This window comes from Streptococcus sanguinis, assembly GCF_003943655.1.
Lineage (GTDB): Bacteria > Bacillota > Bacilli > Lactobacillales > Streptococcaceae > Streptococcus > Streptococcus sanguinis_F.
In genome coordinates this window covers 115,344-171,686 of sequence record NZ_RJMM01000003.1, presented here as the reverse complement: position 1 = coordinate 171,686, position 56,343 = coordinate 115,344, and the positions used below count along the sequence as shown (strand labels likewise).

Annotated in this window: 60 protein-coding genes and 1 other annotated feature (2 of these 61 running past the window's edge); of the genes, 46 read left to right on the top strand and 14 right to left on the bottom strand. The window is 43.8% G+C overall.

Annotated features, from left to right (window positions below; all coding sequences use genetic code 11):
• The 19 genes from D8886_RS03090 to D8886_RS02990 form a co-directional block, all read left to right on the top strand.
• Positions 1 to 483, top strand: partial view of an amino acid ABC transporter substrate-binding protein gene (locus tag D8886_RS03090; RefSeq protein WP_032909757.1) — the 3' portion only. Its footprint begins 345 nt before the window's first position; 483 of the gene's 828 nt are visible here — the last part of the coding sequence; its start codon lies off the left edge, out of view; its stop codon occupies positions 481 to 483.
• A 116-nt stretch (positions 484 to 599) separates the two neighbouring features.
• Positions 600 to 1,982 (top strand): M20/M25/M40 family metallo-hydrolase, encoded by a 1,383-nt coding sequence (locus tag D8886_RS03085; protein WP_125434201.1) that lies wholly within the window; start codon positions 600 to 602, stop codon positions 1,980 to 1,982.
• A 16-nt stretch (positions 1,983 to 1,998) separates the two neighbouring features.
• A complete protein-coding gene (locus D8886_RS03080) occupies positions 1,999 to 2,592 on the top strand; it encodes an MptD family putative ECF transporter S component (protein ID WP_125434200.1) in 594 nt (197 codons plus the stop codon).
• 31 nt (positions 2,593 to 2,623) lie between these two features.
• A complete protein-coding gene (locus D8886_RS03075) occupies positions 2,624 to 3,469 on the top strand; it encodes an SAM hydrolase/SAM-dependent halogenase family protein (protein ID WP_002911906.1) in 846 nt (281 codons plus the stop codon).
• An 11-nt stretch (positions 3,470 to 3,480) separates the two neighbouring features.
• Entirely contained in the window at positions 3,481 to 4,023 is a 543-nt protein-coding gene (locus D8886_RS03070; protein ID WP_002900998.1) for an ECF-type riboflavin transporter substrate-binding protein, read from the top strand.
• A gap of 135 nt (positions 4,024 to 4,158) precedes the next feature.
• Positions 4,159 to 4,356: a hypothetical protein gene (locus D8886_RS03065; RefSeq protein ID WP_125434199.1), complete on the top strand. Its 198-nt coding sequence runs from the start codon at positions 4,159 to 4,161 to the stop codon at positions 4,354 to 4,356.
• Complete coding sequence (locus D8886_RS03060) at positions 4,340 to 4,537, top strand: helix-turn-helix transcriptional regulator (protein WP_125434198.1); 198 nt, start codon at positions 4,340 to 4,342, stop codon at positions 4,535 to 4,537. Before D8886_RS03065 ends, D8886_RS03060 begins: the two co-directional genes overlap by 17 nt.
• 14 nt (positions 4,538 to 4,551) lie before the next feature.
• Entirely contained in the window at positions 4,552 to 5,043 is a 492-nt protein-coding gene (locus tag D8886_RS03055; protein WP_125434197.1) for a DUF6773 family protein, read from the top strand.
• 138 nt (positions 5,044 to 5,181) lie between these two features.
• A complete protein-coding gene (gene trhO, locus D8886_RS03050) occupies positions 5,182 to 6,168 on the top strand; it encodes an oxygen-dependent tRNA uridine(34) hydroxylase TrhO (RefSeq protein ID WP_002915762.1) in 987 nt (328 codons plus the stop codon).
• Between the two features lie 15 nt (positions 6,169 to 6,183).
• Positions 6,184 to 6,492 (top strand): putative quinol monooxygenase, encoded by a 309-nt coding sequence (locus tag D8886_RS03045; protein WP_002903981.1) that lies wholly within the window; start codon positions 6,184 to 6,186, stop codon positions 6,490 to 6,492.
• Between the two features lie 238 nt (positions 6,493 to 6,730).
• Entirely contained in the window at positions 6,731 to 7,534 is an 804-nt protein-coding gene (locus D8886_RS03035; protein WP_125434196.1) for a helix-turn-helix transcriptional regulator, read from the top strand.
• Between the two features lie 56 nt (positions 7,535 to 7,590).
• The gene (locus D8886_RS03030) at positions 7,591 to 8,004 is read left to right on the top strand and encodes a VOC family protein (RefSeq protein WP_002902560.1); all 414 of its coding nucleotides are present in this window, start codon (positions 7,591 to 7,593) and stop codon (positions 8,002 to 8,004) included.
• A gap of 9 nt (positions 8,005 to 8,013) precedes the next feature.
• Positions 8,014 to 8,373, top strand: coding sequence for a TfoX/Sxy family protein (locus tag D8886_RS03025; protein ID WP_002902561.1), 360 nt, complete (start codon positions 8,014 to 8,016; stop codon positions 8,371 to 8,373).
• A gap of 293 nt (positions 8,374 to 8,666) precedes the next feature.
• Entirely contained in the window at positions 8,667 to 9,584 is a 918-nt protein-coding gene (locus D8886_RS03015; protein WP_002902563.1) for a DUF4299 family protein, read from the top strand.
• 182 nt (positions 9,585 to 9,766) lie between these two features.
• Positions 9,767 to 10,027 carry a SemiSWEET family transporter gene (locus D8886_RS03010; RefSeq protein ID WP_002898091.1) on the top strand — a complete coding sequence of 87 codons (261 nt, stop codon included), beginning with the start codon at positions 9,767 to 9,769 and terminating at the stop codon, positions 10,025 to 10,027.
• A gap of 219 nt (positions 10,028 to 10,246) precedes the next feature.
• The gene (locus D8886_RS03005) at positions 10,247 to 11,008 is read left to right on the top strand and encodes a nucleoside phosphorylase (protein WP_125434195.1); all 762 of its coding nucleotides are present in this window, start codon (positions 10,247 to 10,249) and stop codon (positions 11,006 to 11,008) included.
• 9 nt (positions 11,009 to 11,017) lie between these two features.
• The gene (locus D8886_RS03000; RefSeq protein WP_125434194.1) at positions 11,018 to 12,703 is read left to right on the top strand and encodes an ABC transporter ATP-binding protein; all 1,686 of its coding nucleotides are present in this window, start codon (positions 11,018 to 11,020) and stop codon (positions 12,701 to 12,703) included.
• Positions 12,696 to 13,532, top strand: a complete 837-nt coding sequence (locus D8886_RS02995) for an energy-coupling factor transporter transmembrane component T family protein (protein WP_125434193.1) — start codon at positions 12,696 to 12,698, stop codon at positions 13,530 to 13,532. Before D8886_RS03000 ends, D8886_RS02995 begins: the two co-directional genes overlap by 8 nt.
• A 19-nt stretch (positions 13,533 to 13,551) precedes the next feature.
• Positions 13,552 to 14,403: a CPBP family intramembrane glutamic endopeptidase gene (locus tag D8886_RS02990; RefSeq protein WP_125434192.1), complete on the top strand. Its 852-nt coding sequence runs from the start codon at positions 13,552 to 13,554 to the stop codon at positions 14,401 to 14,403.
• Between the two features lie 85 nt (positions 14,404 to 14,488).
• Here D8886_RS02990 and rsmG read toward each other — a convergent pair whose 3' ends face one another.
• The 5 genes from rsmG to D8886_RS02965 form a co-directional block, all read right to left on the bottom strand.
• Entirely contained in the window at positions 14,489 to 15,202 is a 714-nt protein-coding gene (gene rsmG / locus D8886_RS02985) for a 16S rRNA (guanine(527)-N(7))-methyltransferase RsmG (protein WP_125434191.1), read from the bottom strand.
• A gap of 81 nt (positions 15,203 to 15,283) precedes the next feature.
• Positions 15,284 to 16,027: an ABC transporter ATP-binding protein gene (locus D8886_RS02980; RefSeq protein ID WP_125434190.1), complete on the bottom strand. Its 744-nt coding sequence runs from the start codon at positions 16,025 to 16,027 to the stop codon at positions 15,284 to 15,286.
• A gap of 57 nt (positions 16,028 to 16,084) precedes the next feature.
• Positions 16,085 to 18,421 (bottom strand): ABC transporter permease, encoded by a 2,337-nt coding sequence (locus tag D8886_RS02975; RefSeq protein ID WP_125434189.1) that lies wholly within the window; start codon positions 18,419 to 18,421, stop codon positions 16,085 to 16,087.
• Positions 18,396 to 19,679 carry an MFS transporter gene (locus tag D8886_RS02970; protein WP_125434188.1) on the bottom strand — a complete coding sequence of 428 codons (1,284 nt, stop codon included), beginning with the start codon at positions 19,677 to 19,679 and terminating at the stop codon, positions 18,396 to 18,398. The genes D8886_RS02975 and D8886_RS02970 overlap by 26 nt, the downstream gene beginning before the upstream one ends.
• Before the next feature lie 61 nt (positions 19,680 to 19,740).
• Entirely contained in the window at positions 19,741 to 20,358 is a 618-nt protein-coding gene (locus D8886_RS02965) for a TetR/AcrR family transcriptional regulator (RefSeq protein WP_125434187.1), read from the bottom strand.
• A 153-nt stretch (positions 20,359 to 20,511) separates the two neighbouring features.
• Here D8886_RS02965 and D8886_RS02960 point away from each other — a divergent pair, with 153 nt between their 5' ends.
• From D8886_RS02960 to D8886_RS02940, 5 genes are all read left to right on the top strand, one after another.
• On the top strand, positions 20,512 to 21,081 hold the full coding sequence (locus tag D8886_RS02960; protein WP_002900967.1) for a LemA family protein: 570 nt from the start codon (positions 20,512 to 20,514) through the stop codon (positions 21,079 to 21,081).
• A 1-nt stretch (position 21,082) separates the two neighbouring features.
• Positions 21,083 to 21,979 carry a zinc metalloprotease HtpX gene (gene htpX, locus D8886_RS02955; RefSeq protein WP_125434186.1) on the top strand — a complete coding sequence of 299 codons (897 nt, stop codon included), beginning with the start codon at positions 21,083 to 21,085 and terminating at the stop codon, positions 21,977 to 21,979.
• 76 nt (positions 21,980 to 22,055) lie between these two features.
• Complete coding sequence (locus D8886_RS02950; RefSeq protein WP_125434185.1) at positions 22,056 to 23,435, top strand: ABC transporter permease; 1,380 nt, start codon at positions 22,056 to 22,058, stop codon at positions 23,433 to 23,435.
• 456 nt (positions 23,436 to 23,891) lie between these two features.
• Entirely contained in the window at positions 23,892 to 24,773 is an 882-nt protein-coding gene (locus tag D8886_RS02945; RefSeq protein ID WP_002925598.1) for a helix-turn-helix domain-containing protein, read from the top strand.
• 69 nt (positions 24,774 to 24,842) lie between these two features.
• A complete protein-coding gene (locus D8886_RS02940; protein WP_125434184.1) occupies positions 24,843 to 29,555 on the top strand; it encodes a glycoside hydrolase family 70 protein in 4,713 nt (1,570 codons plus the stop codon).
• A gap of 131 nt (positions 29,556 to 29,686) precedes the next feature.
• On the opposite strand, the gene D8886_RS02935 is transcribed toward D8886_RS02940, so the two are convergent.
• A complete protein-coding gene (locus tag D8886_RS02935) occupies positions 29,687 to 30,928 on the bottom strand; it encodes an MFS transporter (protein ID WP_125434183.1) in 1,242 nt (413 codons plus the stop codon).
• 350 nt (positions 30,929 to 31,278) lie between these two features.
• The gene (locus D8886_RS02930) at positions 31,279 to 32,148 is read right to left on the bottom strand and encodes an Rgg/GadR/MutR family transcriptional regulator (RefSeq protein ID WP_125434182.1); all 870 of its coding nucleotides are present in this window, start codon (positions 32,146 to 32,148) and stop codon (positions 31,279 to 31,281) included.
• A 99-nt stretch (positions 32,149 to 32,247) separates the two neighbouring features.
• Here D8886_RS02930 and D8886_RS02925 point away from each other — a divergent pair, with 99 nt between their 5' ends.
• Together D8886_RS02925 and D8886_RS02920 are read left to right on the top strand one after the other, a co-directional pair.
• The gene (locus D8886_RS02925; RefSeq protein WP_002900960.1) at positions 32,248 to 32,778 is read left to right on the top strand and encodes a YceD family protein; all 531 of its coding nucleotides are present in this window, start codon (positions 32,248 to 32,250) and stop codon (positions 32,776 to 32,778) included.
• A 104-nt stretch (positions 32,779 to 32,882) separates the two neighbouring features.
• Positions 32,883 to 34,361 carry a flotillin family protein gene (locus tag D8886_RS02920; protein WP_125434181.1) on the top strand — a complete coding sequence of 493 codons (1,479 nt, stop codon included), beginning with the start codon at positions 32,883 to 32,885 and terminating at the stop codon, positions 34,359 to 34,361.
• A 271-nt stretch (positions 34,362 to 34,632) separates the two neighbouring features.
• On the opposite strand, the gene D8886_RS02915 is transcribed toward D8886_RS02920, so the two are convergent.
• From D8886_RS02915 to D8886_RS02900, 4 genes are read right to left on the bottom strand one after another with little or no spacing between them, the layout of a single operon-like run.
• Positions 34,633 to 34,926 carry a DUF5960 family protein gene (locus tag D8886_RS02915; RefSeq protein ID WP_002910360.1) on the bottom strand — a complete coding sequence of 98 codons (294 nt, stop codon included), beginning with the start codon at positions 34,924 to 34,926 and terminating at the stop codon, positions 34,633 to 34,635.
• A complete protein-coding gene (locus D8886_RS02910) occupies positions 34,904 to 35,278 on the bottom strand; it encodes a YolD-like family protein (protein ID WP_002910359.1) in 375 nt (124 codons plus the stop codon). Before D8886_RS02910 ends, D8886_RS02915 begins: the two co-directional genes overlap by 23 nt.
• On the bottom strand, positions 35,275 to 36,690 hold the full coding sequence (locus D8886_RS02905; RefSeq protein ID WP_125434180.1) for a Y-family DNA polymerase: 1,416 nt from the start codon (positions 36,688 to 36,690) through the stop codon (positions 35,275 to 35,277). Before D8886_RS02905 ends, D8886_RS02910 begins: the two co-directional genes overlap by 4 nt.
• Before the next feature lie 3 nt (positions 36,691 to 36,693).
• Positions 36,694 to 37,371 (bottom strand): helix-turn-helix domain-containing protein, encoded by a 678-nt coding sequence (locus tag D8886_RS02900; RefSeq protein WP_125434179.1) that lies wholly within the window; start codon positions 37,369 to 37,371, stop codon positions 36,694 to 36,696.
• Between the two features lie 142 nt (positions 37,372 to 37,513).
• On the opposite strand from D8886_RS02900, the gene D8886_RS02895 reads away from it, so the two are divergent.
• The 15 genes from D8886_RS02895 (at position 37,514) to trpA (ending at position 50,865) form a co-directional block, all read left to right on the top strand.
• A complete protein-coding gene (locus D8886_RS02895; RefSeq protein ID WP_002915723.1) occupies positions 37,514 to 38,002 on the top strand; it encodes a YcxB family protein in 489 nt (162 codons plus the stop codon).
• A gap of 70 nt (positions 38,003 to 38,072) precedes the next feature.
• Positions 38,073 to 38,621 (top strand): 16S rRNA (guanine(966)-N(2))-methyltransferase RsmD, encoded by a 549-nt coding sequence (gene rsmD / locus D8886_RS02890; protein WP_185761234.1) that lies wholly within the window; start codon positions 38,073 to 38,075, stop codon positions 38,619 to 38,621.
• Complete coding sequence (coaD, locus tag D8886_RS02885; protein WP_125434178.1) at positions 38,611 to 39,105, top strand: pantetheine-phosphate adenylyltransferase; 495 nt, start codon at positions 38,611 to 38,613, stop codon at positions 39,103 to 39,105. Before rsmD ends, coaD begins: the two co-directional genes overlap by 11 nt.
• Entirely contained in the window at positions 39,092 to 40,135 is a 1,044-nt protein-coding gene (locus D8886_RS02880) for a SepM family pheromone-processing serine protease (RefSeq protein ID WP_125434177.1), read from the top strand. The genes coaD and D8886_RS02880 overlap by 14 nt, the downstream gene beginning before the upstream one ends.
• 328 nt (positions 40,136 to 40,463) lie before the next feature.
• Positions 40,464 to 41,045: a YutD family protein gene (locus D8886_RS02875; protein ID WP_002900949.1), complete on the top strand. Its 582-nt coding sequence runs from the start codon at positions 40,464 to 40,466 to the stop codon at positions 41,043 to 41,045.
• Complete coding sequence (gene rlmN, locus D8886_RS02870; RefSeq protein WP_002898061.1) at positions 41,042 to 42,130, top strand: dual-specificity RNA methyltransferase RlmN; 1,089 nt, start codon at positions 41,042 to 41,044, stop codon at positions 42,128 to 42,130. The genes D8886_RS02875 and rlmN overlap by 4 nt, the downstream gene beginning before the upstream one ends.
• Entirely contained in the window at positions 42,117 to 42,632 is a 516-nt protein-coding gene (locus tag D8886_RS02865; RefSeq protein ID WP_125434176.1) for a VanZ family protein, read from the top strand. The genes rlmN and D8886_RS02865 overlap by 14 nt, the downstream gene beginning before the upstream one ends.
• 99 nt (positions 42,633 to 42,731) lie before the next feature.
• Positions 42,732 to 42,961 (top strand) — a binding site (T-box leader).
• A 62-nt stretch (positions 42,962 to 43,023) separates the two neighbouring features.
• Complete coding sequence (gene trpB / locus D8886_RS02860; RefSeq protein WP_125434175.1) at positions 43,024 to 44,205, top strand: tryptophan synthase subunit beta; 1,182 nt, start codon at positions 43,024 to 43,026, stop codon at positions 44,203 to 44,205.
• Positions 44,206 to 44,608: 403 nt separating this feature from the next.
• Complete coding sequence (trpE, locus tag D8886_RS02855) at positions 44,609 to 45,967, top strand: anthranilate synthase component I (protein WP_125434174.1); 1,359 nt, start codon at positions 44,609 to 44,611, stop codon at positions 45,965 to 45,967.
• The gene (locus D8886_RS02850; protein ID WP_002900940.1) at positions 45,964 to 46,527 is read left to right on the top strand and encodes an aminodeoxychorismate/anthranilate synthase component II; all 564 of its coding nucleotides are present in this window, start codon (positions 45,964 to 45,966) and stop codon (positions 46,525 to 46,527) included. The genes trpE and D8886_RS02850 overlap by 4 nt, the downstream gene beginning before the upstream one ends.
• Before the next feature lie 10 nt (positions 46,528 to 46,537).
• The gene (gene trpD, locus D8886_RS02845; protein WP_125434173.1) at positions 46,538 to 47,542 is read left to right on the top strand and encodes an anthranilate phosphoribosyltransferase; all 1,005 of its coding nucleotides are present in this window, start codon (positions 46,538 to 46,540) and stop codon (positions 47,540 to 47,542) included.
• Complete coding sequence (gene trpC, locus D8886_RS02840; protein WP_002910344.1) at positions 47,539 to 48,306, top strand: indole-3-glycerol phosphate synthase TrpC; 768 nt, start codon at positions 47,539 to 47,541, stop codon at positions 48,304 to 48,306. Before trpD ends, trpC begins: the two co-directional genes overlap by 4 nt.
• A complete protein-coding gene (locus D8886_RS02835; RefSeq protein ID WP_125434172.1) occupies positions 48,293 to 48,880 on the top strand; it encodes a phosphoribosylanthranilate isomerase in 588 nt (195 codons plus the stop codon). The genes trpC and D8886_RS02835 overlap by 14 nt, the downstream gene beginning before the upstream one ends.
• Positions 48,870 to 50,093 (top strand): tryptophan synthase subunit beta, encoded by a 1,224-nt coding sequence (trpB, locus tag D8886_RS02830; protein ID WP_002910340.1) that lies wholly within the window; start codon positions 48,870 to 48,872, stop codon positions 50,091 to 50,093. The genes D8886_RS02835 and trpB (D8886_RS02830) overlap by 11 nt, the downstream gene beginning before the upstream one ends.
• A complete protein-coding gene (trpA, locus tag D8886_RS02825; protein ID WP_125336515.1) occupies positions 50,086 to 50,865 on the top strand; it encodes a tryptophan synthase subunit alpha in 780 nt (259 codons plus the stop codon). The genes trpB (D8886_RS02830) and trpA overlap by 8 nt, the downstream gene beginning before the upstream one ends.
• Positions 50,866 to 50,904: 39 nt before the next feature.
• On the opposite strand, the gene D8886_RS02820 is transcribed toward trpA, so the two are convergent.
• Together D8886_RS02820 and D8886_RS02815 are read right to left on the bottom strand one after the other, a co-directional pair.
• A complete protein-coding gene (locus tag D8886_RS02820) occupies positions 50,905 to 51,597 on the bottom strand; it encodes an EcsC family protein (protein ID WP_125434171.1) in 693 nt (230 codons plus the stop codon).
• Between the two features lie 53 nt (positions 51,598 to 51,650).
• Positions 51,651 to 52,307, bottom strand: a complete 657-nt coding sequence (locus D8886_RS02815) for a prepilin peptidase (protein ID WP_125434170.1) — start codon at positions 52,305 to 52,307, stop codon at positions 51,651 to 51,653.
• A 166-nt stretch (positions 52,308 to 52,473) separates the two neighbouring features.
• Here D8886_RS02815 and D8886_RS02805 point away from each other — a divergent pair, with 166 nt between their 5' ends.
• From D8886_RS02805 to D8886_RS02790, 4 genes are all read left to right on the top strand, one after another.
• Positions 52,474 to 52,989 carry a Dps family protein gene (locus D8886_RS02805; RefSeq protein WP_002910333.1) on the top strand — a complete coding sequence of 172 codons (516 nt, stop codon included), beginning with the start codon at positions 52,474 to 52,476 and terminating at the stop codon, positions 52,987 to 52,989.
• A 92-nt stretch (positions 52,990 to 53,081) separates the two neighbouring features.
• Positions 53,082 to 53,300: a YqgQ family protein gene (locus D8886_RS02800; RefSeq protein ID WP_002898045.1), complete on the top strand. Its 219-nt coding sequence runs from the start codon at positions 53,082 to 53,084 to the stop codon at positions 53,298 to 53,300.
• A gap of 1 nt (position 53,301) precedes the next feature.
• Positions 53,302 to 53,682 carry a rhodanese-like domain-containing protein gene (locus D8886_RS02795; protein WP_002910331.1) on the top strand — a complete coding sequence of 127 codons (381 nt, stop codon included), beginning with the start codon at positions 53,302 to 53,304 and terminating at the stop codon, positions 53,680 to 53,682.
• An 89-nt stretch (positions 53,683 to 53,771) separates the two neighbouring features.
• Positions 53,772 to 54,008: a DUF4190 domain-containing protein gene (locus D8886_RS02790; RefSeq protein WP_002898043.1), complete on the top strand. Its 237-nt coding sequence runs from the start codon at positions 53,772 to 53,774 to the stop codon at positions 54,006 to 54,008.
• A gap of 40 nt (positions 54,009 to 54,048) precedes the next feature.
• Here the strand turns inward: D8886_RS02790 and D8886_RS02785 are convergent, their stop codons facing one another.
• On the bottom strand, positions 54,049 to 54,771 hold the full coding sequence (locus D8886_RS02785; protein WP_125434169.1) for a pseudouridine synthase: 723 nt from the start codon (positions 54,769 to 54,771) through the stop codon (positions 54,049 to 54,051).
• A gap of 180 nt (positions 54,772 to 54,951) precedes the next feature.
• On the opposite strand from D8886_RS02785, the gene typA reads away from it, so the two are divergent.
• A protein-coding gene (gene typA / locus D8886_RS02780; protein ID WP_125434168.1) for a translational GTPase TypA crosses the window boundary here: on the top strand, positions 54,952 to 56,343 show its 5' portion. It continues 456 nt past the right edge of the window; the window shows 1,392 of its 1,848 coding nt (coding positions 1-1,392); its start codon is at positions 54,952 to 54,954; the stop codon falls past the right edge of the window.

The following is a 56,343-nucleotide window of genomic DNA, read 5'->3' as shown; positions in this document are numbered from 1 at the left end:
CTCTATGCTAGTCCATATGCGAAAAATCCAACAGTTCTAGTTGTCCGTAAGGGCGAGGGAATCAAATCACTGGATGACATTGGCGGCAAGTCTACTGAGGTTGTTCAGGGGACTTCAACAGCTCAGCAGCTAGAGGACTACAACAAGGAGCATAGCGATAAACCGACAAAAATCAATTATACGGACGGAACCATTCAGCAAATCTTGGCCAATCTCAATGACGGCCGTACGGACTATAAGATTTTTGAGCGCATAACTGTAGAGTCTATTATCAAAGACCAAGGCTTGGATAATCTGGAAGTGATTGAACTTCCAAGCGACCAGCAGCCTTATGTCTATCCGATTATTGCAAGCGGTCAGGAAGACTTGCAAAAATTTGTCAACAAGCGAATCAAGGAACTCTATGAGGACGGTACGCTTGAAAAACTATCACAAGAATTCTTTGGGGGATCTTACCTGCCAGATGCAAAAGACATCAAGTAAGAAATCCCATCAAGTCCAGTCTGCATTTGGCTGACTAGACTTTGATACAAGAAATACGATAAGGGCGGGGAAGCTTATTTCCCCAGCCCTTTATCTGCTGTTAATAGGAGTAATGCATGCCTTTCTCAACTGAGACTGAACAAATCAAGAAATTTGAAAACGACGAGGTAGCCCAGCACTATTTTGAAGTGCTGCGGACCTTGATTTCTAAAAAATCTATCTTTGCCCAGCAGGTTGGCCTGCAGGAAGTAGCCAACTATTTGGGAGAGATTTTTACAGCTGCAGGTGCCAAGGTCATGATTGACGACAGCTATACTGCTCCATTTATTTTGGCGGAGTTTCTTTCTTCAAATCCTGCTGCTAAGACTATTATTTTCTACAACCACTATGATACAGTGCCGGCAGACGATGACCAGCCATGGACCAATGATCCTTTTACACTATCGGTTCATTACGGGGTTATGTATGGGCGAGGAGTGGATGATGACAAGGGGCACATTACCGCTCGTCTGACAGCCGTTCGCAAGTATATTCGAGAGCACGGTGATTTGCCGGTCAATATCATCTTTATGATGGAAGGGGCAGAAGAGTCTGCTTCGACAGACTTAGATAAATATCTGGCCAAGCATCGCAAACGCCTGCGAGGAGCGGATTTGCTGGTTTGGGAGCAAGGCAGCCGCAACAATCTTGGACAGCTGGAAATCTCGGGCGGTAACAAGGGGATTGTTACCTTTGATATGACGGTCAAAAGTGCAGATGTAGATATTCATTCCAGCTTCGGTGGCGTTATCAATTCCGCTTCCTGGTATTTGCTCAATGCTTTATCCAGCTTGCGCAGTCCAGACGGCCGTATCTTAGTTGAAGGAATCTATGAGCAGGTTCAAGAGCCAAATGAACGGGAGATGTCCCTAATTGAGGAATATGCCCTGCGGACTCCTGCAGAGTTGAGTCAGATCTATGGCTTGAAATTACCGGTTTTGCTGGACGAGCGGAAGGAATTTCTCCGTCGCTTTTACTTTGAACCTTCGCTGAATATTGAAGGCTTCGGATCAGGCTATCAAGGCCAAGGGGTTAAAACCATTTTACCTTCAGATGCCCAGGCTAAGATGGAGGTTCGTCTGGTGCCAGGTCTGGAACCACAAGATGTTTTGGACAAGATTCGTCAGCAGCTGGATAAAAATGGCTATCCAGCGGTTGAGCTGACCTATACCTTGGGAGAAATGAGTTATCGCAGCGACATGAGTGCGCCTTCCATTCTCAATCTTATCGAGCTGGCTAAAGATTATTACCAAGAGGGCATCTCTGTTCTGCCGACCTCAGCTGGAACTGGTCCGATGCACACGGTTTATGAAGCCTTGGAGGTTCCTATGGCGGCTTTCGGACTTGGCAATGCTAACAGCCGAGACCATGGCGGAGATGAGAATGTGAAAATTGCTGACTACTATACGCACATAGAGCTCGTTCAAGACTTGATTGGCAGTTATCGTCGAGCTGACTAGCGGCAAAGGAAGACTTATGCTATACTTTATAAGAAAAGACAAATTGAAGCAGGTTGGCTTCTTTTACCTCTTTTATTTCCTAGCCATGCTCTTAGGCGTCTTGGTTGGGCTTCTATTTGATCGCTCAGGCAATATGTTTTACGCTCCAGCTTTTACAGCTTTCTTTGGCGGAGTTCTGTTCATCTTCTATACAGAGAAAATAAAGACCTTCGGTCTGATCAGCGGCTTAGGCTGTCTGCTAGGTTTCTTCTTTCTGCTCAGTCGACATGGCTTTGGAGCCTTTCTACCAGGTTTGATTTGTGGTGTTTTAGCGGATCTTATAGCTCGGTCAGGTAGCTATCAAAAGACTGTTAGAAACTTGCTGGCTTTTATGGTTTTCAGCTTTAGCACAGCGGGTCCTATTTTCCTAATGTGGCTGGCTCCCAAGCAGTATGAAGCTAGTCTTCTTGCCAGAGGAAAGACTCAGGCTTATATCGACCAGGTCATGCTTAAGCCAGAACCCAGCTTAGTCCTCTGGTTTGTAGCCAGCATTTTTCTGGGGGCTTTACTTGGAGCCCTGTTAGGTAGGAAGATCCTTAAAGCTAGACATTCTAAGTCAGCTTCGGTCTAAATATCATCGAAAATATAACTAAGGAGAAAATATGAACAATTTACTCGTACTCCAGTCGGACTTTGGTCTGGTAGATGGAGCTGTGTCAGCCATGATCGGAGTGGCGCTAGAAGAGTCGCCCACTCTGAAAATTCATCATCTGACTCACGATATCACCCCTTACAATATCTTTGAGGGAAGCTATCGTCTCTTTCAGACAGTTAATTACTGGCCGGCAGGAACGACCTTTGTGTCAGTAGTGGATCCGGGTGTGGGCTCCAAGCGTAAGAGTGTGGTAGCCAAGACTAAAAAAGGTCAGTACATCGTTACGCCTGACAATGGCACCCTGTCTTTCATCAAGAAGCATGTCGGCATTGAGGCCATTCGGGAAATTTCTGAGGTGGAAAATCGTCGCAAGGATACGGAGCATTCTTATACTTTCCACGGCCGTGATGTCTATGCCTATACGGGTGCTAAGCTAGCCAGCGGCCATATCAGCTTTGAAGAGGTTGGACCAGAGCTTAAAGTTGAAGACATTGTCGAAATTCAGGTAGTCGAAACTACGCTAGCGGATAATTATGTTAGCGGAGCTATTGATATCCTGGATGTCCGCTTTGGTTCTCTCTGGACCTCTATCACCCGTGAGGAATTCTGCACCTTAAAACCAGAATTTGGCGACCGCTTCGAGGTTACCATCTACAACAATGATATGCTGGTTTATCAAAACCAAGTAACCTATGGCAAGTCCTTTGCGGATGTCCGCATCGGTCAGCCTATCCTTTATATTAACTCCCTCTATCGGGTCGGCTTAGCGATTAACCAAGGTTCCTTTGCTAAGGCCTACAATGTTGGTGTCGGTGCCCAATGGCATATTGAAATCAAAAGAATTGAAAATTAAGGAAGAAGAAAATGAAAAATAATACAATCAGAAACGTAGTCGCAACAGGCATTGGAGCAGCCCTATTCGTGGTCATCGGAATGATCAATATTCCAACGCCTGTACCAAATACCAGCATCCAGCTCCAATACCCTCTGCAAGCTCTTTTTAGCGTCATCTTTGGACCAATCGTCGGTTTCCTGATGGGCTTCATTGGCCACGCCATTAAAGACGCTATGAGCGGTGGCGGACTTTGGTGGTTCTGGATTGCCGGCAGCGGGGTCTTCGGTCTATTAGTTGGCTTCTTTAGAAAATTCTTCCAAGTGGAAGAAGGCAAATTTGAAGTCAAGGATATTATCCGCTTTAACCTAATCCAGTTTGGAGCCAATGCAATCGCTTGGCTAATCGGCCCGATTGGTGATGTGATTGTATCTGGTGAGCCGGTCAATAAGGTCATTGCTCAAAGTATTGTAGCAATTCTGGTGAATTCTGCGACAGTAGCAGTCATCGGAACTGTCTTGCTGACTGCTTACGCTCGCACCCGCACACGCGCAGGAAGTCTCAAAAAAGATTGATTACATCAAAAATTGAAAGATTGGGAGAATTCCTGGTCTTTTTTTGTACAAAATAAAAAACAAAATGTAATTTATATATTGCATTATTTAAAATATATTGTATAATGGACTTATAAAAATGAAGGGAGAAGCGATATGAAAAACATCAAAAATATATATTCACCACTTATTTGGCTTGTTTTGGGTATCATTTTTTTGGTTATAGGACTGAACAATCAAAATCAGACTTTTCTTATTTTTGCTGGCAGTGATATTACAATTGGTTGTGCACTTTTAGGCATAGCAACTAAGAAGAAAAATGATAAGGACAATGATCATGGCAAAAAATCTTAAGCTAAAGATGGCGCGAGTCGAGCATGATATGACTCAGGGCGATTTAGCAGATGCTATCGGAGTGACCCGCCAGACCATTGGCCTGATTGAGGCAGGTAAGTACAATCCCAGTCTCAGTTTATGCTTAGCGATTTGCAAATGTCTCAATAAGACGTTGGATCAATTGTTTTGGATTGAATAGAGAAAGGACTAGTCATGAAAATTAAACTTATTAAACGACAGATCTTAGACGAACGGGAAGAGCAGCTTGTCAACAAGGCCGGCATGGAGGCTTTTAGTCTTTTGCTGTATGGTAGTCTAGCCTTATACGCTGGTTCTGTAGCTATGAATGCTGGAGCTATTCACTATCAGCCCTTCTCGGTTATGATTGCCATTGCCTCTCTTTATTTCATATGTCGCGCTCAGCATCTGGGAGCTAATTATTACAATAGTTTCAGTCTGACTATCTGGGGCTTACTGGTTTCGACAGGTTTTCTGACCTTCTTGATTGCTTGCCAGAATTTCCAACTGAATCATGCTATTTATCATAATAGTGTTTTTCACCCCATGTTTCTATTCGTTATTTTAATTACTTTTGTCATTAACTTTCCCTTTATGCTGCTGGTCAATATTTTCTTGGAGTATATAAATAAATGGCAGAAAAAGCGCTTTGAGAAGTATTTGGACCAATTGGAAGAAGAGAGATAAGCTGTCCTTCTCGCTTAAACTTTCCAGCTCTGCTATTTTTCAAACAAATATTTTGCCCAGTTTTTTTAATCAGGTTATAATATATAGATGAATTAAAAAATTCAGAAAATTTTATAGAGAAAAGAGAGTTGAAATCTTATGGCAAAAGATATTCGCGTCCTACTTTACTACAAATATGTTCCGATTGAGAATGCTGAGAAATTTGCAGCTGATCATCTGGCCTTCTGTAAATCTATCGGTCTGAAAGGCCGTATCTTGGTGGCAGATGAGGGAATCAATGGAACGGTTTCTGGTGATTATGAAACCACTCAAAAATACATGGATTATGTGCATTCCCTACCGGGCATGGAAGATCTTTGGTTCAAGATTGACGAAGAAAATGAACAAGCTTTCAAGAAAATGTTTGTTCGCTACAAGAAGGAAATTGTGCACTTGGGCTTGGAAGACAATGATTTTGACAATGACATCAACCCGTTGGAGACGACAGGAGCTTACCTGTCACCTAAGGAATTTAAGGAAGCCCTTTTGGACGAAGACACTGTTGTCTTAGACACTCGTAACGACTACGAGTACGATCTAGGCCACTTCCGCGGAGCCATCCGTCCAGACATCCGCAACTTCCGCGAATTGCCGCAATGGGTCCGTGATAACAAAGAGAAGTTCATGGACAAGCGCGTGGTTGTTTACTGTACCGGTGGTGTTCGTTGTGAGAAATTCTCAGGCTGGATGGTACGTGAAGGATACAAGGATGTCGGTCAGCTTCATGGCGGTATCGCGACTTACGGCAAGGATCCAGAAGTTCAAGGTGAGCTTTGGGACGGCAAGATGTATGTCTTTGATGAGCGTATCTCCGTTGATATCAACCATGTTGATCCAGTTGTGATTGGGAAAGACTGGTTTGACGGTACTCCTTGCGAGCGCTATGTCAACTGTGGCAATCCAGAGTGTAACCGTCGCATCCTGACCTCTGAAGAAAATGAAGACAAGTACCTCCGTGGCTGTTCTCACGAATGTCGTGTTCACCCTCGCAACCGTTATGTGGCTGAAAACGGCTTGAGCCAGGCAGAAGTGATGGAGCGTTTGGCTGCGATTGGGGAAAGCTTGGAAACATTGGTAGCTCAGTAATAAGGAGAGATCCTAATGGAAAAATTTTGTGTTTATGGGAAATTAATGGCCCAAGAAGGAAAGGTGCAGGAACTTACTGCTTACATGCAAGAAGTTGTCAAAGAAATGCAAAATCTTGACACTTGTTTCTGCTATATCTTAGGTGAGAAGGCAGATGAACCCAACAGCATCTATATTTACGAAGTTTGGGAGAGCGAGCAAGCTCACAATGACAGTCTGACCTTGGAAGTTTTTCAAAATCTCATTGCAAAAGCTAGACCCATTATTGCAGGCATGGAAAATTTGCATAAGCTGACTATTTTTGATGGTAAGGCAAGTTTCTAAATTCCTAAGAAAAACTAAAAACTTTAGACGATTCAAACGTCTAAAGTTTTTTTTCATTTATCTACAGGTAAAAGTCTTGTTGGACAGAGATTTGGGAAAGCAGACTATTTCCGCCGATTCTTGGGGCATCTCGCGGATTATCACTTGATTTCTGGTTTTCTTTCCACAGTTCTGATTTTTTGTCCTTTCTTTTTGATGTGATATAATGGGCTTAAATAAATGGGAAAGGAGCAAGTCTATGTCTAAAGCTATCATGGAAGAAGTGGCGGCCTATCTACGTCAGCATACAGATCAAGAGCTGAGTCTGACCGATTTGGCTCAGTATTTCCATTATAGTCCTTCCCATCTATCCAGAACTTTCAAGAAAAAGATGGGCTTTTCTATCAAGCAATATGTGGAAGCTCTTAAGATGGAAAAAGGGATTCAGGAAATTGTGGAAGGTCGGCAAAATGTGACCGAGACCTCTATGGAAGCTGGTTATGATAGTCTAGGCAGCTTCTCCAATACGTTTAAGCGGCATACTGGACTTTCGCCTAAAAAATACTATCAAGAATCAACCAAGGCTTATGATTTTATGATCAAACAGCTGGATGAGAAGGGAGCTTTGTTGCATCAGGATCCCGACTGTAAAAGTGGCAATCGCTTGACCGTGGCGCTATCTTATCCTGAGGGGTATGAACCTCGTATCAGCTGTGTCGGGCTTTTTAAAACCCGCATACCTAAAGAAGAGCCAGTTATCGGAGTAGCACTGAGTCAGGAGAGACTGTTTACTTTTGAAAATGTACCGGATGGCCACTACTATCTTTTGGCCTGTGAATTGCTGGAGGATTTACGCCTAACTAAAAACTATGTCTTGAAGCATAACTTTCGCTGGGGCAGCGATGAGCCTCTCACTTTTTCAGGCGATAGCATCTATCAGGAGGAAATCAGCATGCGCAGGCCCTTGCCCAGCGATCCACCTATTACAGTTAATCTTCCAGTTTTAATCATGCGTTCCCTAGCCAAACAAGCGCAATTGAGAATAAGAAAATTTTTATCCTAATTGATAAACTGATACTAGAGATTTATTCTCAGATATAAAAAATTGGAGGAACAATAATGAAATTAGACGTGTTTTTAAGTTTCAATGGTCAGGCCGAAGAAGCTTTTCGTTTTTATGCAGATCTTTTTCAGACAGAGATAAAGGGACTTGTCCGAGCCAGTGATATGATGGATCCAGCTGACCTTCCTGCAGAAAAACGGGATAAGGTTGCCTGGATTGCCTTAGATACGGAAAACTTAACTCTGCATGGTGAGGATGTAGGTGTTTTTAATGACCTATCTATTCCTAGCAATCATCAGCCCAATCAATGGTTGGTTCTGAGTCCAGATAGTAGAGAAGAAGCCGATGAGCTCTTTGCTAAGCTTGCTGAAGGTGGGCAAATTCTCTATCCTTTAGAGGAACAAGCTTTCGCAGAGTTTTATGGCCGCTTGATTGACCGTTTTGGTATCGGCTGGGATGTGATGAAATGAGGTAGAAGGATGGCTTATAGTGAATCCTTAGCCCAGCAAGTCCGTGCCATTTTAGCTACTGATCTTCCCCCTCATGTTTTTGAAGAAGAGGTAGAAGAGAAGAAGATGTTTGGTGGTTTGGCTTTTATGGTCCGAGGTAAGATGACCGTTACTGTGAGTTCGAGAAGTCAAGAGCTTATCATGGTACGCATCGGTAAGGAAATGGAAAAGCAGGTTCTGCCTAAAAATGGTGCTAGCGTGACTTTAATGAAGGGTAGGCTTTATCATGGCTATATTGATTTAGATGGCGAAGGACAAAAAGAACTGTCTTACTGGATCAAGCTAGCCTTGTCCTACAATCAGGAGCTGACGCAGCAGAATAAAAAATGAGAAGTGCTCAGATGAGTTTGGCTTTCTTAGAAGTTTATTCATTGTCTTTTTATGAAATTCAAATATATTCTTAGAATCTGTATTGATGAAGCTTTCAATCGAAAAGTATCTTCATGGATACAGGTTTTTTCGTCTTTTTCTTCCAAAAATGTTATACTAATACCAGAGTCCGTTTTGCGAATGAAGTTTATCTTTAAAAGTCTTGGAGAAAAGCTAGTTTGTACCAGTATTGAGTTTTGATTTTGCATTTTCTCGCTTTTTGAAAGGCTTTTGTCGTTAGAAAGGAGCATGGTATGAGTATTTCTTTTTACATTCAGAACCGAAAGGGCTTGTTTAGCTATAAGGCGGTCGAAACACCCTTGTCTCTGGTTTCCTTAGTAGAAGGGCTTGAGGTCATAGGCCTCGAGGGCGATAAGGCTTATCAATCCTTGGATCAGGTCGGAACTTTTCTGGCTGTCTATTGGGAAGGGGCAGGCCGCGGGTTTGAAGTTTATTATCTGCCAGACCGGGAAACCTATCAGGTCCGCGTCTTGACACCATCAACTGTGGGTGATTGGAAAGGGGCCATTCTCTTCATGAGTCGTTTGGCTCAAAAGATGAAGCAGGATATTGTCGATGAATACGGCACCACATACACTGCTGACGGGATTTTTAATATTGATTTTGAAGCGGATATTCTCTACGGCCTGAACGATGCCAGAGTTGCAGCTGCGCCTATGCATGTTTTCGAAGGCTATGCTCATGATTTGTATATGTCGCAGGAAAAACTTCTGGAACTTTTCAAGGCAGAAGATCCTGTGGAGGAGTTTGGCAGGCAGATGGCTGAGATGCAGCAGGTTCAGAGTCAATTTTCTACTCCTAAGTATTATAAGGATCAGGGTGGGAAATACCTGGGTTCTTATGTCTTGGCAGAAGGAGTGGACACAGTCCTTCCAACTCAGCCCATGCCCAAGGGCTACCTGATTAAAGAGATGATTGAGAGCGGTGCTAGTCAAGATATGGAATGGCATCTTCATATCCTGATAGAGGATGCCAGCAGTCCGCAGGGGTATAAATATCTGACAACAAAGGATTTAAAAGCTTTTTTAGAGAAGATTCCGGACACTCACCGTAGCTATCTGGATTCCAGCCAGATCCGGATTCAGCCACTTAGTCGACTGGAACTGGAAGCCATTTTGGATCAACTTCCCGATGGAGAACCGAAGTTTTAAAGGCTAGGAAAATCTACTTTTTGAATCTTAACAGAGCTGCCAAAAGGCGGCTTTTTTTAGGGCTATCAGCAGTTCTCACAATTTTGTGACTCTTTTCGTTTTGATAACATTATTGAAAATATCTCGAAAATTTCAAAAAGAAGCTATAGAATAGAGGTCAGTTTTATAAAAAGGAGAACGAAATGAAAGAAAAACACATGCTAATCTTGGGCTGGGTGGCTACTTTTATGTCTGTTATGATGTATGTTTCCTATATCCCACAGATTATGAATAATCTAGCTGGCAACAAGGGTGACTTTATCCAGCCTTCAGTAGCTGCTCTAAACTGTACTCTCTGGGTCATTTATGGCCTATTTAAAGAGAAACGGGATATTCCTTTGGCAGCGGCTAATATGCCGGGCATCGTATTTGGCTTGATTACTGCTGCAACAGCCCTTATGTAAGATGAGATTGGGAGTTATTCCCAGTCTTTTTTGTTGGAAAATCATTGGATAAAGTACTCACTTCACTTGTAGCTATAGAGTCTGCCTATGGCTTTGGCTATGTAGAAAATATGCAGGCAGCGTTCAGTAGACAGCCTTTTTATGATACAATGGTAAGATGAAGTCAGTAGACACCTGCTGGCATTTTCATCAGTAAGAAAGGGGTAAGAGAGCAAGCCTATGATACTTGAAGAATTTGACCAAAGTCGCAAGGCCATCATCAACCCAGAGGACTTGAATGAGTCCATAAAAGGTTTTCCGGAGACGGCTGTTTCCTGCTTTGCCAGAGAGACTTTTGCGCGGATGCTAGCGGATTTTGAGCATGAGCTGATTACGACGACCAGCATGGCTAATATTGAAATTCCTATCTATCAGGTCTTAGTGGATGGACGGGAACTGGCCCTCTTCAATGCACCGGTTGGCGCTTCGGCCTGTGTGGCTATTCTGGAAGACCTGATTGCTTTTGGCATGAAAAAGTTAGTACTTTTCGGGACTTGCGGCATCTTGGATGAGGAGATTAAGGAAACTTCCGTCATTATCCCGACAGCTGCCCTGCGTGATGAGGGGACTAGTTATCACTACCAGCCAGCTAGCCGTGAGCTGGAAGTCAATCTTGGCTTGAAAGATTTTCTGACGGCTTTTCTGGAGGAGCGCGGTATTTCCCATAGCAAGGGCAAGGTCTGGACGACAGACGGCATTTACCGTGAGACGCCTGCTAAGCTCCGCCATAGAAAGGCGGAGGGCGCGATCTGTGTGGATATGGAATGCTCAGCTGTAGCGGCTTTAGCAGCTTTTCGAGAGATAACCGTCTGCCAGTTCTTCTATGCAGCTGACCACTTATCTGAGGAAGCTTGGGATATGCGTAACCTAGCCAATCATGCAGACTTGGACGAAAAAGATAAGATTGCCAATCTAGCGATTCAGATCGCTCTGGCACTATAGAGAAATAAGATGAAAAAACCAATTATCCAATTTGAAGACTTTAGCTTTCAATATCAGGCCCAGTCTGAGCCGACCCTGAAGCAGATTAATCTGACTATTTACGAGGGGGAAAAGGTTCTGATTGTCGGGCCTTCTGGCTCTGGTAAGTCAACGCTGGGCCAGTGTCTCAATGGGATTACCCCCAACATTTATAAAGGAGAGGCCAGCGGTCAGCTCTTGATTAAGGGGCAGCCAGCCTTTGAATCCAGCATTTATGATAAGTCCAATCTAGTCAGCACGGTCTTGCAGGACACGGATGGCCAGTTTATCGGGCTAAGCGTGGCAGAAGATCTGGCCTTTGCACTGGAAAATGACGTGATGGAGCTGTCGCTTATGCGCGAAAAAATCAAAACTTGGTCTGGGAAGCTGGATTTATCGGAGCTTTTGCAGCATCGGCCCCAGGATCTATCAGGCGGTCAAAAGCAGCGCGTCAGTCTGGCTGGGGTTTTGATTGACGAGAGTCCTATTTTGCTCTTTGACGAGCCCTTGGCCAATCTGGATCCCAAGTCAGGTCAGGATACCATTGATTTGATTGACCAGCTTCATCGGGAGACGGAAACGACGACTCTGATTATCGAGCACCGTTTAGAAGATGTTCTCTACAGACCGGTAGACCGCTTAGTGCTTGTCAATGACGGACGCATTCTCTTTAATGGACAGCCGGATGACCTGCTCAGGACCCAACTGCTAGCTGAAAATGGTATCCGCGAACCGCTCTACATTACCACTCTACGCCAGCTGGGTGTTGATGTGGAAAAGACTGAGGGATTGTCACACTTGGATCAGCTGCAGTTGGCCGATGTGACCTTTGAAGGCAGAGACTGGTCTGACTCTGACAAAGAGCCTCAGGAGCCCTTACTGGAACTGGAGCATGTGTCCTTTGCTTACCAGAGCGGCGGCAAGCCTATTTTGCAGGATATCAGCCTGAAGATTTTCAAGGGAGAGCGGATAGCCATCGTTGGTAAAAATGGAGCTGGTAAGTCAACTCTGGCCAAGGCTCTTTGTCAGTTTATCGAGACTGAAGGAATCTATAGCTGGAAAGATCAGGACATCAAAGGAGACTCTATCAAGGAGCGGGCTGAGCGGATTGGCTATGTTCTGCAGAATCCTAATCAGATGATTTCAGCAGCCATGATTTTTGATGAAGTGGCTCTAGGCTTGCGCTTGCGCGGACTGGCAGAAGCAGATATCGAAGAGCGGGTCCATGCGGCTCTCAAGACCTGTGGCCTCTACGAATTTCGTAGTTGGCCGATTTCGGCCCTGTCTTTCGGTCAGAAGAAGCGGGTGACCATTGCTTCTATCCTAGTGCTGAATCCAGAGATTATCCTCTTGGATGAGCCGACAGCTGGTCAGGACCAGCGCCATTATACGGAGATGATGGACTTTCTAGACGAGCTTAACCAGCAGGGACATACCATTATCATGATTACGCACGATATGCAGCTGATGCTGGATTACTCAGATCGGGCAGTGGTTGTGGTGGATGGTCAGATTTTAGCCGATAAGGCGCCTGCTCAGGTGCTGACAGATCAAGAGTTGATTGCGGCGGCTCATCTAAAGGAAACGTCAATCTTTGCTCTAGCTGAGAAGATTGGTGCCGACCCTCTGGCTTTGACCGAGTTTTATATGCGAAAAAAGGAGGACAAGCATGCTTAATCAGCGAAAATTAATCGGCTACCATGCAGGCGAGACGTTTCTTCATGGTCTGTCCGGTGCCAGCAAGATGCTCTTCTTCGTTCTGGTATCAGTGGCAGCTATGATTAGCTATGATACTCGCTTTTTGCTGGGGCTAGCCCTGCTGTCCCTCTGCCTCTTTCGGTTGTCCCACATCCGCATCCGAGACATTTCATTTGTTTTAGTCTTTGCAGCATCCTTTGCTGCTCTTAACTTAGTGATGGTCTATCTTTTCGCCCCTCAGTATGGTGTTGATATCTATGGAGCCAAAGATGTCCTCTGGACCGGATGGGGAGCCTATAATCTAACAGCTCAGGAGTTGTTCTACCTCTTTAATCTCCTGCTCAAGTATGTTTCGACCATTCCTCTGGCAGTGATTTTCCTCATGACAACCCATCCCAGTCAGTTTGCTTCCAGCCTTCATCAGATCGGTATTTCCTATAAAATTGCTTACGCGGTCAGTCTGACGCTCCGCTACATTCCAGATTTGCAGGAAGAATTCTTCCTGATCAGGATGTCCCAGGAAGCGCGCGGTCAGGAATTGTCCAAGAAGGCCAAACTGACTCAGCGCGTGAAAGGAAATCTGCAGATTATCATTCCGCTGATTTTCAGCTCGCTAGAGCGCATCAATACCATTGCCACGGCCATGGAGCTGCGCCGTTTCGGAAAAAATAAAAAACGAACCTGGTATACCTATCAGGCTCTGACTAAACGAGATATGATAGTGCTGGCACTGGCAGTTGCCTTTCTATTGCTCTGCTTTGTACTCTTCGCAGTCAACCACGGCCGCTTTTATAATCCGTGGAGGTAGGAAAGGGGAATAAGAAAGTATGAAAATAAAGAGAATTAAAGACCAATATGTCCGACAGATTCAAGTTGTTTTGATTATTTATTTGGTTTGCTGTATTCTGCGGATTGCAGAATACATGATTTTGAGGACGGATCAGACATTCTGGGGAGAATCTTTTGTCCACAAACTCCTAGGGCTGGTACTTCTGGTCCCAGCTTTGCGTTTTTACGGCCTGAATTTTAAACAAATTGGCTTGGGGACAAAAAACTTGTTCCGTCGTGTTAGTCTAGGGCTAATCTGGGGGAGTCTATTTTTTGCTTTAGCTTATCTGGTAGAAATCGCTGTGTTGCTGAGTCAAGGAAATTTTCTGGGGCTTGATTTTTATGTATCTGCTTATTCGGTCAACGGCAATATCGGCCAGCAAAGAGGCTTTCTTTTTCTATTGATCTGTCTGGCAGGCAATCTCATCAATGTCCTCATGGAAGAAGGAATCTTCCGTGGACTTTTTCAAAAAGTTTTTGAAAGAAAATACAGCTTTATAAAAGCAGCTCTTTTTTCCAGTCTGCTTTTTGGTTTCTGGCATATCATGGCACCCTTCAGAAGTTTGCTTGATGGCGAAATGAGCTTGACAGGCTTCTGGATTAATAGTTTGATTTTAGTTCTCACTAGTTTTCTGATTGGTCTTCAGTTTGCTCTTATGGCTAAGATGACGGGCAGTCTCTATATGGGCATGGTTGTTCATTTTGTTAATAACACGGTGGTTAATCTGCTTCATGTCCTATCAAAAGGTGGAGTGGATAAGCTATTGAGTCTTCGAATCACCGTGGCTCAGACCTTGTCATTTTTAGTACTCTTGATCTACTATAAAATACGAAAGCGGTCGCGCCATTGAGTTCTTTATACCTCAGTTTTCTTTTCGACTTATCTCAACGAGGCATCTAAAAAGCAGGCAATCACTGAATTGCTTGCTTTTCTTCTTATAATGGTCTTTTATTTGGCATGCCGGCTTTGCGGGGGTATTTATTGGGGGTTTCTTTCTTCTTTTCCACCACCGTAATAAAGCGAGGGTCACCGTTTGGCAGGGCGTAGCTGAGGTTGTCTTGGACCTTGCTAAAGAGTAAGTTGAGGGCATTTTTTGCTTCTTCCAGTTCTTCTGGAGCATTAGAAGCCTTGAGCGCTAGGAGCTTGCCACCCACTTTTAGATAGGGAATGGTCAGTTCAGACAGAACTTGCATGCGAGCGACTGCACGAGCAGTGACCAGGTCAAATTGAGCCCGAAAGGCCTTGTCCTGAGCAAAGTCTTCTGCGCGGCCGTGGTAGAAGTGAACCTTGTCCAGCCCGAGCTCCTCTGCCAGCAGCTTGAGGAAGTTGATTCGTTTGTTGAGGGAGTCGATGATAGTCACATCTAGCTGAGGACAGATGATTTTCATGGGGAGACTAGGAAAGCCAGCACCGGCTCCGATATCCAGCAGTTTAAGCTCTTGATTATCAATCAGGCATTGCAAAACGGGCGCTATTGAATCATAGAAATGCTTGAGATAAACTTCATTTTTCTCGGTGATAGCTGTCAGATTGATTTTTTCATTCCATTCGACCAAGAGTTCAAAATAACGCTCAAACTGGTCTTTCTGGCGGTCGGTCAGTTCGATTCCCTGCTGGGCTAAGAGCTGGTAAAATTCTTGCGGTGTCATAGTTTCATCCTTGTTTGTCAGTATTCATCCTATTATATCACAAAAAGAAGTCCTCGGCATTCTGCCAAAGGGCCTCTTTTCTTATATGCCAATCTGATTGAGCTCCGCTAATAGCAGCTGGCGCCGCTCATCCTGATTAGCGGTTTGCTCAAAGAGAACTTCTTTTTTTATCTTGCCATCTAAAATAAGCAGCACCTTGTCGGCATAGGTAGCCACACTGGCATCGTGCGTCACTAGGAGAATGCTTGCGCCCTGCTGGTGGAAGTGCTGCATGAGCTCCATAGCTTGACGGCCAGCCTGAGAGTTGAGGGCTCCTGTCGGCTCGTCAGCAAAAATGATTCGAGGCTGGTTCATGAGAGCTCGGCAGATGCCGGCTCGCTGGAGCTGGCCGCCCGATACCTGATGGATAGAGCGGTTGGCAATGTCCTTAATTCCGGTCAGAGCCATTAACTCCTTGGCTCGCTCATAGGCTACCTTTCGCTCACTGCTTTTCTTACCAATAATACTCGGTAGGCAGATGTTGTCTAGGATATTGAGATTTTTCAGGAAGGTTGCCTGCTGGAAGACAAAGCCGAAAGCCTCTCTGCGAAGGCGGTCTAAGTCTTTATCTTTCATGGCTAGCAAGTCCTGTTCCTGGTAAAGAATCTGTCCTTGGTCAGGTCTGTCAATGGTGGATAGAAGATTGAGAAGAGTGGATTTCCCGCAGCCAGACGGCCCCATGATGGCGATGAATTGGCCGCTTTCAATCTCTAGCGACAAATCACGGAGAATGGGCTCCTGATTTTCCTGATAGCTTTTGCTGAGGTTATGTGCTTCTAATAACATGGGCTTCTCCTCGGATGTAAAATAAATGCTAAGTGCTCGGAAGCTATCTGCTTAAGGTCAATGTTCCTTGAGATAACGTCCAATTTCCAGCTTGTTCAGCGCTCGGAGACTGATGTGTGCTGCTGTGAGTCCACTAAGAAGCAGAGCCAGCGGTGTCCATAGAAAAGTAAAGGACTTATTGGTGATGAGCTGGAGTTTGCTGATACCGAAGCTGCTGAGCAGCAGACTGCAGACTTCTTGCCCTAGGCTAAGGAGCAGCAGGTCGGCTATTGCCAGAGCCAGCATCAAGATGAAGCAGACGGCGAGCAGGTAGTGGCTCCTGAGTCGTTCACTGCCAAATCCCAGCATCCGATAAAGTGCCAAGTCAGCTTGGTCCTTGGTGAAAATCATATAGACAAAGAGAGTCATTAGGATGAAGACAATGCCAAGCCCTGTCCAGAAAACACTGGTCTGAATCAGGCGGAGCATGGCCAGAGTGTCATCAAAAGTCTGATGGAAAAAGTCTTCTACGTCGGTTAATTTATAGTTGGAATACCGTTTTTTCCAATCGTTGATTTTTTTAGCTTTGTTGCTAACATCTTTAAGACGGATGGTCGTCAGACTATTGAGCGTTTGCGCTTGCTTTGTCACAAAGACAGCCTTGGCGGTCTTGCCGCCGTAAGTCAGATCTGAGTAGATACCGACTACTTTTAGTTTTCTGGCTTGACCGTCTACCGTCAAGGTCAAGCTGTCCCCTACTTTTAGCTTGAGCTCTTCTGCCTTAAGCTTGGAGAGGGCAATTTCATGCTCGTTTTTAGGATAGCGGCCTTGGCTGTATTTGACTGGAAATCCTGCATGGTTTCCCAGCGTTACGCGCAGCTGCTGGATCTGACCTTGATGATCCAGATAGAAAAAATTCTGGCTCTGGTACTGACTGATTTCGGCGATATCCTTGTCTGCCCGCAGTTCTTTCAGAAGCTGGGCAGCCTTGGTATCGATATCTTCAGTCTGAGAAATATCTATCAGCACATCTGCCTGACCAGCTCCCAGATACTGGATGAAGTTCTTGTCCATCACAGTGCTATAGAGACTGGCTGGCAGCAGAATGAGCAGGCTAATCAAACTGACAATGAACAAGATAGTCAAATATAGTTTCTTATGATTGAGAATTATTTTCAGAGCGAAATAGGGTCTGTCTAAAAAGGGAATAGTCGGTAAGCCCATTTTCGGAGTAGAACGCGTCTCGGTTAGACTGTTGGAAGAAGCTAATCTTAAAGCTTGGCCGGGGGTCATTTTCTTAAAAGAGCTTAGAGGCCGGGCAGTTAGCCAGAAGACCAAGAGACAGAGCAGCAGAGCCACTAGCATTTCCAAAAGATAACTATAGAATGGCGTCGGACTTTGCCCCATAGACAGTGCCATCTGCTTTTTAAAAGGACCACTCAGAAGAAAGGACAGTCCCCAGCCTGCGATGGTTGCCAGAACCAGGCAGAAATAATACTTGGTCAGGTAGACCCTGCTGATAAATCTTTGGGGCAGCCCCATCACTTTCATAACAGCAATCTGCTGCAGTTCTTCTTGAATCTTGGTCAAGAGGGCAAAGCGCATGCAGAGAAAGGTGATGCCAATGATAGCCAAAACCAGCAGCCCCATGACTAGGATGACTAGAGCATCATTGAAGCCGTTAATCATCTTGATGGTCGGATAGGTAATCATAGGCGGCCCGTTGGACTCAAGCTCTGCATTTTTATAGGCTTGCTCGATAGCTGAGATTTGGCTAAGCTTATGCACTCGAAAGGCAATCAGGTTCTCATTAGATGCAAATGCTTCTTTTTTCAGATTCTGCAAATCAGCCTGCGAGATGAGGAAGCGCTTGGAGGAGACTAGACCTGCATTCATCTGGGCATCGCGGATAAAGCCCTTGACAGTCAGTTGTAGCTTGCCGACCTTTATTTGGTCACCGATCTTGATTTTTCCGTTGTTGTAGTAGTAGAGCGGGATATATACTTGCCCCGGCCGAGGCTGGGCTGGCTGGTTATTCTGATCTAGCAGAAAGTCAAAGTTTTGGTTCTGACTGGAAAAGCCATTATCCTGCGAGCTGTCCTGAAGCGAGTCTTTCTCATTGATGTGGATGGCTGATCCTTCTACATTGACAAAGTCTGTCAGCTGCCAAGAGGCAATTTCTGAATGCTGCTGGACGAAGTTTTGCAGGCGTTCTCGGTCGACGCTTCCGCTGTGCATCTGTAGCAGGTGAGGACTTTTAGCTGTTTCTACAAAGCGCTCAATTGAGCTAGTCAGACTAACGGTCAGGCGTGTAGCTGCAAAGCTTAGAGTCAGAGTCAGAAGCAGGAAAAGCCCGATGACCAGCATACTGACTTTATTTTCTTTTAAATCATTTTTTATCAAGCGTTGAAACATATTCCAGCTCCTTTACTGAACGTGCTCGGGAGAGCAGATAAGCACCGATGCTGATAGAGATACCGGATAGGATAAAGAGCAGACCGTAGCCTCTGCCTCCTCCAACACCGATGATTTTTCCGACAGAATTTGCCAGCCAACCAAAGTAAGTCAGCGAGGGTTTGAAAAGTGTATCCGCGACCCAACCCATGCTGGCATAGGCTAGCACATAGCCCAACTGAGAAATAATCCCAATGGTCCCCCAGACCTTACCTTGGTCAGCTTTGTTAATATTGATGCGGACCAGATAGTCAATGGCAGTATTGGCAAAAGGCAGAGCAGCAAAGAGGAGAAAGCCGAAGCTGCAAATCCAGATGAAGTTTTCCTTCATTCCCAGCCCAACCATGAAGAGCCCCAGTAGAAATAGAGATAGGCAGAGCATACGATGGAAGTGTTTTTTGATAGCAACTATCCCCAGAACCAATCCTCCTATCAGCATGCCACTGCTAGAGATGGTCATGACCCAGCCCACTGTCTTGGCATCTGCGAAAGCCAGCACCAAGGGAGAAAGCAGGATTTGGACTGTTCCCAGAAAGAAGGAAAAGCCTGTCCCAGCTAGGACTAAAATCCAGATGCCTTTTTTTCCATAGACGATTTGAAAACCTTTAAGGAAATCTGCCCAGAAACGACTATCGTTGCTATAAACTTGTGTGTGAATGCCTCTACGAGCGAGCAAGGTGCAGGCTACTGTCACGAAAATAGTTGAAAAGTCCAGCAACAGAATCGTGCTGATATGTCCACTCGCCAAAATCATTCCAGCCAAGGCTGGTGAAATCAGATAGCGGGCAATGCCATTAATCTGAGACAAACCAGTTGCTTTTGATAACTGATCCTCCGGCAGCAAGTCGGAAATCGTAGCTCGAAAGGCCGGATTGACCAAGGCTGAAAAGAACGAACTAATGGCAGCTCCGATACAGATAAAAATCAAAGCAGGATTCTTCAGACTAAAGTAAATCCAGAGAACTCCTAAGCCTGACAGACCATCTCCCAGAGCCATCAGCAATCTTCGGTCATAGCGATCTGCCAGAATTCCAGCCAGAGGGGTGACCAAAAGACCGGGCAGGAAAGCACAAAGCGTAACAAAAGAAGAAACAGAAACCAAACCGGTCAGCTGGAAGATATAAACTCCTAAAGCGAAAGAAGTCATACCAGAGCCGATTTCCGAGATGAGGCTTCCTATCCAAATCACTAAAAAGAGTCTAAAGCCTGATTGTTTCATAGTTGCCTCCTAATCTTGTGACGTCAAGTAAGTGAAAATAGTGAATCTAGTAATTAGCTGTCTAGCTGCTTTGAGTCTGAATCAGAGATAGAAAGGGATCAAAGTAACCTTTCCGGCTGTGAAAAATAGTTTCTAAAAAATAGAGAAAAGCCTGAAGTTTTTGCTGCTGTTTTTCTGGGGGAAGTGCTTGAAAGCTGCTGCCAAAAACTTGTAATGAATAAGTAAGAATCATTTCCAGGNTTTCATATGGATAGTCAGTTTTCATATCTCCAGCGGTGATGCCGTCTTGGATGATGGGAAGTAGAATCTGGGGTGCTCGTTCAAGAAGAATTTGATTGGTCTTTTCGTGCAGGAGCGCATTTTGCGGCTTGTTGAGATGCAGCAGCACTCCCTCTCCCTCTTGATGATTAAGATTTAGAGCAGCCATGCTGCCAACCAAGCGCTCTATGATAGTCAATTCACGATTATCAGCAAAGGCTTGGGAAGCTGTAAATGCTCTTTCAATGGTTCGCTCAATGATGGCATCCATTATCTCTTCCTTAGAAGAAAAGTAATAGTAGAGAGTACCGCGGGCGATTTGAGTCGCTTCTAAAATCTGGGAGATAGAGGTTTGGTCAAAGCCTTGCTCCATAAAAAGCTTCTGAGCAGTATCTAAGATAAAGTCTTTTTTATTGGCCATAGTTGCATCCTTTTTAGTAGTAAAATTTTATTCGACCGACAGTCGGTTTATCCTTTCCTTTATCATACATCTTTTCTAAATCCATGTCAAGAATAAAGACAGTTCCACTATTTTTTGATATAATAAGTCTAATCAAAATTGAAGGAGTATATCATGACTTTTATTATTATTCTTATTATTGTCGCGGTTTTAGCATTCTTTGTCGTTGGCGCATACAATACCTTGGTTAAAAGCCGCATGCAGACTCAGGAAGCTTGGAGCCAGATTGATGTGCAGCTCAAACGCCGTAATGATTTGATTCCCAACCTCTTGGAAACGGTCAAAGGCTATGGGAAGTATGAGCAGGCAACCTTGGAAAAGGTAACACAACTGCGCAACCAAGTAGCTTCAGCTGCTTCACCAGCAGAAGCTATGCAAGCCAGTGACGCCCTTTCTCGTCAGATTTCTGGAATCTTTGCAGTAGCTGAAAGCTATCCAGATCTGAAAGCTAACACTAACTACCTGAAGTTGCAGGAAGAGCTGACCAATACAGAAAATAAAATTGCTTATTCTCGTCAGCTTTATAATTCAGTAACTAGCAACTACAATGTCAAGCTGGAAACTTTCCCAAGCAATATTGTTGCAGGAATGTTTGGCTTTAAAGCTGCAGACTTCCTCAAAACACCAGAAGAAGAAAAGGCTGTACCAAAAGTTGACTTTGGCAGCACTGGACTAGGTGACTAAGATGCTATTTGATCAAATTGCCAGCAATAAAAGGAGGACTTGGCTCCTCCTTATCGCTTTTTTCGGTCTCTTAGCTCTTGTTGGAGCAGCTATTGGCTATCTCTGGCTGCGGTCTGCTGTTGGTGGTGTCTTGCTAGCCTTGATTATCGGCGCGATTTATGCCGGAGTGATGATTTTTCAGTCTACAGAGGTTGTCATGGCTATGAACGGGGCTCGCGAGGTCTCTGAGCAGGAAGCGCCTGAGCTCTATCATATCGTACAAGATATGGCCATGGTGGCTCAGATTCCGATGCCACGTGTCTATATCGTAGAGGATCCCTCTCCCAATGCTTTTGCAACTGGCTCTAAGCCGGAAAATGCAGCTGTCGCAGCAACGACAGGTATCTTGCAAATCATGAATCGTGAGGAGCTTGAGGGAGTGATTGGCCATGAAGTCAGTCATATTCGTAATTATGATATCCGAATTTCAACAATTGCTGTGGCTTTAGCCAGTGCTATTACCCTATTGTCTAGCCTGGCTGGCCGGATGATGTGGTTTGGTGGCGGACGGCGCAGTAGTAATGATCGAGATAACGATAGTGGTTTGGGAATTATTCTCCTTATTGTATCACTGATTGCCATCATTCTGGCACCTTTGGCAGCTACCTTGGTGCAGTTAGCCATTTCTCGTCAGCGAGAGTTTCTGGCTGATGCTTCCAGTGTAGAGCTGACCCGCAATCCGCAAGGGATGATTAATGCCCTGCTCAAGCTGGATCGCAGTGAGCCTATGGAACATCATGTCGATGATGCAAGCGCAGCTCTCTATATCAGCGACCCTAAGAAAGAAGGCGGACTGAAGAAGCTTTTCTATACGCACCCTCCTATTTCAGAGCGGGTGGAGCGATTGAGACATATGTAAAAGCTGGGAGAAATCTCAGTTTTTTTATTGTTTATGCTATAATGATAGACGAATAATATAGTAAGTAGGAAATGTAATGAAAAAACTAAAAGCCTCTAAAGATTTATTTGCAATTTTTTATATTGTTAATTGGATTCTGTCTATAATAATAGCCCCCTTGGGTGGCTATGCAGTTATAGTTCTAATGCTATCTACTATAGAATTCCTGAGTTCAGGCAAGACAAGCATATTAATGCATTTTATGATGTTTAGTATGATTTTTAAGTGTGTTGTTCTAATCTATCTGTTTATTTATCTGATTTTGAGCTTTCGTTCGCTGATTCAGAGTATAAAGACAAGCAAGGACTCGCTTCATCTGGCTCCAATCAGTTTAATTCTGACTCTGTTGCTTCAGCTATTTCCATTCATCTTTGCTTTGAAACATACGCGAACCATAGAACCTTATCGCTGGTTGATAGGGGTTGTGCCACTATGCTCGATTTTGTCTTTCCTAAGCTATCTTTACGCTCGGTATGGACTCAAAGGACAAAGAAAGAAGGCACTGCTCTGGGCAGGGCATGTGGTTAATGGCATGCTAACTTTGCTCATGGTTGTAGCTTTTTTTCAACCTATCATTCCCCAATTAACACGAACCAGCCGAGTTCTCAGCAGCTTGGAGCAGGAGTACAAAAAGCGGGGTATGGATGCTAAGGTAGAGACTGTACCGAGTGGATACGGGGAAGAAGATTCGAATAATCCAGACTTTAATGATATATACCCAATCGGGAAATTTAAAGTAACTATTGGCAAGCATTCTTTCTATGAAGAAGTTCGAGTCAATAAGGCGGGAGGTATTGACGAAGCTGCGTTTATTGATCCGAAAACAACACCTTCTCCCATACTGCGAGTTATTCTCCAAAAGGAAAATAGTCAAGAAAATCTAATCAAAACGAAAGAAAACGTAGAAAAAAGTCTAGATAATATAGATGAGAGTGTTAATATCATTCCTCATTATGGGAATACAGAGGTTTCTGTAGAGTACATAACTAATCCTAAGCGCTCAAAACCCAAGAGCTTTGAGGAAAAAGATTTCAAGTTAAATTCTCTCTTTGATCTTACTGATGAGAAATTGCTAGAAAAAGAAGATGTTTGGATCAGTATTAGAATTGAGCTGAATCTGAAGCAAAGGCTCTTTGCTTCAGATTCAGGGGAAAAATTCTTGCATGATATGGACTATTCTCTCTTTCAGACAGGAAACTATGTCTTTGAGATAGAGGAGACAGACAAGGATAATTTTACTAGCAAAAAGCAATTTTTTGCTAAAATTAAGGACGGAAAGTTAGTCCAGTTAAACAAGAACGACAGTGACCAAGACTTGACTGAAGGGTCAGTATCATTGCTAGAATACTCTTATCGTGGTAGTATAGGCTATTCCATAGACGAAGGGTATGACCACATGGTTGATTGGCCTGATTGATACGGAAATGAATAGAAGAGGGGGAATTTTATGATTCTATTCCCTCTTTTTTTAGTCAAATCTATTTTAGTTCATTAGGTAGATTCATTTTACTTCCTTTCATTCATGTCTAAAAAATATTCGTTTAGATTTTGTTACAGTTTCATTTCAGTTGTCTATAAACCTTAGATTATCCAAGTTTATTTTTGTATAAGTAAGGAGGCTAGATTTAAAAAAGCCAGTGTTTTCAAGTTGTCAGGTTGAACCCTCCTGACTTTCTTATAAAATTAGCATTTTCTTGAAAACTATAAAATTTTCAGAAAAAATCACTATATTGAGTTATTTTATTATTCAAGTTAATCTATTTGTATCATTTAGAAATACAAAGTAGTTTTTTTGTAACATATTCGAAATATATTACTAGTATATTAAATTTAGTAAAAAATTTTATTGCATATATGAAACCGAGGGCTCAATATGTTGAAAACATTTGGAAAAATTTTCAAAGTCATTAGAGAATCAAAAAATATGTCTCTTAAAGAGGCGGCAGCCGGAGATATTTCGGTGGCTCAGCTGTCTCGTTTTGAGCGGGGAGTCAGTGGTATCACGCTTGATTCTTTCTATTGCTGCTTAAAGAATATGGCTGTTTCTCTAGACGAATTTCAGTATGTTTACCATAACTACATTGAGGCAGATGATGCGCTTTTCTCAAAAAAAGTAGCTGATGCTTATCAGGAAAACAATGTCGTCAAGCTCCAAAGTATATTGGCTAGCTCAGAAGCTTTGGCTGAAAAGTTCCCTGAGAAGAAGAATTATAGGCTTAATACAATTGTTGTTAGAGCAGTATTGTCTTCCTGCAGTCCAGATTTTCAGATTAGCAAGAAAGATATAGAATTTCTGACCGATTATCTCTTTTCCGTTGAGGAGTGGGGGCGTTATGAGCTCTGGCTCTTTACTAATAGTGTGGATCTATTGACCTTGGAAACACTGGAGACCTTTGCTAGTGAGATGATTAACCGCACCCAGTTTTATAATAATCTACCGGAGAATCGCCGGCGTATTATCAAGATGCTGCTTAATGTTATCAGCGTCTGCATAGAGAGTAATCATTTGCTAGTTGCTATGAGATTCCTCAATTATCTTGACCATTCTAAAATCCCTGAGACAGATCTTTATGATCGGATGCTGATTAAGTATCATAGGGCTCTTTATTCTTACAAGGTTGGGAATAGCTATGCTCTGAGTGATATTGAGGAGTGCTTATCTTTCTTGGAATTTTTAGATTCCTTCGGTGTTGCCCAGAAGCTCAAGGCTCAGTTTGAAAGGATTTGCCTTTCCCAGTTGCAGATGTGCAAATAAAATAGACTCATTTCTAAAAATATACTAGAATAAGAGTATAACTTTATACCAAATTCAGAAGGAGGCTTTATGATGGAGAAAAAAATTCATTATAAGATGCATAAAGTTAAGAAGAACTGGGTAGCCATCGGTGTGACTACCTTAGCACTTATCGTAGCACCAAAAGTACTTGGTCTCGAAGCAGGTCTTGTCCACGCTGATGATGTTAAGCAGGTGGCAGTTCAAGAACCAACTGCAGCTCAGGATAGTGGCTCAGGGCAGCCAGTTCAAGTACAAGCTAACTCAGCTTCTCAGTTGGAAGCAGAAAAAGCAACTTCTGCAGACAAGGTGACTGATGCTGCTGTAGCCAGTGAAAAAACTGCTAAAACTGCAGCAAATACGGAAGCGACAGCTCAAACAGATGCTCAAGAGCCAGCTAAGCCGGCAGTAGAAGAAGCAGCAACTACAGAAAAAGCAGCCGTTGCTGAAGAAGCAAAAGCAGCTAATGCAACATCAGAAACTGCTAAAACTGCAGCAATTGCTCAGGATAGACAAGCAAGTCCAGCAACTGCTGACAAACAAGCAAAAAAGACTGTTACAGACAAAATTGTTGCAAATCCAAAGGTTGCAAAGAAAGATCGCTTGCCAGAACCGGTTCAAAGACAGGGAGCGATAGCTGAAAGAATGCGTGCTGCTCAAGCTCAAGCGGCGCCTGTTAATACTGAGCATGATGATGATGTGCTGGCTCACATCAAGACGATTGATGGCAAGAAATACTATGTTCAGGACGACGGTACAGTTAAAAAGAATTTTGCAGTTGAGCTTAATGGAAAAGTTCTTTATTTCGATGCAGAGACCGGAGCCTTGGTTGATTCAGCTGAGTATCAATTCCAGCAAGGTACTAGCAGCCTCAACAATGAATTTACCAGAATGAATGCCTTCCATGGTACAACGGATAAGGACATCGAAACAGTAGATGGCTATTTGACAGCAGATAGCTGGTACCGTCCAAAAGCTATCCTCAAGGATGGAAAAACATGGACAGCATCAACAGAAACAGACCTACGTCCCCTTTTAATGGCTTGGTGGCCTGATAAGCAAACGCAGATTAGCTATCTCAACTATATGAACCAGCAAGGTTTGGGAGCAGGAGCTTTTGAAAACAAAGTGGAACAAGCTATCCTGACAGGTGCTTCTCAGCAGGTTCAGCGCAAAATTGAAGAAAGAATCGGTAAAGAAGGCGATACTAAATGGCTGAGAACACTGATGGGCGCATTTGTCAAAACTCAGCCAAACTGGAACATTAAGACAGAGTCTGAAACAACTGGTACTAATAAGGACCACTTGCAAGGCGGAGCTCTGCTTTATACCAATAGTGATAAGACTTCTCATGCTAATTCTAAGTACCGCATCCTGAACCGCACACCAACCAACCAAACTGGTACACCTAAGTACTTCATTGACAAGTCAAATGGTGGTTATGAGTTCCTGCTAGCTAACGACTTTGACAACTCTAATCCAGCTGTTCAGGCTGAGCAACTCAACTGGCTGCACTTTATGATGAACTTCGGTAGCATTGTAGCCAATGATCCGACTGCTAACTTTGACGGGGTTCGTGTCGATGCGGTAGACAATGTCAATGCAGACTTGCTCCAGATTGCCTCTGACTACTTCAAGTCTCGCTACAAGGTTGGAGAAAGTGAAGAGCAGGCTATTAAGCACCTGTCTATCTTGGAAGCTTGGTCTGACAACGACCCTGACTACAACAAGGACACCAAGGGTGCTCAATTGCCGATTGATAATAAGCTTCGTCTGTCCTTGCTTTATTCGTTCATGCGTAAGCTTTCTATCCGTAGCGGAGTAGAGCCAACGATTACTAATAGTCTGAATGACCGCTCTGCTGAAAAGAAAAATGGCGAACGGATGGCCAACTATATCTTTGTCCGAGCTCATGACAGCGAAGTACAAACTGTTATTGCCGACATCATCCGGGAAAATATCAATCCAAATACTGATGGTTTGACCTTTACCATGGATGAGCTCAAGCAAGCCTTCAAGATTTACAACGAAGATATGCGCAAGGCAGACAAGAAGTATACGCAGTTCAACATTCCAACTGCTCATGCTCTCATGCTCTCCAACAAGGACTCCATCACTCGGGTCTACTATGGGGATCTCTATACTGATGATGGCCAATATATGGAGAAGAAATCTCCTTACCACGACGCTATCGATGCCTTGTTGCGGGCTCGGATTAAGTATGTAGCTGGTGGTCAGGATATGAAAGTTACCTATATGGGTGTACCTCGTGAGGCTGATAAATGGTCTTACAATGGTATCTTGACCTCTGTTCGTTATGGTACCGGTGCCAACGAAGCAACGGATGAAGGAACAGCAGAGACCCGTACCCAAGGGATGGCAGTTATTGCTTCTAACAACCCTAACCTGAAACTGAACGAGTGGGATAAACTGCAAGTCAATATGGGAGCAGCTCATAAGAATCAATACTACCGTCCTGTGCTCTTGACGACCAAAGATGGCATTTCCCGCTATCTAACTGACGAAGAAGTGCCGCAATCCCTCTGGAAGAAGACAGATGCCAATGGTATTTTGACCTTTGATATGAATGATATCGCAGGCTACAGCAATGTCCAAGTTTCTGGTTATCTGGCTGTTTGGGTACCAGTTGGTGCTAAGGCAGATCAGGATGCTCGTGTAACAGCTAGCAAGAAGAAAAATGCCAGCGGTCAGGTTTACGAGTCTAGCGCAGCCCTTGATTCTCAGCTGATTTACGAAGGTTTCTCTAACTTCCAAGACTTTGCAACCCGTGATGATCAGTATACCAATAAAGTCATTGCTAAAAATGTCAACCTCTTCAAAGAATGGGGAGTGACTTCATTTGAGCTGCCGCCGCAGTATGTATCTAGCCAGGACGGGACTTTCCTAGACTCTATCATACAGAATGGTTATGCCTTTGAAGACCGTTATGACATGGCAATGAGCAAGAACAATAAATATGGTTCTTTAAATGACCTGCTCAATGCTCTCCGTGCTCTTCACAGTGTCAATATCCAAGCCATTGCGGACTGGGTGCCAGACCAAATCTATAACCTGCCAGGTAAAGAAGTGGTAACGGCAACTCGTGTCAACAACTACGGAACCTACCGTGAAGGCGCAGAAATCAAGGAAAAACTTTACGTTGCCAATACTAGAACGAATGGTACAGACTATCAAGGCAAGTATGGTGGAGCCTTCTTGGATGAACTCAAAGCTAAATACCCAGAAATCTTTGAACGAGTACAGATTTCCAACGGCCAAAAGATGACGACTGATGAGAAGATTACCAAGTGGTCAGCTAAACACTTCAACGGTACCAATATCTTAGGTCGTGGTGCTTACTATGTTCTTAAAGATTGGGCTAGCAACGAATATCTCAATAACAAGAATGGTGAGATGGTACTGCCTAAGCAACTGGTCAATAAGAAAGCTTCTACTGGATTTGTCAAAGATACTACTGGATTCAAGTACTATTCAACTAGTGGATATGAGGCTAAGAATTCCTTTATCCAAGATGAAAATGGAAATTGGTATTACTTCGATAAACGAGGTTATCTAGCAACAGGCGCGCAAGAAATTGACGGCAAACAGCTCTACTTCCTCAAGAATGGCATTCAGTTACGTGACTCTCTCCGTGAAGATGAAAATGGCAATCAGTATTACTATGATAAGACCGGTGCCAAGATTCTTAATCGTTACTACACTACAGACGGCCAAAACTGGCGTTACTTTGATGCCAAGGGTGTCATGGCTAGAGGTCTGGTAACTCTGGGTGGCAATCAGCAATTCTTCGACCAAAATGGCTACCAAGTCAAGGGCAAGATTGCGCGTGCCAAAGATGGTAAACTTCGTTACTTTGATAAGGATTCAGGTAATGCTGCTGCTAACCGCTTTGCCCAAGGTGATAATCCAAGTGACTGGTACTATTTCGGAGCAGATGGTGTTGCAGTAACAGGTCTTCAAAAACTTGGCCAGCAAACACTTTACTTCGACCAAGATGGCAAGCAAGTCAAGGGTAAAATCGTGACACTTGCAGACAAGAGTATCCGTTACTTCGATGCTAATTCAGGAGAAATGGCAGTCGGCAAGTTTGCAGAAGGATCTAAGAATGAATGGTATTACTTCGATCAAGCTGGTAAAGCAGTGACAGGTCTTCAGAAGATTGGCCAACAAACCCTTTATTTCGACCAAGATGGTAAGCAAGTCAAAGGTAAAGTAGTAACTCTGTCTGATAAATCTATCCGTTACTTCGATGCTAATTCTGGAGAAATGGCAGTCGGCAAGTTTGCAGAAGGTGCCAAGAACGAATGGTATTACTTCGATCAGGCTGGTAAAGCAGTGACAGGTCTTCAGAAGATTGGCCAACAAACCCTTTACTTCGACCAAAATGGTAAGCAAGTCAAAGGACAGCTAGTAACTCTGGCTGATAAATCAATCCGTTACTTCGATGCCAACTCAGGAGAAATGGCAGCCAACAAGTTTGTTGAAGGTGCCAAGAACGAATGGTATTACTTCGATCAGGCTGGTAAAGCAGTGACAGGTTTGCAGCAGATTGGCCAACAAACCCTTTACTTCGACCAAAATGGCAAGCAAGTCAAAGGTAAGATTGTCTATGTCAATGGTGCTAACCGTTACTTTGATGCCAATTCCGGAGAAATGGCGCGCAATAAATGGATTCAGCTAGAAGATGGAAGTTGGATGTACTTTGACCGCAATGGTAGAGGCAGACGCTTCGGCTGGAACTAATAGCAATAGAATAGGCTAAATGAAACTTAATCTTTAGCTTTCTAATAGACAAAAACGATAACTTCTTATTTGGAAGTTATCGTTTTTTGCTGTCTTCTGGGAGAACAAACATAAAAACAAAATTAAATCTATCAAATTTCTTTAATATCTTTCTTTTTTTCAATAGATAGGAGCAGAGCAATCACACCGATAATGCTGAAGATGAGCCAGCTAGCGTTCATATTCCAGATGGCCAGGCTGCTGAAGACCATAGTACCAAAGGGGACAGAGAAAGAAAAGAGCAGACTCAGAAAGCTGGAAGTCTGAGCGAGAACATCAGAAGGCAGTTTGCTCAGTAAGAGGGTGTTGATTTTGGGATTGATCTTGCCAGAGATATAAGCTAGTAAAAATCCAAAAGCAATGCCGACGAAAACAGGCAGATGCAAGAAATTGCTGACAGCAAGCAGAATCATTGTGAGAGCAGCCCAGAGGGTTAGTTGATTAAGCGATAGGCGGCTAAAGTAATCGTTGGGCGTCAGGCTGGCTGCGATTATGGCTAGGACAAGAGTGGTCTGAAGAACCAAGAGAGATTGACTAAAGGACAGCTGGAAGATGGGATTGTCCAGCAAGTAGAGATTATAAAGAGCTATAAGAGAACCTGCCATAGCGTTGACGATAAGGATTTGAGCCAACAGTTTGAGAAAATTGCTAGAACCTTCCTGCTCAAAGATGAGCTTGGACGATGTGTACATTTTCTTCAATTCTTCTTTCAGAGGAGCTTTTTTCTCAGAAATTGCCACTGGGTTATGGGTCAATCTGCGGCGGACTAGATAGAGGATGGTGGAGGATAGGAGAAAGGTCAGGGCGTTAACCAAAGCCACTAGGAAAAAGTCTTGCTGGCTGACGGTCAGGAGCCAAACTCCCAAAGCTTGTCCGGCCAGGCTGCAGAGAAAGCTGATAAGCTGGGTAAAAGAGAAGGCTTCCATAAGGTCTTTCTCTGGAACATTCTTTTTCAAAATCGGCATTTGCAGGCCGCTCCGATAGTCGCTGATGATATCAGAAAGGATATTCATCAAGCAGACGGCTGAGAAGGCTAGATAAGAGCTGGAGCGAGTCATGAAGGCAACAAGGACAAAGAGCAGGGCTTGAAGATAACCAAAATGAATCAACCAGCGAGCCTTATGGCCGGTCCTGTCAGCTTTGATACCAGCAAAGATAGTAAAGAATGTCGGAACCAAGACGATAAAATTAGCCACAGCAATAGCAAACTTGGGATTGGGCATGCTGGAAGCAAATACCACAAAAACAATATTGAAAATAGAAGCTCCCAAGGTGTTGAAGATTCGGGAAAGGCTGAGTGAGGCATAGACCCCATTTTTAAAAAATAATTTCATCGTAGACTCCTTTTCTAAACTGCTAGATTGTATAAAAGCTGATTGGGTGCATCTGTAATCTGGCTTTTGTTTTTTCTCTTTCTGATGACCATTATAGACCGTTTAAAGCCAAAAACAAGGGCTTTTCGGCAACTGGTTAGGTCTCATAAGTAAGTGGTAAAATTCTGAAAGTGACTTGCGCTAGCTCTTTCTGCTTTTAGTATAAAATAGAAAATCTAAGCAGCAGGAAATATTGCATATATTCAACGATTTTTTTGTGCAATTGTTAAGATGAGTAAGTTGGAGTATATTTTGCATAAAAAAACCACTTTTCAACTCAACATCGCTGAGCTTAGAAGTGGAGATTTGCATTATTTACTATATTTTTGAAAAGCAGTATCAAGGACTTCTTGATAGTAGTCAGCACTATGCTGACAGTTCAAGATTCGGAAAATATCGACAGCTTGCTTCATTTGCGAAAGCCCTTCTTCTTTTTGCCCTTTCAAACAAGCTAACTCTCCCTGAGCAAAGAGATAGACAATTCGGAAGTAAGTCTCATTTTCTTCGTAAAAGTGTCGCTCAATGACTTGTTGGAAATAGTCTGCCTGGGTGATATTTTCCTGACTGATGGCCAGCAAATATCCATTAAGAAAAGTAGTGTGCAGGGTGTTGCGATTGTTGACAAACAAGGTAGCAAAATCCTTTCTTGAGAGGATTTCTTTGGTGTATTGGGAAAACAAGTCTAGAGATAAAACCGGAGTGCAGACAGAGAAGAGATTGAGTTCGTAGCGCCCCCAAATGTCAACTGAAAAGAGGTAATCATGGAGGAAATCCAGTTCTCCTGGACTGGCCTTTTCAGACTCCTTGAGGGCACAGAGATAGGCCTTTACAATCAGGCGCTCAACCCAATCGCTAGCCTTCTTGCTTTTTTGAGTGATTTTTTCTTTTTCCAGATAAAGTTCCTCTAAGAGGTCAAGCTGATTGGCTTGCAACAGGTCTTGAATTTGGCTTAAGAGTTCCTTGTGAGAATGATGATCCTGGATGCCGGCTGCAACGGTAAATTCTTCCGTTTCCGTGTGGATGGCGCTGAGAGCGCTAAAAAGTTTCTGTGCCGAAAGTTCGCTCTGCCCATTTTCAAAGCGAGAGAGCATAGATTTTGAAAATTCTCCGCCAGTTGCTTCGGATAAAGAGATGTGCCTTGCCTCTCGAAAAAATCTAAAAATCTGTCCTAGATGTTCCATTGTCTTCCCTCTTTGCATTTTATTATAACAAAATAATTTTCAATAACATCGAAGTGCTCAAACATGATATAATATAAAGAAAAAAACAAAGAGGAACTTATGTTGCATATTCAAGAAATTCGGAAGAATCCAGATGGTCTAGCTTTTGAGAAAAAGCTGGACTTGGCAGAGGAGTTAAAAGAGCGCAATCCTGAGATTTTAGACGTTCAGGATATTGTAGCCAAAGGAAAGGTTCAATATGAAGACGGCCTTTATTTTCTGGATTATGACTTGTCATATACCATTACCTTAACGTCCAGTCGTAGCATGGAGCCAGTGGAACTCAAGGAGTCTTATCTAGTCAACGAAATTTTCATGGAAGAAGGACAGGCTGCATCGCAGGAACTGATTGATCAGGACTTGGTGCTTCCGATTGAAAATGGCGAGATTAATATAGCTGAGAGTGTAGCTGACAATATCCTGATGAATATTCCACTGAAAATCCTAACAGCTGAGGAAGAAGCCGGCCAAGGTTTTCTGTCTGGTCAGGACTGGCAGGTTATGACGGAAGAGGAATTCGCCGCTGCCCAGGAAGCTCAAAAAGAGAAGAACAATCCTTTCGCCGGTTTGCAAGGACTGTTTGATGAATAATTCTTGTNAAAATTTTGAAAATAATTTGAGAATTTGAAATAATTTGTTATACTAAGTATAAAAAGAAAATAGACAATGAAAATTGTCTTATAGAAGGAGATTTAATGGATACATTTTTCTTTCCAACCTGGTTGATTCCAGTAATTATTGGTTTGGTTGTACTTGTTGTACTTTTAGTGAAAGGCTATGTTAACGCACGCCCTAACGAAGTAGTTGTAATTACAGGTCTTCGTAAACAGCGTCACCTTCGCGGTAAAGCTGGATTTATGATTCCTTTTGTAGAGCAGCGCTCCTATTTGGATATTGAGCAGTTCTCAACAGATGTTCGCACATCTGAAGCAGTACCGACTCTTGACTTTATCAATGTACGTGCTGATGCAGCTGTTAAGCTGAAAATCGGAACGACCGATGAAATGATTGCTCGTGCAGCAGAAAACTTCCTTAATTGGAATACAACAGATATTTCTAACTCTGTTCAAGATGTCTTGGAAGGAAATCTTCGGGAAGTAATTGGTCAGATGGAGCTTCGTAAGATGGTCAATGACCGTCAGGAATTTGCCTCAAAAGTTCAGGACAACGTAGCTCCGGATCTGGCTAAGATGGNATTAGAAGTCATTGCCTTTACCGTTCAGTCTTTCTCTGACGAAGGTGGTGTGATTGATAATCTCGGTATCGAAAATGTCGAAACCATCAAAAAAGATGCCCTAATTGCAAAGGCTAAAGCTGAACGTGAGCGCAAGGAAGTAGAAGCTGAGCAAGACAAATTGGCTAACGACAAGCGCGTAGCCGCTGACTTAGAAATCGCTCAAAAGCAAAATGAGTTGAAACTGAAGCAAGCAGCCCTCAAGCAGGAAGCGGATATTGCGCAAGCTAAGGCTGATGCAGCTAAAGGGATTGAGGCAGAGGTGCAGCGTCGCGAGCAAGAACGTGTGGCTGCTGAAGCTAATATCATGAAGCAAGAGAAAGAGGCTGAAGTCAAGGAACGCGAAGTTAAGGTTCGGGAGCAAGAACTGGATGCTAACATCCGCAAACAGGCTGAAGCGGAGAAATACTCTCGTCAACAAGCAGCGGAAGCACAATTGATTGAGCGTCAACGTCAAGCCGAGGCGGAACTCTTTGAAACACAAAAAGAAGCCGAAGCCCGCAAGGCCCAAGCCGAGGCTGAGAAATTTGCGCAACTGCAAGAAGCTGAAGCCATTGAAGCAAAGGGACGTGCTGAAGCTGAAGCTATTCGTCTTAAGCTAGAAGCTGAAGCAGAAGGTTTGGATAAAAAAGCAGAAGCCATGAAGAAGATGCAGGAAGCTGCGATTACTGAGATGATTGTAGACAAACTGCCAGAAATTGCCCGTGCTGTAGCAGAGCCGCTTACTAAGGTGGACAAAATTACTATGTATGGTGAAGGCAATGCTTCTAAGATGGTTGGTGATATCATGCAGAGTATTGACCAAGTGTCGCAAGGTGCAGGCTTTGACATCCGTCAACTCCTAGCAGGAGCTCTTGGTGTTAATATGACTGTTAACAAGCTAAAACAAGATGAGCAACCTGTTATTGAAGCTGCAAATCTTGACACCGACAAAAAATAAAAGAAAAGGCAAATTGCTATGACCCGCACCCCAAAAGTTAGACAGAAAATCTAACTTTTGGGGTGTTTTTAATCTGAAATTAAGTTATACAAATAAACTAGGTGTATAACCTAAAAAGAATGGTGCTTCTCGGGTTCAGATTGACCTCAAATATAATATAGCTGTCTCAAATCTTTAGTGTTATTTGCTTGACTTAAAGCAATAAATAATTGAGAAGATTCTAGTAGGTGGCCAACTCCATATAATAAGCTCCCAGACTGAGTTTGGGAGCTTATTGATTTATATCTTCTGTTTGGCCTTGATAGTGGTAGATACAGAGTCGTTTTGCTTGGTCTGGACGACTGACGGTAAAGTGGAAGTAATGGTCCTTCTTGTCCAAGCTTTTGGTCTTGGAGAGTTTGAAATAAGTGGCTTGGCGGCTGGCCATGTGGAGTAGGATGTCATCTTCCATGACCATCAGAGGCTGGGGAAGATTGGAAAATTGATAAAAATCCTCTTGAAATTGATAGTAATTCTGGGAAAAATAGTCAAATTGAAGTTCCTCATGTACATTTTGAGTGGTCATCTGCGCCTCCTGAAGCTTGTATCGAAAGAATCTGATGGATAGCAAGGCCTTTGTAATGGTCACCTTCCTGCAGGAGGACCTGCTTGCAGTCCAGCAGAAAGACGGTAGCAGTAATGTCGGTCAGCTTTCCCTGATTAAGAAAGGTGATTCTGATGGGAACTTGATGACTGTAGGCTTGGTTGAGTAACTGGAATTTTTCCTGTCTATCAAGTTGGGGCAATTGGCTCATATCTAGTTCTTTTTTGGCCAAAGCAGTGCTGTGCTCAGAGAGGAAAAAGCCAGCCCACTTAGCCATGCCCCGATCCTGAAAGTCACGAGCTGACTGATAGGGGAGGTAGGAGCGGTCGGTCATGATAAGCCCTCCAGCCCTCCAGCCGAATGGCCACCTGTCAGCTTGCTTCGAGCGATGGCACGGGAGGAGCCCAGCAAGGCATTTCCCTTAAGCAGAGAGGCGAAGCCGAAGCGATCTCTGATGCGGTCAATCGTCTGTTGGAGCTCCTCTTCTTTTTGAATTTGCAGGGGATCGTCAAAGAGAGAAATCAGACCATAACCTTGATCGACAAAATCACTGTAAAAAACGCCAATCTGGCGGATAGCCCCGCCCTGATATTTGGAACGAAAAAGCTGAACCACAATTTGAGCCAGTCGATCGCTGTTATTGGTAGGCTCAATTTTTTTCTGTGTATGAATGGAAGGCAGGCGATCCTGCTTGGAATAGCGGGCATAGATGGAGACACACTGGCACTTCTTACCAGAGCGTCTGAGCCGAATGGCGACCTGCTCAGCCATTTCTCGGAAAACGAGCTCAATCTCTGCCTGCTGTCTATAATCTCGGGGGAGAATTTGCGAATTCCCTAGGCCGTGTGACTTGACCTGATAAGGCTTGTGAACATTGCTTTCATCAATGCCGTGAGCGTGAAACCAAAGCTGCAGGCCCAGGACTCCCATTTCTTTTTTGAGAATATCGGGATTAAAGTGAGCCAAATCATAAATGGAGTAGATTCCCAGCTTTTTCAGACGGGTGGCTGTTCGGTGGCCGATGCCCCAAAAATCTGTCATTGTCGGAATGGTCCAAACCTTGCTGGGAACATCCTCATAGGACCAGTTGACCCGCATCTTTTTTGTGTGTTTTGCTTCAATATCCAAGGCTAGCTTAGCTAGAAGAGGATTGGCGTTGCTCAGGCCGATAGAGGCATAAATCCCAGTCTTCTTCCATATAGCCTGTTGAATGCGGGCAGCCAGCAGATCTAGTTTGGTCCTGCGGTCTAGCGTCTGATCGGGAATGAAGTAGTTGATAGAGCTTGTCAAATCTAAGAAGCCCTCATCGATTGAGTAGGGGAAAATATCATCGGGAGCCGCAAAATCCTGGAAAATCTTTTGGATTTCCATGTTTTTCTGGATATAGTAGTTCATCCGAGGTGGGACCAATAAGGTCTTTTGAGCAGCGTCTTCAATAAAGCGCACATAATCTGCTGTAATTGGCAGTCCCTGCTTGCGAGCAGTAGCAAAGTTGAACTTACGGGTGTGGACATCAAAAGGAAGATTATAGCTTCGGCTGACATTTTGGCTGCCAAAATTCTTTTTAAAGAGAGGGGTAGCAGCTAGTATCAGTCCGGCAGAATTTTCAATTCGGCTCATGACACAGAGCGAGGTTTTTAAAGGGTCAAGGCCGAGGGCAATGCATTCGCAAGAGGCATAAAAACTTTTCATATCCACAAAAGCGATGTCTGAACGAGGCTCGCGTGAATAATCAAATAGGACCATAACTTACACCTCAATCGGCAGAAAATGTCCAACGACGATACCAACAATGCTAGGTTGGTCTTCATAAGGGGCAAAGAGGTCATCGTAGTCAGGATTGATAGATTCTAAGCGTAGGCCTTCAGCTTCGCGGTAGACTTTTTTGATATAGGTCTTGCCATTCCACATAAGAGCATAGACTGCCCCATCGTAGTCAAATCCTGTCTGTTTCATAAGGGCAACAGAACCATTGGGATACTTGGGCTCCATCGAATCCCCAGAGACCCAGGATGCAAAATCGTGCTGGATATCTTGATTAAAGTAGACAGTTTCGTAGTCTGTTTCATTGTCATAATAACTGTGACCGCGACCTGCAGCCAACTCAACGGATAGAACTTTATAGGCTGTAAGAGATCTGACTTTACGCTGTCTCTCTAGGAGCCGACTAGCGAGCTGGTCTACTTCTTTTTTATGCGGTGGGGTTAGTAAAGGGTAGGTGTAGAGCGCGCTGGTCTCATCCACAAAGTAGTTCTCCTGGACCTTGAGACAGGTGGCCAACCTCCTGAGATTTTTTGCGTGGGGTTCTGCTAGACCATTTTCCCAAGCAGAGTAAGTCTTTCTAGAAATTCCAAGCTCTTGGTAAATGGAAGACTGAGTCAAATTAAGCTCCAGCCGGCGTTTTTTTAATTTTTCATGAGAAAACATACTACACCTCCTATGTAACGTTTTAAAGGTTACGTATAGTATACCAGATGAAAATGAGAAAAGCAAGTGCTTTATTGAGTATTTTCATTCTTAGCAAGAATGTGGTAAACTGTAGGGAGGAATATAACTTGGAGGTAGAGAGATGTTTCCTATGACAGCAAAAACGATTATGACAGAAGAAGCTTATCGCCGTTTCGCTTGGACCAATTTTTGGTATAAAAAGAATGGCCTCTTTTCACTGATTCTCCCTGAGATAGTGGTGCTGATATGCGGTGCAATCTGTTTTTTCATCGGGGAACCTTTGCGAGGCGTAGCTTTTCTTGTTACTGTGGCTGTCCTTCCTTTTCTTTACTATCTGTCCATGAATCGCCATATTAAAAAGTTTTATAGAGGCAACCCCCTCTGGCATGATATAGAGCAGGAGTTTAGCTTCTATGAGACAGACTTTCGTGTCGTTAATCGGAATAACAATGCCAGATTTGACTATCAAGATATTGTGGCGATTATAGACAAGCCAGAAACTTTTTATATTATGGTTGGCCGGTCAATAGGGCTGATCTTGGATAAGGCAGACTGTCAGCCTGAATTAATTGATTTTTTACTAAAACTAAAAGAAAACAGAAGTCTCTAATTTTGGGGGACTTCTGTTTTTTATCTGTCCAGTTTTCAAAAAATTGGCCTCCTGTGCGATGTGTGTTATAATGTTTTTTATGAGAGTTGTTGCAGGTAAATACGGGGGCAGGCCCCTCAAGACTTTGGACGGCAAGACGACCAGGCCTACGACTGATAAGGTCAAGGGGGCGATTTTTAATATGATTGGTCCCTATTTTGACGGCGGTCGGGTGCTGGATCTTTATGCTGGGAGCGGGAGTTTGGCCATTGAGGCTATTTCGCGAGGTATGGAGACAGCTATCTTAGTCGAGAAGGATCGCAGAGCTCAGGCTATTATTTCAGAGAACATTCAGATGACCAAGGAGCCGGAACGTTTTGACTTGCTCAAGATGGAATCTGGCCGCGCTCTAGATACCTTGACAGGGGCTTTTGACTTAGTTCTCTTGGATCCGCCTTATGCCAAGGAGCAGATTGTGGCTGACCTTGAGAAGCTAGAGGAAGGCCAGCTCTTGAGTCAAGATGTTCTGGTAGTCTGTGAGACAGACAAGGAAGTTGAATTACCAGAAGAAATTGCAGGGCTGGGCATTTGGAAGCAGAAGATATATGGAATTTCAAAGGTGACGGTGTATGTCAGATAAGATTGGATTATTCACAGGGTCTTTTGACCCGATGACCAAGGGCCATGTGGACCTGATTGAGCGGGCTAGTAGGCTTTTTGATAAGCTTTATGTAGGGATTTTCTATAATCGGGAAAAGTCTGGCTTTTTCACAATTGAAGCCAGAGAGCGGATAGTCAAAGAAGCTCTGCAGCATTTGGATAATGTTGAGGTTATTACTTCTCAGAATGAGCTAGCAGTGACAGTGGCCAGAAGACTGGGAGCCAAGGCCTTTGTGCGCGGTCTCCGAAATAGTCAAGACCTAGACTATGAAGCCAATATGAACTTTTTCAATCAGGAATTGGCAGGAGAGCTGGAGACGATTTTCTTGCTCAGCAAACCAGTCTATCAGTATATCAGTTCATCACGTATTCGTGAGCTGATTGCTTTTCAGCAGGATATTGCGGCCTATGTGCCCCAAAGTGTAATCAAAGAATTAGAAAGAATCAACGATGAAAAGAATTAAGAAGTTTATATTGCCGACGGTCATTGGCGTCACTATTGCCTTTTTTATAGTAGCTCTTTACGTTCGTCTGCCTTATTATATAGAAGTTCCTGGTGGTGCCGAGGATGTTCGTCAGGTCTTGATAGTTGATAATAAGGCCGACAAGGAAGCAGGTTCTTATAACTTTGTGACGGTCGGAGTAGAGCAGGCAACTTTTGCTCATCTGGTCTATGCTTGGCTGACTCCTTTTACAGATATTTATTCCGCCAAGGATATGACGGGTGGCTCTACGGACGATGAGTTTAATCGGATCAACCAGTTTTACATGGAAACATCGCAAAATATGGCCAAATATCAGGGCTTAACGACAGCTGGTAAAGAGATCAAGATGGACTATCTGGGAGTCTATGTCCTGCAAGTAGCTGATAACTCAACCTTCAAAGGAGTTCTCAATATTGCTGATACGGTAACCGGTGTCAATGACAAGACATTTGAAAGCTCCGAGGAGTTGGTCAAGTATGTCAACTCGCAGAAGCTTGGGGATAAGGTCAAGGTGACTTTCCAAGAGGATGGTCAGGAGAAATCGGCAACCGGCAAGATTATCAAGCTAGAGAACGGTAAGAACGGGATTGGGATTAGTCTGATAGACAGGACAGAAGTCAGCAGTAATATTCCGATTACATTTTCAACTGAAGGTATTGGCGGTCCTAGTGCTGGTCTCATGTTCAGCCTAGCCATTTATACCCAGTTGGCTGATCCGACCCTTCGTGGCGGCCGCGATATTGCAGGGACCGGCAGCATCAGCCGTGAAGGTGAAGTTGGCGAAATCGGCGGAATCGATAAGAAAGTCGTTTCAGCAGCCCAAAGCGGAGCAGATGTTTTCTTTGCACCCAACAATGAACTTACAGAGGAAGAGAAGAAGCTTTCTCCCAATGGGAAAAACAACTACCAAACGGCTCTGGAGACAGCCAAGAAGATTAAAACGGATATGAAAATTGTTCCGGTTAAAACGCTGCAGGATGCCATTGACTATCTGAAAAAGAACAAGTAAGGAGTCTGGGCAAAAAGTCCAGACTTTTGAGTCTAAATTAGAAAAAATAGATGACGCAGTGGTTGATTGGCATCTTCCTTCGCTTTTTAAGCTCCAAAGATGACCTAATCAACTGTGCGGGGGTGGGAAGACGAACTTTTTAACTTGTTTGAAGTTCTTTNCCACTCCCTTTTCTTGTGAAACAGACAAAATCAGCTGGTCTTCTCTGCTTTAAATCGTCTGACTTTTTCAGAAAGATATTTTTGATGAAAAGTCCGCGAAATACTGGCTGATTTATGATAAAATAAAGTGTTGTAGATAAACTATCCAAGAACGTTAAAGGAAGAGTATGCGTAAAGATATTTCACCTGAATTGTATAATTATAATAAATTCCCAGGACCAGAGTTTAAACAGATTGACAGCAAGATTGTTGCAGAAAAATTCGAGTTTGAATTGATTGAGAACTATAAGGAAGGCTTTGACTTGACGGCCTTTCATCAGCGCTTTTCAGAAATTCTCACTAAGTTTGACTATATTGTTGGCGACTGGGGCAATGAGCAGCTGCGCCTGCGTGGTTTTTACAAGGACGAGCGGGCTAATGAAAGCGATGAGAAAATAAGCCGCTTAGAAGACTATTTGCTAGAGTACTGCAGCTATGGCTGTGCCTATTTTGTCTTGGAAAATCCAAATCCCCAGCGCGCTTCCTTTGATAAGAAATCGCATGGCAAGAAAGAGGCAGAAGGTCGGTCAAAACGTTCTCGCAATAGCCGTTCGGGCGGCAACCGCAATCGCAGAAGTGACCGAGACCGAGACAGTCGTTCTAAAAGGGACAATAAGCGCTCTCGCAACAATTCCCAGCAAGATAGGCAGAAAAAGCAAAAAGACAGCAATCGCCATTTTGTGATTCGCCAGAATAAAGGAGAAAAATGAAACCATCTATTTATAGCTTAACGCGTCAGGAAATGATTGAATGGGCGGAAGCTCAGGGAGAAAAGAAATTTCGTGCCTCCCAGATTTGGGAGTGGCTCTACCGCAAGCGGGTCCAGTCTTTTGAAGAGATGACCAATCTATCTAAAGATTTGATTGCCAAGCTAAATGATCAGTTTGTCGTCAATCCGCTTAAACAGCGCATTGTTCAAGAGTCTGCTGACGGTACGGTCAAGTACCTCTTTGAGCTGCCGGATGGTATGCTGATTGAGACGGTGCTCATGCGCCAGCACTATGGACTTTCTGTCTGTGTGACCACCCAAGTTGGCTGCAATATCGGCTGCACCTTCTGTGCCTCCGGCTTGATTAAAAAGCAACGCGACCTCAATAACGGTGAGATTGTAGCTCAGATTATGCTGGTTCAGAAGTATTTTGACGAGCGTGGTCAGGATGAGCGGGTCAGCCATATCGTAGTTATGGGAATTGGTGAGCCTTTTGACAACTATGACAACGTGCTCAAGTTTGTCCGGACGGTCAATGATGACAAAGGTTTGGCTATTGGTGCCCGCCATATAACGGTTTCGACCTCAGGGCTGGCTCATAAGATTCGTGACTTTGCCAATGAAGGTGTGCAAGTCAATCTAGCTGTATCCCTCCATGCCCCCAATAATGATCTGCGGACCAGCATCATGCGGATTAACCGTTCCTTCCCTATCGAAAAGCTTTTTGCAGCTATCGAATACTATATTGAGACGACCAACCGTCGGGTGACCTTTGAGTACATCATGCTCAATGAAGTCAATGACGGGGTAGAGCAAGCCAAGGAACTGGCAGAATTGCTGAAAAATATCAAGAAGCTGTCTTATGTCAATCTCATTCCTTACAACCCCGTTAGCGAGCACGACCAATACAGCCGCAGTCCCAAAGAGCGCGTGATGGCCTTCTACGATACCCTCAAGAAAAACGGAGTCAACTGCGTGGTTCGTCAGGAACATGGTACAGATATTGATGCAGCCTGCGGTCAGCTGCGTTCTAATACCATGAAGCGTGATCGCGAGAAAGCATTGGTAGAAAATGTTCAGCCTTAAGAACTATCTGACTTCAGCCGGTGAGCTGACTGCTAAGGGACGGAGATTGCTGATCGGAGGAAGCTGGCTCTATTTCTTGATGCTTTGCATTCTGTGCTTTATTCCTCAAGTTCCAGAGCCGGGAATGGAAACGCCAGGAATCCAGTATTTTGGCCGAATAGTAGTTTTGTTAATCCCTTTTAATTCCTTTGTCAATATTGGCGAGATTACTTCTTGGATCCAGTTGGTCAAAGTCTTTATACAAAATCTAGCCAATATCTTCTTGCTGTCGCCCTTAATCTTTCAATTGCTTTGCCTCTTTCCGAAGTTGCGGAAGACCAAGAAGGTTGTATGGCTGAGCTTTGGGATGAGTCTGTCTATCGAAGTGACTCAGATTCTGCTGGACCTTCTCATAAATGCCAATCGAGTCTTTGAGATTGATGATCTTTGGACAAATACTTTGGGTGGTTATCTGGCTTGGTGGGCATTTCAGCTTGGTCAAAAAATCTGGAAAAATCGTTAAGGCGACGCTTTCAAAAGAGATTGGTGAGAGAAAGGTTCGGATTTAGGAGAAAAAATTAAATTTTTTCTTGACAAGAAAAAGGGAAAGGCCTATAATAAAATAAATCATCAGAAAAGTAATAATTTTTTCTACTTTCAGGGAACCTGTGGTTGGTGGAAACAGGTAGTGGAGGGTTATGAAGTGGGCTGATGGAAAAAATGAATTTGAAGCAATAAAAATTCGGTGAGCACACCTTACAGTGCAGCTTGTTGTTAGACAAGACAGAGATATGGAAACAGTCTATACTTTGCTCCATAATTGAGGTGGCACCGCGATTTTACGCCCTCACACAGAGTTTTTTCTGTGTGTGGGCTTTTGTTTTGCTTGAAAATAAAGAAATGAGGCAATCAAGATGACAGAAACTAAAGGATATTTTGGACAATTCGGCGGCTCCTTCGTACCGGAGCCTATCCAGGCCTTGCTGGATGAATTAGAACTGACTTTTGAGAAGTATAAGGATGATCCAGAATTTTTAAAGGAATACCGTCATTATTTGGCGGATTATTCAGGTCGGGAAACCCCGCTCTACTATGCAGAAAGTCTGACTCAGCATCTGGGTGGAGCTAAGATTTATCTGAAGCGGGAAGATCTCAATCATCTGGGCTCGCATAAGCTCAATAATGTTTTGGGGCAGATTCTTCTAGCTAAGCGCATGGGCAAGACCCGAGTCATTGCTGAAACGGGAGCTGGTCAGCATGGTGTGGCAACTGCGGCAGCCGCAGCTAAGTTTGGTATGAAGTGCGATGTCTACATGGGTGCAGAGGATGTAGAGCGCCAGCGCCTCAATGTCTTCCGCATGGAAATGATGGGAGCGACTGTTCACGCTGTGGAAACAGGAACCAAGACCCTCAAGGATGCTGTGGATGCAGCCTTTGGAGCTTGGATGAGTGATTTGGAAGCCTTTTATGTTTTGGGTTCGGCTGTCGGTCCTCACCCTTATCCGACGATTGTCCATGAATTCCAAAAGGTGATTAGTGAAGAATCTCGTCGGCAGATTTTGGACAAGGAAGGTCGCTTGCCAGACTATGTCATTGCTTGCGTAGGTGGTGGCTCCAATGCTATCGGTGCCTTCTCCCAATATGTGGCGGATGAAGAAGTTAAGTTAGTGGGAGTTGAAGCAGCTGGGCGAGGACTTGATACAGACCAGCATGCGGCGACCATGACCAAGGGAAGCGTCGGAGTAGTGGATGGTATGAAGACCTACGCTGTCTTTGCAGAAGATGGTCAAGTAGCACCGGTTTACTCCATTTCAGCAGGCTTGGACTATCCTGGAGTTGGTCCTGAACATGCTTTCTTTAAAGATTCTGGTCGAGTAGAATACGTGGCCGCGACAGATGATGAAGCTGTGGATGCCTTGCTTCTCTTGACACAAAAGGAAGGAATTTTGCCAGCAATCGAAAGTTCTCACGCCATTGCTGAAGCCATCAAGCGAGCTCCGCAACTGTCATCTGACCAAATAATTGTTATCAACGTATCTGGTCGTGGAGACAAGGATGTGGCAGCCATTGCCGACTATCTAGAAAAACGAAAATAAAATACCCAACAGAAGAGTAGTAACACCCCTCCTTTCAGAGAGTCTGTGGTTGCTGTAAACAGGCAGGAGAAGTTATGAAATGGGCTGCTGGAGTCAAAATTTAGTCCTTTAGTTGAACTTTTATTACTTTGTTAGCTTACTTTGCCATGAGCCAGTATGCTGCCTTCTACTAAAAGGGATCTAAATGACTGTAAATAGGTAAATGAGATGTGGAGCCTGAAAACTCCATAACTGAGGTGGCACCGCGATGACACGCCCTCACAGGATGAACTGTGCGGGCGTTTTTCTGTAGTTATGGAGCAAGTTATGACCGTAAACAGGTGCTATCTGTTCTTGTGGAATGCGGTCATAGCTAGCAGTTTGTTCCTCCTTAAACGCTTCTGATTAAATAGAAAGAAACATTATGCAAAAGATTTTACCAGCTGATATTTTATCGCCGATTCTGGCTTATATGCGGATTCAGGGCGACCACAAGGTGATTTTGGAAAGTATTCCGAGAGATAGCGAGACAGCTCGCTTTTCTATCCTAGCTTATAACCCAGTCTTTGAAGTTCGCTATGAAAATGGCCAGTTAACAAAGAATGGGCAAGTAATTGAGGAAGATCCATTGGACTATCTGCATGAGTTAGCCGTAAAAAAAGATCATCATTCAGACCTGCCTTTTGGCGGTGGAGCCATCGGTTTTGTCGGCTATGATATGATTTCCCTCTATGAGGAGATTGGCCAGATTCCAGCTGATGTGATTGGAACGCCGGACATGCACTTTTTCGTCTATGAGAGTTACATGGTTTTTGACCATAAAAAAGACAAGGTCTATATCCTTGAGGAAGCGCTCTACAGTAATAGAAGCGAAGCAGAATTGGCTGCTAGTCTGGAGCGAATCATGACTGAGCTGGCGCAGCCTGCGGGAGCTGAATTTTCACCACTGGAACTGTCCAGTTTGAACTTCCAGAGTCATATCGAGCAAGCAACTTTTGAAAAAATGGTGGAAGAAGCGCGTAGCTTGATTCGGCAGGGAGACATGTTCCAATGCGTTCTCAGTCAGCGTTTTTCAGCAGAGTATTCTGGTAGGCCACTGGATTACTATCGCAATCTGCGTGTGACCAATCCTTCCAACTATCTCTACTTTTATGATTTCGGGGATTATCAGATCATCGGAGCCAGCCCAGAAAGTCTGGTCTCTGTCAAGCAGGGGCAGGTTACGACCAATCCTATTGCTGGGACCAGACCGCGCGGGCAGGATGAAAGAGAAGATAAAGCCTTGGCGAAGGAGTTGCTGGCTGACGAGAAGGAAGTGGCTGAGCATCGTATGTTAGTTGATTTAGGGCGTAATGATATCGGTAAAATTGCCCAGAATAACAGCGTGGAAGTCACTAAGTACATGGAGGTAGAGTATTTCCGCTATGTCATGCACCTGACCAGTGTGGTCCGTGGTCAGCTTCTGCCTCAACTGACAGCTATGGATGCGCTCAAGTCAACCCTGCCGGCCGGCACCGTTTCGGGTGCGCCTAAGATTCGAGCCATGAAACGGATTTATGAGCTAGAGCAGGAAAAACGTGGCGTTTATGCGGGGGCTATTGGCTATCTGTCTGCGACAGGCGATATGGATTTTGCCATCACTATACGCACTATGGTTTTGAAAAATGGCAGAGCTTACGTTCAAGCTGGAGCGGGTATTGTTTATGACTCGATCCCTACTAATGAATACCAAGAAACCATCAACAAGGCCAAATCAATGACCAAGATAGGAGAGATGCAATGATTTTATTGATTGATAATTATGATTCTTTTACTTACAATCTAGCCCAGTATATCGGCAATTTTGCAGAAGTTAAGGTCTTGCGTAATGATGATGCAGGCCTTTATCAAGCGGCAGAAGAAGCTGATGCTTTGGTTCTATCTCCGGGTCCAGGCTGGCCAGCAGATGCAGGACGGATGGAAGAACTTATCCGTGATTTTACTAGTAAAAAGCCGATATTGGGGATTTGCTTGGGGCACCAAGCCATTGCAGAAGTATTTGGCGGAAAGCTAGGATTGGCTCCCAAAGTCATGCACGGCAAACAAAGTATTCTGCGTTTTGAGGGAAAATCTCCTATCTATGAGGGGCTAGAGGATGGACAGCCGGTTATGCGCTATCATTCGATTTTGATTGAGGAGATGCCGGAGGATTTTGAAGTGACGGCTCGGGCGGCTGATGATAACTCGATCATGGCTATCCAGCACAAGAGTCTGCCCATTTATGGTTTTCAGTATCATCCAGAAAGTATTGGCACGCCGGACGGCTTGTCGTCTATCAAGAATTTCATCGATTTAGTAAAATAAAGGAGGATGTATGAAAGAGATAATTGCAAAACTAGCTGATTTTAAGGATTTAAGCAGCGCTGAGATGACAGATGTTATTGAGCGTATTGTCACTGGACGGGTGACAGAGTCTCAAATTGTAGCTTTCTTGCTGGGGCTTAAGATGAAGGGGGAGACGATTGAGGAACGAACTGCTTTGGCTCAGGTAATGCGAGGCCATGCTAAGCAGATTCCAACCACTATTCGCACTGCAATGGACAATTGCGGTACCGGTGGAGACAAGTCTTTCAGCTTCAATATTTCGACTACGGCAGCTTTTATACTGGCAGGTGGCGGGATTAAGATGGCCAAGCACGGCAATCGCTCCATTTCTTCTAAGTCAGGCTCAGCTGATGTGTTAGAAGCTCTGGGTATCAATCTAGACTTGGACGCTGCTAGCTTGGGCAAGGTTTTTGAGCAGACAGGTATCGTCTTTCTCTTTGCAAAGAATATGCACCCAGCCATGAAATACATCATGCCAGCACGTCTTAGCTTAGGCATTCCCACAATCATGAATCTAACTGGCCCCCTTATCCATCCCATGAGTCTAGAAACTCAGCTTTTGGGGACCAGCCGGCCGGATATGTTAGAGAGCACAGCAGAGGTTTTAAAAAATATGGGCCGTAAGCGTGCAGTAGTCGTGTCGGGGTCGGATGGTCTTGACGAGGCCGGCCTTCATGGCCGTACCCAGTATGCTCTGCTGGAAGATGGGCAAATCAGCCTGCACAGCTTTCTGCCGTCAGATGTTGGCATGGAAGAGATAGCTCTTGAAGCGATTCGCGGAGGCAATGCCAAGGAAAATGCAGAAATTCTGCTATCTGTCCTGCAAAATCAAGCCAGCCCCTATCTAGAAACGACAGTGCTGAATGCGGGATTGGGCTTCTATGCTAATGGGAAATCAGACAGCATAGAAGAAGGAATAGCTTTGGCCCGCCAAGTAATTGCAAGCGGTGCAGCCTATGAAAAACTCAAGCAACTACAGGAGTATCAAAAATGAGCAAAGAATTTCTCCCGACCATTCTAAAGCAAAAAGAGCAGGAAGTGGCGGCTATGTCTTATGAAGAGCTGCAACCTCTGCGCTCGACCTATTCCCTCTATGAATATCTCAAAAGTCGTCCTCAAGAGCTGCAGCTGATTGCTGAGGTTAAAAAAGCCAGCCCCAGTCTGGGAGATATTAATCTCGGTGTGGATATTGTGGAGCAGGCTCGCACCTATGAACGATGCGGTGCAGCCATGATTTCGGTCCTGACAGATGAGATTTTCTTCAAAGGACATCTGGATTACCTGAGAGAGATTTCCAGTCAAGTGACCATTCCAACCCTCAATAAGGACTTTATCATTGATGAAAAGCAGATTGTTCGCGCCCGCAATGCAGGAGCGACAGTTATTCTTCTGATTGTAGCTGCCTTGTCTGAAAAGCGGCTGCAAGAACTCTATGATTTTGCGACAGGTTTAGGCTTGGAAGTTCTGGTCGAAACCCATAATCTGGCGGAGCTGGAAATTGCCCATAGAATAGGAGCACAGATAATCGGTGTCAATAACCGCAATCTAGTTACTTTTGAGACTGATATCAATACAAGTCTTCAGCTATCTGCCCATTTCAAAGATGACAGGGTTTACGTGTCTGAGTCCGCTATTTTCAGCAAGGAAGATGCTGAGCTAGTAGCTCCTTATTTCCATGCGGTTCTAGTCGGAACAGCCCTGATGCAGGCAGAGGATGTGGCAGAAAAAATCAAGGAGCTGAAAATTGACAAAGGTTAAGATTTGCGGCTTATCAACGGCCAGCGCTGTGGAAACGGCATGCCAGGCTGGTGCAGATTATATTGGATTTGTCTTTGCTGAGAGCCGTCGGAGGGTTAGTTTGGAGCAAGCTCAGGAGCTAGCTACCTTGGTGCCGCCTACTGTCCGAAAGGTAGGAGTTTTCGTCTCTCCGAGTTTAGCAGAGCTGCAGGAAGCTATTTCGGTGGCAAATCTGGATTTGGTGCAGATTCATGGCGATTTTAATGAAGATCTTCTGTCTGAGATCGGCCGGCCGGTTATTCGAGCTTATCAGGTCAAGGGAGCGTTAAAAGGAGTCAGCCAACAAGCGGACTACCTGCTCTTTGATGCCCCTCTTGCCGGTAGTGGTCGGACCTTTGACTGGCAATCTTTTGACAAGAATCAAATCCACCAGCCCTTCTTTATCGCCGGTGGTTTGAATGCAGGAAATGTCCGAGAAGCGATTCAGCACTTCGCTCCTTACGCAGTTGATGTCTCAAGCGGGATCGAGACTGACGGCCAGAAGGACTTAGAGAAAATAAAAGAATTTATAGAAAGAGTGAAACATGGCATATAATCAACCCAATCAAGAAGGATTTTACGGTGAGTTTGGCGGGCGCTTTGTTCCAGAAACTCTGATGACAGCAGTTTTGGAGCTGGATAAAGCTTACCGTGAGAGTAAAAAAGACCCAGCCTTTCAGGCAGAGCTGGACGAGTTGCTGAAGCAGTATGTAGGGCGAGAAAATCCTCTCTATTTTGCTAAAAATCTGACAGCCTATGCTGGCGGTGCTAAGATTTATCTGAAGCGAGAAGACCTCAACCATACCGGGGCCCATAAAATCAATAACGCTCTAGGCCAGGTCCTATTAGCTAAGCGAATGGGCAAGAAGAAAATTATTGCAGAGACTGGTGCGGGTCAGCATGGAGTAGCTACAGCCACTGCTGCAGCCCTTTTCAACATGGACTGTACTATCTACATGGGCGAAGAAGATGTCAAGCGCCAAGCCCTCAATGTCTTTCGGATGGAACTTCTTGGAGCCAAGGTGGAGTCTGTGACCGATGGCTCTCGAGTCCTCAAGGATGCGGTCAATGCAGCTTTACGAGCTTGGGTGGCTCAGGTCGATGATACTCACTATATTATGGGATCGGCCTTGGGACCCCATCCCTTCCCAGAGATTGTCCGCGACTATCAGAGTGTGATTGGTCGTGAGGCTAAGCGCCAGTTTGCTGAGCAAAATGCAGGTGCCCTGCCAGATGCTTTAGTCGCCTGCGTTGGCGGTGGTTCCAATGCTATTGGGCTCTTTTATCCCTTTGTAGATGATAGTACAGTGGCTATGTATGGAACAGAAGCGGCTGGGCGAGGCATCGATACAGATGAACATGCTGCGACCTTAACCAAGGGCCGGCCGGGTGTTTTACACGGTGCCTTGATGGATGTCTTGCAGGATGAGCAAGGGCAGATTCTGGAAGCTTTCTCTATCTCTGCTGGGCTGGACTATCCGGGCATCGGTCCCGAACATTCTCATTTTAATGCTATTCAGCGCGCGACTTATGTCCCAGTCACAGATGAAGAAGCCTTGGAAGCCTTCCAGCTCCTATCTCGTATCGAAGGGATTATTCCTGCTCTAGAGTCTAGTCACGCTATTGCTTACGCAGTTAAGTTGGCTAAGGAGTTGGGACCAGATAAATCAATGATTGTCTGCCTATCCGGCCGTGGTGACAAGGATGTCGTTCAGGTAAAGGAACGCTTGGAAAAAGAAGCGGCTCAAAAAGGAGGTGCCCATGACTAAAACACTCACTCAGCATTTAGAAACCATCAAAAGAGAAGGCAAGGGAATTTTCCTTCCTTATATCATGGCTGGTGATCACGAGAAAGGTTTAGCAGGATTAGCAGAAACTATCGCATTTTTGGAAAACTTGGGTGTGTCAGCCATTGAAATCGGCCTGCCATTTTCAGACCCTGTTGCAGATGGGCCGGTTATTGAAGAAGCCGGTCTGAGAAGTCTGGGTCACCATACTTCGGCCAAGTCTTTAATCGCAAGCTTGCAGAAGTTGGACACTCAGCTGCCTCTCATCATCATGACCTACTTCAATCCTATCTTCCAGTACGGTCTCAAAGATTTTATCAAGGATTTGGCTAGGACGCCGGTTAAGGGATTGATTATTCCGGATCTGCCCTACGAGCATAGGGACTTTATCCTGCCTCTGCTGGAAGATTCAGATATCGCTCTAGTTCCTTTAGTGAGCCTTACGACTGGACTAGAACGTCAGCAGGAGCTGATCAAGGAAGCGGAAGGTTTTATCTACGCTGTAGCTATCAACGGTGTGACAGGTAAGAGCGGAAGCTACCGCAATGATTTGGACCAGCATTTGAGTAAACTCCATGATATTGCAGAGATTCCAGTACTGACGGGCTTTGGCGTTTCAACTTTAGAGGATGTTGACCGCTTCAATCAAGTCTCAGATGGAGTTATTGTTGGATCTAAGATTGTCAAAGCTCTTCATGAAAAGGACGCCAGCATAGCAACCTTTATCCAAGAAGCAGCAGCCTATAAGAAATAAATAAAATGAGGTTCTTTCTATCGAACCTCATTATTTTCTTTATTTGATATCAATAATTGTACCGTCTCCTATATTAATTCCTTTAGAAGTAAAGGTTTTTAAAGCATTTTTCGCAATGATTTGAGTTGATGCGGTATCCACAACTCCGCCTATAAGAGCACCAGCAATAGGAACCATTTTTCCTAAATTCACAGCTCCTTTAGTGCCAAATTTGGTTACCAATCTAAAACCAACCGCTTGATTAATTTTTGTTAGTACTTTTCCAGGGATTTTTTTAATTACTCCAGTTGCCATTTTATTTGCAATAATAATCCCGGCTTTCTTTGCAATATCAGCAACAGATGTTCCAGTTAATGAGGCATAAACAAATGTTTGAACTTGATCTCTCTTTAAATCGTATCCTCTCATATAAGCTATAGTGGCAATCATTCTCATTTGAACTAAAATAACAGAAGTTATATTGGCTGGAATAGTTACCGGCATTGTTAATATTCCCCCAAATCCAGTAACGAAACCAGATATTCCAGCTTTTGAAGTTTGATAAGTAATCATCTTTGAAATTGCAGTTTCTATATCATCATGCTTCAAATAATCAGCAGCTAGTTCTTCTATAGTCTTTTGACCAGGGATACCATTAATTGTAGTTTCATAAGTCCAGTCAAGAACTTTTAACATCGATTTTTCATCAATGTTAGGCATTTTTAATTTTGATTTTGGTAATTCTAATTTCATAATAAAATCCCCTTAATAAATAATCTGCTTTCATTATATAGTACTTTTACGAATTACACAATACATTTAAAAATTAAAACAGCAAATACACCAAACAAAAGACAGGGTACAAATGCTAGCCTGTCTTTTTTCTTTTTAAAGCAGAAACAGGCGAGGCCAGAGAAGCTAGCGATTTGGATAAGAATGAGAATTTCCGTCAGACTGAAAATGGCTGAGCAGGACGCCAGAAAGAGAAAGTCTCCAGCGCCAATACGAAGATTATAAAAGAAGGCTAGAAGTCCTAGGGCTAAAAAGAAGAATACGAGAAGATTAACGCCTGTTGTCACTATCAACAAGAGATGAAAAATCAGCCAGACCATCAGGGGATATTGCTGCTCTCTTTGATCGTAGATGGCCAGGGTCAAGCCCATGGTGAATAGTAGGAGTTGACTGATGGAAATCGTGCCAAGCGAAGTTGCTAGAGAAAGACCGCCCAAGAGACATTCAAAAAATAAATAGCGTAAGGGAATCTTGTCTCCACAGAAGCGGCAACGAAGACGGTTCATGACTTGAGAAAAAATAGGAATCAAATCACGCGGTGCCAATCTTTTCCCGCAGGCATTGCAATGGCTAGCGGGAGTGATGATAGACCGCTCTGGGAAGCGGTCTATCATCAAGCCTAGGAATGAGGCAAAGACGGTTCCAAGGAGAAAAAAGTATAGATGAATCATACTTATTTATTCGTAATTTTAAACAGAAAAATTCTGAAATTTTGCAACTTTTCTAATAAAGTCTTTTTTTGAATCTTTTGTCTTGACTTTCTTATTTAGAAGCATTATAATTAAACCATAATCTAAAAAGATTAGAATCATTATAAATAAAAACGAGGTAAATACAATGACACAAGTAAAAAATAGTGCAGCAACTGACGTAGCAACTTTTGTAAATCAAAACTCTTTGCCAAAAACTAAGGCTGTATTGAACCAAGTAGTGGCAGATCTTTATACTGCTCATATTGCTCTTCACCAAGTTCACTGGTATATGCGTGGCGCAGGTTTCATGGTTTGGCATCCAAAAATGGATGAATACATGGAAACTTTGGATACAACTTTGGATGAAGTCAGCGAGCGCTTGATTACACTGGGAGGCAAGCCTTATTCTACCTTGACTGAGTTTATCCAACACAGCAAGATTGAAGAAAAAGCTGGTGAATTCAGCAAGAATGTAGAAGAAAGTCTGGCGCGTGTGATTGAGATTTTCCGTTATCTGACAGGTCTTTACCAAGAAGCGCTGGATGTAACAGACGAAGAAGGGGACGATGTAACCAATGATATCTTTGTCGGTGCCAAGGCTGACCTTGAAAAGACTATCTGGATGCTGACAGCTGAAATCGGTCAAGCACCAGGTTTATAAAAAATGATCCATGCCAAGCAGAAGGGAACAGACTTTCCTTTCTGCTTTTTTTCGTCTTGAAAAGCGCTGGAAAATCTGATAAAATATAGCTCATGAAAACCCTGTATGATGTTCAGCAATTTCTTAAAAGTTTCGGAATCATTATCTATATGGGCAAGCGCCTTTACGATATTGAGATGATGAAAATTGAGCTGAAGAGGATTTACGATGCCGGTCTAATGGATAAGCTAGCTTATTTTGAGGCGGAGGCAGTCTTGCGACGAGAACATCGCTTAGAGTTAGAATATTTAGAAAAGAAAAAGGAGACTTGAGATGACAATTTGGATTTTGTGGGCGGTACTTTTAGGAATAATTGGCTGGATGGGCTTTAATTTTTTGCGCCTTCGTCAGGCAGCAAAAATCGTGGATAACGGAGAATTTGAAGGCTTGATTCGCCAAGGTCAGTTGGTTGATCTGCGGGATCCATCTGATTTTCACCGGAAGCATATCTTAGGTGCTCGCAATATTCCATCTCAGCAGCTCAAGGATAGTGTCGGTGCACTTCGCAAGGACAAGGCTGTTCTTCTCTATGAAAATAGTCGTGGTCAGCGCGTAACCAATGCGGCTCTGTATCTGAAAAAACAAGGATTTAAAGAAATCTATATTCTTTCTTATGGGTTGGATTCTTGGAATGGCAAGGTGAAGGCTAGTTAACATAAATCAAAAATTTGTTGCATTATATATACAAAGCTGGTTTCTTATGTTATAATAAATTAATATTAATTTTAAGGAGTTTTTAGAAGATGCAAGAAAAGAAAAAATCTTCACTTGTTTTAGGTATCCTATCTATCATCTTTGGTTTTTTCATTCCATTGGCAGGTCTTATTTTAGGTATCATTGGTTTGGTGTTAGCTAATTCACATCAAAAAGAGTCTAAATTAGACTATAAAACAGAAAAAATTCTGGGTATCGTAGGGATTGTAATTTCCGTAATTGTTTGGATTCTAAATGTCATGGTACTTATGAACGGAGTAGGATAGTAACAAAAAAAGCTTTATTTTTTAAAGCTTTTTTGTTTTACTAACTTTTCTCCAAATATTTTTTAATAATCGCTAATTCTTCTCGGTTTAAAGGACGGTAATCACCTGTTGCTAGATCTGGGTCTAATGTAAAATCCCCAAACTGAATCCGCTTGAGATAAACGACCTTGACACCAACTGCCAGAAACATCTTTTTGATCTGGTGGAATTTTCCCTCAGAAATCTTGACGGTAGCACGGCTCAGACTGGAGCTGGTAGAGAGGATAGAAAGCTGGGCTGGCTGACAGACGGTGCCGTCTAAAAAGCGAATGCCTTCTTGAAAGGCAATTTTTTCCTGCGAGGTTAAAGGTCCATTGACTTCTACATAGTAAGTTTTTTCGACATGATATTGAGGGTGCAGCAGCTGAAATCCCAAAGGACCATTGTCGGTAATCAGAAGAAGCCCCTCGGTATCTCTATCCAGACGTCCGATAGAGTAAAGATTTTCTTTCTCTACCTCTTTGTCCAGCAAATCCAGAACAGTCAATTTTTCAGCATCGCGATTGGCAGTGACTGCACCTGCGGGTTTATTCAGCATGTAGTAACGGTGGGTAGAGCCGCTGACCTGCTTTCCTTGAAAAGTAATCTGCTGCAGGCCGGTATCAACGTTTTGGCTGAGTTTGCAGGCGGGCTTACCATCCACAAAAATCTGTTTTTGTAAAAGGCTTTGTTTCATCTTTTTTCGGCTGATATGATTGGCAGCCAACAGTTGGTCGAGGCGCATCTATTTTCCTTATTTTTTTCTAAATCATATCATAAATTTTCAGGATGGGAAATGCAAATCCTCATGCAGCTCCCATATTTTTTAATGAAAACATTTACACTTATCAAAGCCGTGTTTTTTGCCTGCGTCTGTGGTATAATTGTTCAGTTAGAAATAAAATTTAAAAATTCAGAGGAAAAAATGACAAAATTAAGAGAAGATATCCGTAACATTGCGATTATCGCCCACGTTGACCACGGGAAAACAACCCTTGTTGACGAATTATTGAAGCAATCTGAAACTCTTGATGCTCGTACAGAGTTGGCAGAGCGTGCTATGGACTCAAACGATATCGAAAAAGAGCGCGGTATTACGATCCTTGCTAAAAATACAGCCGTTGCTTACAACGGGACTCGTATCAACATCATGGATACACCAGGACACGCGGACTTTGGTGGAGAAGTTGAGCGTATCATGAAAATGGTTGATGGTGTTGTCTTGGTCGTAGATGCCTACGAAGGAACCATGCCACAAACTCGTTTCGTATTGAAAAAAGCCCTGGAACAAGACCTTGTCCCAATCGTTGTTGTCAATAAAATCGACAAACCATCAGCTCGTCCGGCAGAAGTAGTGGACGAAGTATTGGAACTCTTCATTGAGCTTGGTGCAGATGATGACCAGCTTGATTTCCCAGTTGTTTATGCTTCAGCTATCAACGGAACATCTTCATTGTCAGATGATCCAGCTGAACAAGAAAAAACAATGGCACCAATCTTTGATACCATCATCGACCATATTCCAGCACCAGTGGACAACTCAGATGAGCCTTTGCAGTTCCAAGTCTCACTCTTGGACTACAATGACTTCGTTGGCCGTATCGGTATCGGCCGTGTCTTCCGTGGTACTGTTAAGGTTGGTGACCAAGTAACCCTGTCTAAATTAGACGGCACTACCAAGAACTTCCGTGTTACAAAACTATTTGGTTTCTTTGGCTTGGAGCGTCGTGAAATCAACGAAGCAAAAGCGGGTGACCTGATTGCCGTTTCAGGTATGGAAGATATCTTTGTCGGTGAGACGATTACACCGACAGATGCTGTTGAAGCTTTGCCAATTCTGCATATTGATGAGCCGACTCTGCAGATGACCTTCTTGGTTAACAACTCACCTTTTGCTGGCCGCGAAGGAAAATGGGTAACTTCTCGTAAGGTTGAAGAACGTCTGCAGGCTGAACTGCAAACAGATGTATCTCTGCGTGTTGAACCAACTGATTCACCAGACAAGTGGATTGTTTCAGGTCGTGGTGAATTGCACTTGTCAATTCTGATTGAAACCATGCGTCGTGAAGGGTATGAGCTGCAAGTATCTCGTCCAGAAGTTATCGTGAAAGAAATCGACGGTGTTAAATGTGAGCCATTTGAGCGCGTCCAAATCGACACACCTGAAGAATATCAAGGATCTGTTATCCAAAGCCTTTCAGAACGCAAGGGTGAAATGCTGGATATGGTGGCTACTGGTAATGGTCAAACTCGTTTGGTCTTCTTGGTTCCTGCTCGTGGTTTGATTGGGTACTCAACTGAGTTCTTGTCAATGACT

Coding starts and splice junctions, on each gene's coding strand:
- D8886_RS03085 (WP_125434201.1), top strand. CDS start 600: ATGCCTTTCTCAACTGAGACTGAACAAATCAAGAAATTTGAAAACGAC.
- D8886_RS03080 (WP_125434200.1), top strand. CDS start 1,999: ATGCTATACTTTATAAGAAAAGACAAATTGAAGCAGGTTGGCTTCTTT.
- D8886_RS03075 (WP_002911906.1), top strand. CDS start 2,624: ATGAACAATTTACTCGTACTCCAGTCGGACTTTGGTCTGGTAGATGGA.
- D8886_RS03070 (WP_002900998.1), top strand. CDS start 3,481: ATGAAAAATAATACAATCAGAAACGTAGTCGCAACAGGCATTGGAGCA.
- D8886_RS03065 (WP_125434199.1), top strand. CDS start 4,159: ATGAAAAACATCAAAAATATATATTCACCACTTATTTGGCTTGTTTTG.
- D8886_RS03060 (WP_125434198.1), top strand. CDS start 4,340: ATGGCAAAAAATCTTAAGCTAAAGATGGCGCGAGTCGAGCATGATATG.
- D8886_RS03055 (WP_125434197.1), top strand. CDS start 4,552: ATGAAAATTAAACTTATTAAACGACAGATCTTAGACGAACGGGAAGAG.
- trhO (WP_002915762.1), top strand. CDS start 5,182: ATGGCAAAAGATATTCGCGTCCTACTTTACTACAAATATGTTCCGATT.
- D8886_RS03045 (WP_002903981.1), top strand. CDS start 6,184: ATGGAAAAATTTTGTGTTTATGGGAAATTAATGGCCCAAGAAGGAAAG.
- D8886_RS03035 (WP_125434196.1), top strand. CDS start 6,731: ATGTCTAAAGCTATCATGGAAGAAGTGGCGGCCTATCTACGTCAGCAT.
- D8886_RS03030 (WP_002902560.1), top strand. CDS start 7,591: ATGAAATTAGACGTGTTTTTAAGTTTCAATGGTCAGGCCGAAGAAGCT.
- D8886_RS03025 (WP_002902561.1), top strand. CDS start 8,014: ATGGCTTATAGTGAATCCTTAGCCCAGCAAGTCCGTGCCATTTTAGCT.
- D8886_RS03015 (WP_002902563.1), top strand. CDS start 8,667: ATGAGTATTTCTTTTTACATTCAGAACCGAAAGGGCTTGTTTAGCTAT.
- D8886_RS03010 (WP_002898091.1), top strand. CDS start 9,767: ATGAAAGAAAAACACATGCTAATCTTGGGCTGGGTGGCTACTTTTATG.
- D8886_RS03005 (WP_125434195.1), top strand. CDS start 10,247: ATGATACTTGAAGAATTTGACCAAAGTCGCAAGGCCATCATCAACCCA.
- D8886_RS03000 (WP_125434194.1), top strand. CDS start 11,018: ATGAAAAAACCAATTATCCAATTTGAAGACTTTAGCTTTCAATATCAG.
- D8886_RS02995 (WP_125434193.1), top strand. CDS start 12,696: ATGCTTAATCAGCGAAAATTAATCGGCTACCATGCAGGCGAGACGTTT.
- D8886_RS02990 (WP_125434192.1), top strand. CDS start 13,552: ATGAAAATAAAGAGAATTAAAGACCAATATGTCCGACAGATTCAAGTT.
- rsmG (WP_125434191.1), bottom strand. CDS start 15,202: ATGACACCGCAAGAATTTTACCAGCTCTTAGCCCAGCAGGGAATCGAA.
- D8886_RS02980 (WP_125434190.1), bottom strand. CDS start 16,027: ATGTTATTAGAAGCACATAACCTCAGCAAAAGCTATCAGGAAAATCAG.
- D8886_RS02975 (WP_125434189.1), bottom strand. CDS start 18,421: ATGTTTCAACGCTTGATAAAAAATGATTTAAAAGAAAATAAAGTCAGT.
- D8886_RS02970 (WP_125434188.1), bottom strand. CDS start 19,679: ATGAAACAATCAGGCTTTAGACTCTTTTTAGTGATTTGGATAGGAAGC.
- D8886_RS02960 (WP_002900967.1), top strand. CDS start 20,512: ATGACTTTTATTATTATTCTTATTATTGTCGCGGTTTTAGCATTCTTT.
- htpX (WP_125434186.1), top strand. CDS start 21,083: ATGCTATTTGATCAAATTGCCAGCAATAAAAGGAGGACTTGGCTCCTC.
- D8886_RS02950 (WP_125434185.1), top strand. CDS start 22,056: ATGAAAAAACTAAAAGCCTCTAAAGATTTATTTGCAATTTTTTATATT.
- D8886_RS02945 (WP_002925598.1), top strand. CDS start 23,892: ATGTTGAAAACATTTGGAAAAATTTTCAAAGTCATTAGAGAATCAAAA.
- D8886_RS02940 (WP_125434184.1), top strand. CDS start 24,843: ATGATGGAGAAAAAAATTCATTATAAGATGCATAAAGTTAAGAAGAAC.
- D8886_RS02935 (WP_125434183.1), bottom strand. CDS start 30,928: ATGAAATTATTTTTTAAAAATGGGGTCTATGCCTCACTCAGCCTTTCC.
- D8886_RS02930 (WP_125434182.1), bottom strand. CDS start 32,148: ATGGAACATCTAGGACAGATTTTTAGATTTTTTCGAGAGGCAAGGCAC.
- D8886_RS02925 (WP_002900960.1), top strand. CDS start 32,248: ATGTTGCATATTCAAGAAATTCGGAAGAATCCAGATGGTCTAGCTTTT.
- D8886_RS02915 (WP_002910360.1), bottom strand. CDS start 34,926: ATGACCACTCAAAATGTACATGAGGAACTTCAATTTGACTATTTTTCC.
- D8886_RS02910 (WP_002910359.1), bottom strand. CDS start 35,278: ATGACCGACCGCTCCTACCTCCCCTATCAGTCAGCTCGTGACTTTCAG.
- D8886_RS02905 (WP_125434180.1), bottom strand. CDS start 36,690: ATGGTCCTATTTGATTATTCACGCGAGCCTCGTTCAGACATCGCTTTT.
- D8886_RS02900 (WP_125434179.1), bottom strand. CDS start 37,371: ATGTTTTCTCATGAAAAATTAAAAAAACGCCGGCTGGAGCTTAATTTG.
- D8886_RS02895 (WP_002915723.1), top strand. CDS start 37,514: ATGTTTCCTATGACAGCAAAAACGATTATGACAGAAGAAGCTTATCGC.
- rsmD (WP_185761234.1), top strand. CDS start 38,073: ATGTTTTTTATGAGAGTTGTTGCAGGTAAATACGGGGGCAGGCCCCTC.
- coaD (WP_125434178.1), top strand. CDS start 38,611: ATGTCAGATAAGATTGGATTATTCACAGGGTCTTTTGACCCGATGACC.
- D8886_RS02880 (WP_125434177.1), top strand. CDS start 39,092: ATGAAAAGAATTAAGAAGTTTATATTGCCGACGGTCATTGGCGTCACT.
- D8886_RS02875 (WP_002900949.1), top strand. CDS start 40,464: ATGCGTAAAGATATTTCACCTGAATTGTATAATTATAATAAATTCCCA.
- rlmN (WP_002898061.1), top strand. CDS start 41,042: ATGAAACCATCTATTTATAGCTTAACGCGTCAGGAAATGATTGAATGG.
- D8886_RS02865 (WP_125434176.1), top strand. CDS start 42,117: ATGTTCAGCCTTAAGAACTATCTGACTTCAGCCGGTGAGCTGACTGCT.
- trpB (WP_125434175.1), top strand. CDS start 43,024: ATGACAGAAACTAAAGGATATTTTGGACAATTCGGCGGCTCCTTCGTA.
- trpE (WP_125434174.1), top strand. CDS start 44,609: ATGCAAAAGATTTTACCAGCTGATATTTTATCGCCGATTCTGGCTTAT.
- D8886_RS02850 (WP_002900940.1), top strand. CDS start 45,964: ATGATTTTATTGATTGATAATTATGATTCTTTTACTTACAATCTAGCC.
- trpD (WP_125434173.1), top strand. CDS start 46,538: ATGAAAGAGATAATTGCAAAACTAGCTGATTTTAAGGATTTAAGCAGC.
- trpC (WP_002910344.1), top strand. CDS start 47,539: ATGAGCAAAGAATTTCTCCCGACCATTCTAAAGCAAAAAGAGCAGGAA.
- trpB (WP_002910340.1), top strand. CDS start 48,870: ATGGCATATAATCAACCCAATCAAGAAGGATTTTACGGTGAGTTTGGC.
- trpA (WP_125336515.1), top strand. CDS start 50,086: ATGACTAAAACACTCACTCAGCATTTAGAAACCATCAAAAGAGAAGGC.
- D8886_RS02820 (WP_125434171.1), bottom strand. CDS start 51,597: ATGAAATTAGAATTACCAAAATCAAAATTAAAAATGCCTAACATTGAT.
- D8886_RS02815 (WP_125434170.1), bottom strand. CDS start 52,307: ATGATTCATCTATACTTTTTTCTCCTTGGAACCGTCTTTGCCTCATTC.
- D8886_RS02805 (WP_002910333.1), top strand. CDS start 52,474: ATGACACAAGTAAAAAATAGTGCAGCAACTGACGTAGCAACTTTTGTA.
- D8886_RS02800 (WP_002898045.1), top strand. CDS start 53,082: ATGAAAACCCTGTATGATGTTCAGCAATTTCTTAAAAGTTTCGGAATC.
- D8886_RS02795 (WP_002910331.1), top strand. CDS start 53,302: ATGACAATTTGGATTTTGTGGGCGGTACTTTTAGGAATAATTGGCTGG.
- D8886_RS02790 (WP_002898043.1), top strand. CDS start 53,772: ATGCAAGAAAAGAAAAAATCTTCACTTGTTTTAGGTATCCTATCTATC.
- D8886_RS02785 (WP_125434169.1), bottom strand. CDS start 54,771: ATGCGCCTCGACCAACTGTTGGCTGCCAATCATATCAGCCGAAAAAAG.